Genomic DNA, 40,479 nt, shown 5'->3' on the forward strand with positions numbered 1-40,479 from the left:
CAACATGAGCCATCGAGTTCGGGAACACTGCCTGCCTGGCCAGGGTTTGCAGCATAAAGCTCCTTGGTAGCGGAGAACCCCACCCACCCTGCCGTGGTTGAAGGAAGGTGTAGCCTCGGAGCAACGGTTGTTTCACCGGTGCAGCGGCATCCGCAGAGTAACGGTTGTTGCAGTCCAAGCGGCTAGGGGCAGCGGATGTTTTACCGATACAGTAGACAGTTACCGGACACGGGTTTATCGATTTTAGCCGGGCGCTTGGAAAGTGCCTTTTAGGGTGAAGTTGACCCAATCGACAAAAGAAATACCTGATTTCTCGTAAAATTCCACTTCCTTTTCCTTTTGGGCATCATATTCTTTAAAGAAATCTTTGACGGCCCTGCGGACCATTTCATAGGTTTCTTCAGATACCAGCCCTGTTTCCAGCAAAATGACCTTCATGGCATGATTTTCTATTTCGAGGTTTTTCACTCGGCTGAAAAGTTCTATAAACAGCAGGCGGACATAGTCTTCGCTTATTTTATGGTCAGGGTCTCCTAACATAGCCCATATTTTTTTGTCGGACAGCATTTCCCAAGGTTCCTTGAACTCTGCCATGTTTTTCCTCCTTTTGTGCTTTAAAGTAAATGCTAACCTGTTTAGCGATGAATTATACGCCTTACCCGCAAATTTTTGCTTTTTAAAGATTTTCAGGTGATTTATCCGGTAGCTAAGGGTGTTATTAATAAAAGCAACCAAGAAGGTGGAATTATGATGAACCCATGGAAATTATTGTTCGACAGACATCTGATTGATATCGATAAAAGATCTATTTTGCATCGGCGAATGGCCGCCGAATGGCCGGCGAATGGTTAAAAACTGTCTTAATCTATTGGCACAACCGTTAAAGAGCATATTTCGACCATTCGCCGGCAAAGTGCTGACTTTAGATTCGCAATTGTTTTACAATTTAGACACCAAGAAAGATATTTGCCGAAATACAGTGAGGGGGGATAGAGGGAGATTAGGCTGTTGTACAAGGTACAACCACTTTATTTCTTTATTTGGTTACATAAAATTCAGAATTATAAAAAGATTAAGGAGGTAAGTCAATGGATAACACCGCTTTAGAAAACCGTGTTTTTAACCCGCCGGCTGAAATTGCCGAGAATGCTAATGCGAAAGCCGATATTTATGAATGGGCGAAAAAAGACCGGCTTGGATTCTGGGATGCCCATGCCAAGGAATTGGTTACCTGGTTCCAGCCTTATGATAAGATTCTTGATGACAGTAATCCGCCTTTCTACAAGTGGTTTGTCAACGGCAAACTGAATGTTTCTTATAACTGTGTGGACCGCCATGCCAAATCAAATCGTCGCAATAAGGCTGCTATTTTATACGAAAGTGAGATTGGCAAAAAGGTATGCCTTACTTATGGTATGTTGTATCGTGAAGTAAACAAATTTGCAAATGTATTGGCCGGCCTTGGTGTAAAGAAAGGTGACAGGGTTGCTTTGTACATGCCTATGATCCCGGAAGCTACCGTTGCTATGTTGGCTTGCGCAAGGATAGGCGCGCCGCATTCGCTGGTGTTTGGTGGTTTCAGCCCGGAATCCCTGCGCGACCGGATTAATGACTGCGGGGCGAAAGTACTTATTACTTCCGACGGTAACTTCCGACGCGGTAAGCCTTTCCCGCTGAAAGACAACGCTGACAAGGCCATGGAAGATACACCTACTATCGAAAAATGTATCGTTGTCAAGAACGCCGAAAACGAAGTCGTTATGAAAGAAGGCCGTGACTTGTGGTATCATGAACTGATGGCTACCGCTGCCAACTACTATGAACCGGAGGTAATGGATGCTGAAGATATGCTTTTCATCCTTTATACTTCCGGTACAACGGGAAAACCCAAGGGTGTTGTGCATACCAGCGGCGGCTACCTGGTACAAACCCAGGCTACTCTTAAATACGTCTTTGATATCAAGGAAGACGATGTATACTGGTGTACGGCGGATATCGGTTGGATTACCGGCCACAGTTATGTAGTCTACGGTCCGCTGGCACTTGGTACAACCGTATTTATGTATGACGGTACTATTGATTATCCTGATAAGGACAGGATGTGGGATATGGCCGAAAGATACGGCGTTACCAAGTTTTATACTGCACCCACCGCCATCCGTACCTGGATGAAGTGGGGTACCGAATATGTTAAGAAGCATGACCTGTCTGCCATCAAGATTCTGGGTTCCGTTGGCGAGCCTATTAACCCGGAGGCCTGGATGTGGTACCGTGAGAACATTGGCCACGGCGAAGCGCCAATTATGGATACCTGGTGGCAGACAGAAACGGGGGCGCACATGGTTACCCCGTTGCCGGGAGTTACTCCGCTGAAGCCGGGCACCGCTACCGTACCGTTCCCCGGTATCGAAGTTGATATAGTTGACGAAAACAAGAATTCTGTAAATGAGGGCTATCTGGTTGTCAAGTCCCCCTGGCCGTCCATGTTGAGAACTGTTTATGGTGATGACAACAGGTATATTGACCAGTACTGGAAGAAGTTTGGTGACTTTTACTTTGCCGGCGACGGCGCCAAGCGGGATGAAATGGGCTATATTTGGGTAACGGGCCGCGTCGACGACGTCCTTAACGTATCGGGACACCGGCTCGGAACAGCGGAAGTTGAGAGCGCTCTTGTTGAATGCGAAGAAGTAGCGGAAGCTGCTGTAGTGGGCAAAAAGCACGAGGTTAAAGGCGAGTCTGTATGTGCCTTTGTTATCCTGAAAGACGGTTTCGAAGGGTCTCCGGAACTTATTGAGAAACTGAAAAAGCATGTTGGTGTGAAGATCGGTCCTATTGCTAAGCCTGATGACATTATCTTTACTTCCAGCTTGCCGAAGACACGTTCCGGAAAAATTATGCGCCGCCTCCTGAGGGATATTGCTGAAGGACGGGCTATTGGCGATGTTACTACGCTGGCTGACCCGGGTGCGATGCAGGAAATTGCCGCCAAATATGCCGGAAAAGAAGACTAATAGGTTACCCGACCGGTGAAAAATTGGTTGCAATAAACTAAAGACTTCCCTCAATGCTTGGGAACGAAATTTATCTAATCAGGAATTTCGTTCCCCCTTTTTTCTTTCGCCAGAATTTGCCAACTTATTAGGCAGACTGACTTTAGACTGGATATTGGCAGTATCAGATAGGATTTGTCAGTAGACAAAGGATATACTTCTGAGGTATAATTAAACACATCTACAATGAAGTTTACATAAAAATTTCTGTTTCATTTTTTGAGACAACCGTTTGCTGTGAATGCAGACCATTTAAGCCAACCAATTTTCCAACCGGGATAAACTTATTGACCGTTCGTCGCCAAATTTTGACCATTCGGGGATAAAAATTGACCGTTGGCCTGCTGAATATGACCGTTCACCGGAAAGGTGCTGACTTTTTTGGACACTTGTTTTAAAATTAAGACAAGTAGGAAGGTTGCGAAAACGTAATATTCAAGATTTGAGGTGATGTCTATAGGGGAATAGATGGGGTAGAACCCTGCGCCTGTAAAAAAGACCATTATTTTTTACCCACTGATAATTTTCAGAAAAGTCTAATTTGTTCGTTAGTTTGTGAGATATGGGGGAGGTTATTTTAATGGAGAATTTGGAAGTTTTGGCGCCATCGCCGGGAAAACACAACATGGAGAACTATGAAGAAACCTGTAAGAACTTTAAGTGGGAAGATATAGAGAAGGTATTCAGTTGGTCTACCACCGGTAAAGTTAATTTGGCGTACGAGGCTGTAGACAGAATGGTAGATGAAAAAGGCAAAGGTGATATGGTTGCCTTATATTATTGCGACAGTAAAACCGAAGAAAAATACACCTTTGCTGATATGAAGGCTTACTCCAATAAATTTGCCAATGTCTTACGGAAGTATGGTATCGGGAAAGGCGACAGAGTATTTATCTTCATGCCGCGCAGCCCGAAATTGTACTTCAGCTTCTTGGGTATCGTTAAGGTTGGAGCTATTGCCGGTCCGTTGTTCGAAGCATTCATGGAAGCTGCATTAAAAGACCGGCTGTCCGACAGTGAAGCTGTTGCCATAGTAACTACTCCCGAATTAAAAGGCCGCATTTTGAAAGATGAGCTGCCCAACTTGAAGCACATTTTCGTTGTAGGCGCTAATGGCGACCTCGGCGAGCGGGAAATTGACTGGGATGCTGAAATGGCGCAGGCATCCGATGAAGCAGAAATAGAATGGGTTGAGCGTGAAACCCCGTTATTCCTCTTGTATACTTCCGGTTCCACCGGTAAGCCCAAGGGTATTATCCACGTACATAATGACATGCTTGGATATTACACTACAGGTAAGTATGTGGGCGATCTCCAAGAAGGAGATATGTACTGGTGTACAGCAGACCCGGGTTGGGTAACCGGTGTTGTTTACGGCATGCTTGCTCCGTGGCTTAACGGATGCTCTACTATCCTTAGGGGCGGACGTTTCAATGCTGATGAATGGTATCAAACCCTGGAAAAATATAAAGTAACTGTTTGGTACAGCGCTCCGACTGCCTTCCGGCTGTTAATGGCTGAAGGTGAAGAAAAGATTAAGCAATACGACTTGTCCAGTCTGCGTCACATTATGTCTGTAGGCGAACCGCTGAACCCGGAAGTTATCCGCTGGTTTATGAAAACCTTGAATGTTCGTGTACACGATACTTGGTTTATGACTGAAACGGGTATGCAAATGATTTGCAACTATCCCTGCATGGAAATTAAACTTGGTTCCATGGGTAAACCGGTTCCCGGTGTTGAGGCAGCTATCGTGGATGACAATGGCAATGTTCTGCCGCCGCTGCAGATGGGTAACCTGGCCATTAAGAAAGGCTGGCCTGCCCAGATGCGTGCTGTATGGAAGAATCCTGAAAAATTTAACGAATATTTCAAGCATGACCCCTGGTATATTTCCGGTGACTCCGCATACATGGATGAAGACGGCTATTTCTTCTTCCAGGGACGTGTTGATGATGTTATCAACACTGCCGGTGAGCGGGTAGGTCCCTTCGAGGTAGAGTCCAAACTCATTGAGCACCCGGCTATTGCCGAAGCCGGTGTAATTGGTAAACCGGACCCCATTCGTGGCGAAATTATCAAGGCCTTTATCGCATTAAATGAAGGTTATGAATGGACGGAGGAATTGGCTAAGGAAGTAAGAGACTTTGTTAAGAAGGGATTAGCTGCTCATGCCGCACCGCGTGAATTCGAAGTTAAGGATAAACTGCCGAAAACACGTTCCGGCAAGATTATGCGCCGGGTGCTGAAGGCTTGGGAGTTAGGTCTACCTGTAGGCGACCTCTCCACTATGGAAGACTAATCACGTTAACCACAAACCCCGATACGATGCCCTGTGTCGGGGTTTTCCTTTTTATCACACTCCCTCCAATGTTAAAAAGCTCTTTAGAGCCCGGATTTTGTTTTGATTCCGGGTTTTCGTTTTGATGCCCCGGTTTGTGCTTTAGTGCCGGGGTTTTACATATTGTACCGGAAGGATTTCCGTAAGAACCGGCGAATTGGAAGTTATACGGGCTAATGGAATTTACACGGGCTTAAATTTACCGGCTCTTTCTTTATATGAAAGGGTGAGGGTATTGAAAATTAACTGGAAACATAAACTGATGTGGTTTTTAGATGTCAGAACAGTGTGGCTGCTGCTGCTTCTGTGTTTTTTTATGATGATTTACTATGAACCTTTTGGCAATAAGGTTATAACCTTCTTGGCCGGGGTTGAACCGCCTTTTTCGGAACTGCCGCCAAAGGCCAAGTTTGATGAAAAGACAACTATTGTTTACAAAAGGGAAAAATTAACGGTGGTACGGACTAATTTAAAAAACTCAGTGCTGTTGATCAAAAAAAGCCTGGGTTTTGGCGATGTGGCGGAAGGAAAACTGGTCAGTGCAGTGGATAGTATGCCGGTCTCCAGGAAAATTGAAGGCGATTTTTTGCGTGGGCAACCTGATACCCGGCATGTAGAAGATACTTGGGATATTCTCAAAGACAATCTGATTGATGCAGGTAAAGCCTTTGGAGAGGCGTTGATGGTGAGGATAGTGACCATTGATAATAAACCCATGATTGTTGAAAACGACAGAATTGTTCCTTATGACCGGACTGACCGGATCCTGCGTTGGGCCGATGAGATAGAAAAGGCTTCCAGGAAATACGGAGTAGCCCCTGAAATAATTGCAGCCGTAATGGAGCAGGAGTCAGGAGGTGACCCCCAGGCAGTAAGCCATGCCGGCGCAATAGGGCTGATGCAGTTAATGCCCTCCACTGCCCGCTGGTTAGGTGTGAATCCTTACAATGCGAAGGAGAATATAGACGGCGGAACCAGGTATCTGGCCCGTCTGTTGGCCCAGTTCGGCAACCTGGAGCAGGCGCTGGCTGCTTATAATGCGGGACCCGGTAACGTTATCAACGGCAACTATCTTTATATATCTGAAACACAGAACTATGTCCGCAACGTACCCCGGTTAATACTTAAGTACAAGCAAAAATTCAGCACAATGGAGGTCAACGCGCAAAAACAGTAGAGGGACTACCTTAAATGAATTGCGCTCTGTATCGAAACATGGGGTGCAGTTCATTATGAGGCAGTCCCTCATAGTTTGAAAGTCACTCTTTTACGGGTTTTGCATATTTGAAGTTAATAGGTTTGGCGGCTGGCAGTTCCATCCTTTCCACCTGTTTTATTTCCAGGGGGATTTTATAGAAGTTGCGCAGGTTTTCTACAATCCCCTGGGGAATGGAAATGCCGTTGTTCAGGGTGCTTGGTTCGCCGATAGCGGATACCTCATAAGGATAAGTGATCTTTGTTCCGTTGACCAGGATGCCGGAAAATTCATCGGCCGGTAAAATGGATGTATGATTGGTGACCCTGATGCCGTTTACAGCCACAGCCTCGGCTCCGGCATTCCAGAGTTCGTTGATTATATCAATCATGTTTTGGTAGAAAAAGGCGTCCGAGTTATTTTCGGGAATTATCAATATTATACCGGGCCCTTCTACGGGGGAAAGACCATTGGCTATATTTAATTTGTCAATTTCTATCTGCATGGTTTCAGCCAGGGTTTTTTCCTCAGAAACACTGGATTCCAGTCTCTTTTGCTGGGTTCTCAAATCCCAAACTTCCCTGATCAGTTGATAGTGTTTCTGGTTTAAGTTTTTTGCCATGGCAGTTAGAGTTTCGGTACTCTGGGAACTTAAGTCGTTAAGTAATGCTTGCTGAGTGCGAAACTGGAACGAGAGAAGGATACCGAGCAATACAAAGGTAAAGGTCAAGGCAAACTGCCATTTTCTAAACATAGTTACACCTCTTTGGAAAAGGGCTTGGAGCGCTGCCTTTTCTGGCTTTTCAGTCTGGCAATAATTAACCTCCGTGTAATGGCCAGGTTTTGAAATATGCGGATGCCAAAAACAAATATGGCTACATAGTACAGGTTTACTCCGATATAATCACCGAAAAACACTAAAGCCGCTGAAGCCAGGCCATTGATGAAAAAGCCGGAAATTAATATGACGCCGTCAAATTTATCTTCCAGTACCCCCCTGATACCACCCAGGGTGGAATCCAGGGAAGCCAGAATGCCGATGGAAAGATAGGTGGCATAAGCAGGTGGAACGGTGAAAGTAAAAAACTGTCCGATTATAAGTCCACCAATAAGTCCTAAAATGGATATCAATGCCCACATTAATTACCACCTACTTTCGGAAGGGCGTTGGCATAATTAAAAGTATAGCTTCCTTTATAAGGCGGAATTACAACCTTGTTTAATTTTTCTAGGGACACAGGGAATTTCGCCATTTCGAGGGTATAATATTCTCCTGAACGGACATACATTTCTAATTGTTCGGGGTCCCCTATGGCTGTTATGACATATGGCGGCGCAAGACGCCGGGTGTTGACAAGGATGATGCTTCCGGCGCAGCGGATATCAGAATTTGTAACAACCCTTATGCCGTTAACGGCTATAGCTTCGGCACCGGCAGAGCGTAAGTCATTTACAATATACAGTATGTTGGAGTAATGAATCATATAATATTCGGGGTCTTTGGCCGTCCGGGCCTGTTCCTGGTCATTCAGAGTTATTTTAATACCGGGACCGGATACCTTAACTAACCCTGCCCGAAATTTCAGATCTGCCAGGTTTTCTTGCATACGGCCAAGAGAACCTTGACCTGAGGCGATGGCTTGCTGGTATTTGTCCAGGTCTTTCCTGATCTTAGTTATTTCTGCCTCTAGTTCCCGGTTCTTTTTTTCCTGGGTCCTGATCATGGCCACCAGGTTTTGATTTTTCTGAGCTATGGGGTTAAAACGCATGTCGCTGGATTTATAATATAATGCGATTAAAAGCCCGGTGATTAAGCAGACCAACGACAGCAGGACGTGCCACTTCTCTATTTTCAAGGGGAGATCTTCCTTTCCGCGGAGGGTTGTATGAAATTTGTGACCGGATTAAACATCATACTTCTATTATATCAGTCTTTTTTCCTTTTTGAATATCCGGGAAATTTTGTTTTGCGGTGAAAAGAACATTAATCAGAAAAAACGAGAGCAAAGAGGTTATCAGTCCGGTTATGTCGAAGTGGTTAGACACATAATATATTTATTCACCGGAGGCTGTTTTAGTTTCCTGAAAGCAGGTGAAAAAATGTTGGTGAAGCTGCCGGACATAACAATAATTAATATTTTGGACATCCTGGTGGTAGCACTTTTAATTTATAAACTGACGCAGCTTATCAGAGGTACGCGGGCAGTACAACTAATCAAAGGTTTGGTGGTGCTGCTTGTGGCCACTACTGTGACTGATTGGTTAAAACTTTATACGATTAACTGGATACTGAAAAATATCAAGACCATGGTCGTGGTAGCAATTCCTATTGTTTTTCAGCCCGAATTACGGAGAGCCCTGGAACAACTGGGCCGTGGAAAGTTTTTTGCCAGGCCCCTTGATTTTTTGGGTGAAGAAGAAGCGGAACGCCTGGTAAATGAGCTGGTCCGCGGTATTGAGATGCTTGTCCGGGATAAAATCGGGGCATTAATAGTAATTGAAAGGAAAACCGGTATAAAGGATTACATAGAAACAGGCATTAAAATTGACGGTTTGGTTTCGGCTGAATTTCTGGTGAACTTGTTCGTTCCCAAAACCCCTCTGCACGACGGCGCCGCTATTATAAGAGGAGAACGTCTGGTAGCGGCAGGCTGCTTTTTGCCGTTAACGGAAAACCCCTACGTCAGTAAAGAACTGGGAACCAGGCACCGGGCCGCCCTGGGCATTTCTGAACAATCGGATGCCGTGGCTATTGTGGTTTCTGAGGAAACAGGTATTGTGTCTATCGCTGTGGAAGGGAAACTAACCAGAAATCTTGGCGGTGCTGCCACAAAGGAAAAACTGCTTGATTTACTGGTCGTTAAGAATAACAGGCAAATGGCCTTTTGGAACAGGAGGTCGGAAGATTGAGCCGCGTCAAAGGCAAATACTGGAGTCAAATTGTCTCTCTTTTACTTGCCGTTATATTATGGATATATGTTTCTAACGAAATAAACCCTACCACTGAACAAATACTAAACCGTGTGCCGCTGGAAACAAGAGGTCTTAGCGCCAATGTCGCTATATTGGAAATGCCCCGCGCTGTGGATTTGCGTATCCAGGGGCCGCGGGAGAAGGTTCAGCAGGTAGGCATCAGAGCGGTAGAAGCCTACATAGATTTATCCAATGCCAAAACGGGCGAAGTAAGTTTGCCTGTACGGGTCGCCGTGCCGGAAGGGGTCACAGTGGTCGATATCTCCCCCCCAGAAGTCACTGTACGATTGGAAAAAGTTTTTGAAAAGCAGGTTCCCATTAGACTGAAGCAAACGGGAAAACCGGCCAGAGGTTACCGGCTGCTGGACCCTGTTTTTGACCCTGTAAGGGTTATCATAAAAGGGCCGGGGAGCTTGCTCAAAAAGGTGGAATCAGCCATTGTACAGGTTAATTTTACCGGTTCGAAGGACGGGTTCCACGGCAAGATGCCCGTCCAGGCCGTTGATAAAAACGGCAATGTTCTGGATAGCAACCTGGTCAGTATTTTACCTTCCAGAGTAGAAGTATTTGTGCCGGTGGTGTTGGACATGCCCAGCAGGGTAGTGCCCGTAAAACCTGTCCTGGAAGGTCAGCCGGCGCCGGGATATATCGTGTCCAATATTGTACCTGAGCTTGCCACAGTAAGTGTTTTTGGACGTGCAGACCTGGTCAGGTCCATTGATCAAGTCAGTACTGCTCCTTTAAATATTGCCGGGGCCAATGCTGATATTTACCAGGAAGCGGCCTTAGTTTTACCGCCCGGATTAAAGGCCAGCGCCGTCACTGTAAAGGTTCTGGTGAAGATTGTGCCGGAGAACCAGTAACCTTTTTCATCTTGCCCCGCGTAATATAAAGTGACTGTAATTGACATGGCGAAACCACAGGGATATAATAATTCTAATGTTTAATAATATATAAACTGTTGTCCCTACGTACTGAGGGGGTTAGGTATGCGCTTCCGACTACATAATATCAGACTGGGTCTGGATGAAGAAAGTTCCCTATTACCCCAAAAAATTTGCCGGAAATTGAGGATTTTTCCGGAAGAATTATTAAACTGCCAGGTTTTAAAAAAAGCTGTTGACGCGAGGAAGAAAGATAATATTCATTTTGTCTATTCCGTTGAAATTGAGCTTCCTGAGAAGACGGGCAGGAGGATTGCCGGAAAGCACGGCCTTACCCCCGTGACAGAACAACCAAATGCGCCGCTTGTACCGGGAAATATACCTTTGGGGGACCGGCCTGTTATTGTCGGAACCGGGCCGGCCGGGCTGTTTGCCGCCCTTCTGCTGGCGGAGTATGGCTACCGACCTCTGGTACTGGAACGGGGATATGATGTGGAGACGCGTACGGCCAAAGTACTGGACTTTTGGGAAAACAGGGCTTTAGATCCTGAATGCAATGTTCAATTTGGCGAAGGGGGAGCGGGTACCTTTTCCGACGGCAAACTGACTACCCGCATTAATGACCCCAGGGTAACCAGGGTTTTTGAGACTTTTGTCGCTGCCGGGGCGCCGGAAGAAATTTTATACCTGAGCAAGCCTCATATCGGTACTGATAAATTACGTGCCGTAGTGAAAAATATCAGAAACCGCATCATAGAACTGGGCGGTCAGGTACGTTTTCAGGCCAAATTGACCAATATATTTCACCAGCACGGCGCTGTCACTGAGGTGGAAGTTAACGGGAAGGAGCGGATTCCGGCCCGGGCAGTTGTCCTGGCTATCGGACACAGCGCCCGTGATACATACCGGATGCTGGTGGAGCAGGGGTTTTACCTGGAACAAAAGGCTTTCGCCATGGGGGTGCGCATTGAACATCCACAGCAATTGATCAATGAGGCTCAATACGGGAAGTATGCCAACCACCCCAGTTTAGGAGCGGCTGATTACCAACTGGTATATAAGAACAAGGAACTGGACCGGGCAGCTTATACTTTTTGCATGTGTCCGGGTGGACAGGTAGTGGCGGCTGCCTCGGAAAAGGATACAGTTGTAACTAACGGTATGAGTTATTTTGCCCGTAACTCGGGGATTGCTAACAGCGCCGTAGCGGTTTCCGTCCTGCCCGATGATTTTGGGGCCAAAGGGCCGCTGGCCGGCGTGCAGTTTCAGAGAAAATGGGAAATGCTTGCTTTCCAGGTGGGCGGCAAAAACTACAACGCACCTGTCCAAAGGGTGGAGGATTTCCTGGCGGGTAGGGCTTCGGATAATGTTGATTTGGATTTAGCCAGCTACCGGCCGGGCATAACGCCGGCAGATTTGCATGGCTGTTTGCCGGAATTTGTTTCGGAGATGCTGGAAATGGCTATAGAGGATTTTGATAAAAAAATTCGGAACTTTGGTTACCCCGATGCTGTTTTAACAGGGGTGGAAACCCGTACTTCCGCCCCTGTGCGCATCGTTAGAGATGAGGAATATAATGCGGTAGGTATTGCCGGTGTTTATCCGGCCGGCGAGGGCGCCGGTTATGCCGGGGGAATCATAAGCGCGGCTGTTGACGGCTTGCGGATAGCGGAAGCCATTATCAAGAAGTATAGAAAGGGAGAGGAAACTGATGGGTGAATATTTCGGCACCGATGGCGTGCGGGGGGTAGCTAACGCGCAGCTCACCCCGCAGTTGGCATATGAGCTGGGTAAGGCCGGCGCTTTTGTGTTGGCCAGGGATTGTGAAGGGAAAGAAAAGCCGAAGATTGTAATCGGTAAAGATACCAGGATATCGGGCGATATGCTGGAAGCCGCTTTGATTGCAGGCATTTGTTCTGTAGGCGTGGATGTGTTCAAGGTCGGCATCATGCCTACTCCAGCCATTGCATTTTTGACCAGGGACCTGGGGGCTGCTGCCGGGGTAGTCATTTCAGCTTCTCACAACCCCGTGGAAGATAACGGTATCAAGTTCTTTTCCGCTACAGGCTTTAAACTGCCTGACGAAGTGGAGGACCGTATTGAAGAACTGCTCAAATCGGGCCTGGACAACATTCCTACCCCTGTTGGTCCGGAAGTAGGGCGTGTTTATGACATTCATGATGCTGAAGACCGGTATGTGAATTTTGTTAAAAAAAGAGTGCCTGTGGACTTAAGGGGACTGAAAATGGTTATTGACTGCGCCAACGGCGCTGCTTACAGGGTTTCTCCCCGTATTTTCAGGGAACTGGGGGCAGAAGTCATACCTATTTTTAACCACCCCGACGGGATTAATATAAATTACCATTGCGGTTCCACTCACCCTGAGGAGCTGAGTAAAAGAGTAGTGCTGGAAAAGGCGGATCTGGGTCTGGCCCATGACGGCGACGCCGACCGGGTCATTGCTGTGGATGAAAAGGGAAACATTATAGACGGCGATTATATGATGCTTATTTGCAGTAAATACCTGAAGGAGAAGAACCGCCTGCCGCAGAATACGGTGGTGGTTACGGTAATGAGTAACCTTGGTCTGCACATTGGTTTGAAGGAAGCCGGTATAAAGGTGCTGGAAACCAGGGTGGGCGACCGTTATGTCATGGAGGAACTGCTCAGAACGGGCGCTGTATTTGGCGGCGAGCAATCGGGCCATATTATTAACCTGGAACACAATACCACCGGTGACGGGATCCTAACGGGACTACAGTTGGTAGCGGTAGTGAAGGAATGCGGCAGGACCCTAGGGGTACTGGCCGGTCAGATGGAGAAGTTTCCCCAGGTGCTGGTTAATGTCAGGGTGGCCGATAAGAAAGGGGCCATGGAGAATCCCGAGGTTTTGGCTGCCATCAGGTCCGGCGAAGCCAAGCTGGCCGGTAAAGGCCGTATCCTGGTCCGGCCGTCGGGGACGGAACCGCTGGTTCGGGTAATGGCAGAAGGCCCCGAGGAAGAGATGCTGCAGAACCTGGTTGATGATATAGCGGCCGTGATTTCCCGGGTGGCAGGGTAGGTATAGTTGACAGTTAACAGTTGGCAGTTGGCAGTTAACAGTTGGCAGTTGACAGTTAACAGTTGACAGTTGGCAGTTGACAGTTGGCAGTTGATAGTTAACAGTTGATAGTTGGCAATCAAATGAAGGTTTGCGGAGCAAACCTTCCGATTGACCCCTGGCGCCTTTGGCGCCACGGGGTAAGGAGCTTTGGAAAGGGGGGATGCGGTACCATTACAGGCGGACAATTGAATAGAGGTAAAGCGCCTGAACTCAAGCCGGTGTTTTGGCCTGACGGTTTGAGTTGACGAGGAAGGGGTTTATCGAGTTATTCGGCGGGTACCCCTCGGTTGACACGACCGTTAAAGGCAGCCAAAACCGGGCAGTGATGCGCGGGACAAATGCTGCCGGGTGGAAAAGGATTTGTTGTTATGAGGTAGAATTTACGGATTGAAAACATGGGAGTGAATGTGTAATGTGTGGCATTGTTGGGTATATAGGGCCTAAGTCGGTGGTGCCCGTATTGATAGACGGCTTGAAGAAACTGGAATACCGTGGGTATGACTCGGCAGGTATTGCGGTGATAGAACAGGGTAAGGTGTTGGTGGCGAAAAGTGTTGGCAGGTTATCGAAACTGGAGGAGAAATTGGATGCTTATACGCCGGAAGCAAATATAGGCATTGGCCACACCCGTTGGGCGACGCACGGACGGCCTTCGGACGTTAATTCCCACCCCCATACGGATTGTACAGGGGTGATTGCTGTTGTGCATAACGGGATCATCGAAAATTACCTGGAGCTCAGGGAGTGGCTGGAAGCGCAGGGTCATAAATTTAAATCAGAAACTGATACGGAAGTATTGCCGCACCTGGTGGAGCATTTTTATGACGGCGACCTGGAAAAGGCCGTACAACAGGTGATTACAAAGATTGAAGGCTCTTATGCCATGGCCGTGATCAGTAAAAACGAGCCGGATAAGATTGTGGCTGCCCGGAAGGACAGCCCCCTGGTTGTAGGTCTGGGCGACGGTGAGTATTTTTTGGCTTCCGATATCCCCGCTACCCTGGCCCATACGCGAGACAACTTTATTTTAAATGACGGCGAGATTGCCGTTATTACTGCTGACGGTGTAAAAATAACCGATACGCAGGGCAATAAGATTACAAAAGAAGTATTCCATGTCCAGTGGGATGCTGTAGCTGCTGAAAAAGGCGGCTACCCGCATTTTATGCTGAAAGAAATTTATGAGCAGCCCAGGGCCATCAGGGAAACCTTCAGCAGCCGGATATCGGCTGACAATAAGCGGGTGGTATTAAACGAATTAAGTCTGACTGAAGAAGAGATTAAAGATTTACGGCACATCTTTATTGTTGCTTGCGGTACGGCTTATCATGCGGGTGTGGTAGGCAAATATGTCATTGAGGACCTGGCCCGGATTCCTGTTACCGTGGATATTGCTTCCGAGTTCCGCTACCGGAACCCGATAATTCATCCGGGCGACCTGGTTATTGTCATCAGCCAGTCCGGTGAAACTGCCGATACCCTGGCGGCTTTGCGGGAATCGAAAAAAGCGGGGGCCAGGATTTTGGCTGTTACCAACGTGGTCGGCAGCTCCGTGGCGCGGGAGGCGGACGATGTCCTGTACACCTGGGCCGGCCCGGAAATTGCCGTGGCTTCGACAAAGGCATATTCTACCCAGTTAATCGCCATGTTCCTGCTGGGCATCCATTTCGCTCAGGTACGGGGTACAATTGATGCTGCTTATGCGGAACGGCTCATCACCGGGATGCGGGAAATTCCCGACCAGGTGCAGACTATTCTTGATGATCTGGAAGACCTGCAGAGTTTCCTGAAAAAATACGCGGAATGCCAGAACACCTTCTTCCTGGGCCGTGGCCTTGATTATGCGGTGGCCATGGAAGGGTGCCTGAAGTTGAAAGAAATCTCTTATATGCATGCCGAGGCTTATGCCGCGGGGGAACTGAAGCACGGTACCCTGGCCCTGATTGTGGATGATGTGCCGGTAGTTGCGCTGGCCACCCAAACGGACCTGTACGATAAAATGGTGAGCAATATAAAAGAGGTCAAAGCGCGCGGCGCCCAGGTAATCGGGGTTACCTTTAAGGGTAATACGGAATTGCAGAAGGTTGTGGACCATGTGGTCTATATTCCGGAGACGGAAAATGTCCTGGCTCCCGTGCTGACGGTAATCCCGCTGCAACTGCTGGCCTACCATATTGCGGTGGCCAGAGGCTGCGACGTGGATAAGCCGAGGAATTTGGCGAAAAGCGTGACTGTGGAATGAAAGAAGCGCCCTGCGGGGCGCTTCAGGCTGTAGACAAAGTCAAATTAGCACGATTGAGGGGAGCTTAAATAATTCCTCCGCTCCAATATTTTCAAGCCGGTCTATAGGAGGGGTGGGTGGGGTAGCCCAGTCACCCCTCCACAAAAGCAAAGAACAATTCTATGGAAGATTTCCGTTATGCTTTCCAAAAAGCATTTATGGGCGAAGTGGTGGACAGAATGGGCCAGAATGAAAAATTCTTTATGAAAATTATCGATGACGAACAGTTTGCCGGCGCTTTGATGGAGTTGATGCTCCCTGAGGTCTATGAGAGACTGCAGAGGGTGGAAGTATAAGCTAAAGCCGGAATTAACGGTCACCTGTAAAATTTGTTTATCACATAATTGAAGTCATAATCGGGGAGCGCTCTTTTCTTTGCCTTCATTGCCTGCCATAGAGCTTGTCCTTCTTCGGTCGATATGTATTTGGCTTTCCAGTAATAATATAAAATATGTTCTGTACATATTAGAGGCGGGTGGCCGCCCTTGATATAGTCCAACACATCACTTAAGTTGTTGCTGGCCAAGGTGCCGTTGAGCGATTTGGCTAAAACTATGGCTGCTGCTTCACCACGGCCTATCCTTTTGGGATTGTCCATGGCAGTTAATTGTAAATACTCGTTTATATACGGATCTGTAACGCCGATGTCTTTTTTAGTGAAGTTTTTAGCGTTTATTTCCTTTTCAATGCTGTAAAACACATAAGGATATTTTGTTTTCTTCATCTTGCTTAACTCTCTGTAAACGGCTTCGGGGATAATGATTTGCCCTGGGAAGAGGGTGTTAATGATGTCCAAACGATTAATCCACGAAAATGAAGCAATGCAGTCGTTATCAAACACTATCGGCATCTTCAAATGCATTTTCCGCACCTTCTGATTCTTCATTATCCCCGTACAGAATGTCTGCATAGCCGCCGTCCAAAAGCAATTCTTCGTACTTCCCGTAAGTTATCCTGCCACTGTCCAAAAGGGTCTGGGCAAGCTCTGCATAATCAGAATAGATTTGTGTGCCCTTATCTTCTGTATTACGATACAGGTCAGTGTTGTAACCAAGCCGAGCGGCGTTTTTAATTATATTTTTTTTCATGGAGTCGTATTGTTTACTGGTAATCGCTCCGATACTTTTCAGGCGGATAAGCATTAGTTTATGGCTTACCTGGAAGTAGTTCTCTAAAAATATTACATCGTTTAGGGTAATCTGCTTTCCCTTAGTTCTTTTTAGGATCATATACTCAAGGGCATTGTCTGGTACCAGGAGATGAGCCGCAAAGTGGTTGGCATCGCGTTCGTTTTGGTAATTTTCTTCGAATTTATTAATGGGACAGACTCTTCCCGACATACCAAGATCATATTTAATGTGGTAAAATTCATGGGCAGCCGTAAAATACTGGTGTCCGAGGCTTCTGCTGGCATTTATTACAATAAGCCCAGCCTCTTTATTGCGCATAAAAAAGCCTGAGATATTTCCCGTTATTTTGGTTATTATCAGGGAAATGTTTTCGATGTCTTTTAACACTCTGAATATATCTACCCTGTCATATTGTCCATTCCCAAGATTTTTTCTTGTTTCTGCTGCCTTAAATTTTATTTCATCATAATTCATCTTGTCACCTCCCCAGAAGAGCTCTCATCTCGCAGAGATTACGCAAAAAAGTCTTTGCAAAAGCGACGGTTTCTAAATCTTCTTTGCAAAACTCGTCGGCTCTGAAGGCTATTTCTACTTCCGGTTCTTGTCCTTGCTCATTACCGAGAAAATAACCGACCGAATACCCATATAAACCTGCCAATTCCTGTAACAGGGTAAGGTTGATTTCCCTTGCTCCAGTTTCATAATAGGATAACTGGACCTTATTTATTCCGAGGACTTTGGCAACCTGATCCTGGGTCAAACCGCTTTTCTTTCTCGCTTCTTGAAGTTTTTCCCCAAGGTTTTTGAGTAATCTATCACTCATGCAACCCCCTCCTTAACTTATATGTTAATTTTGTATCGCATTATATTTTAATTATAACACATTTGTTACACGATTAACAATGAAATAAAGATTTTTTTATTATACAATTTTACCGAGAGGGATTTTTGGCCCTTTGGCCGTGCCTTAACCCTGCGGCGGAACATTACATTACCTTAAATCCGTGGTAAAGCAATTAAAAATCTCCTACAGTAACGATGTAAAAAACCTATAGGAACATTTTCCTGTGACTGTGGGTTTGTATATGTAAGGACAGGGCCTGATGTTACTGAAGAATGTCGGTATTGAGAAAAAAAGGGATAGGGAGATATTAGCCTGAGTAAAAGCGGTAGCCAAAGAAATGCTAAACTCTACCGAAAAACCTGAAAGGACCACCGTAAGTTTGATTGGCAGCAAGATAGGAATAAGGGGACTCCTTGAAAACATTTGGACAAGATGCCCTTCACGAAGCCGTATCTTGATTCGGTGAAGGAAAGCAGAAGGAACTTTCAATTAAGAAGGATACAGTGGGCTGGTCAGGAATTAAAAACTAGGGAGAAGTGACCTTCTCCGATAAATTAGAAACAAAGAATGGCGGGACTGCCCTGATTTTTTGTTTTTCATAATTTTTTAATTATGCTGCTTTTATGGAGTTCTTAAAGTCAAGCGGCGATTTATATCCAAGTTTTGAATGAAGGCGAACACGGTTATAAAATACCTCGATGTACTCGAATATACTTAAACGGGCTTCTGTCCTTGTTTTATACTTTGAGATAACCTTTAAGGATTTGCCGGTATTCCTTACATGCATACTGGCTACCACAGTCTGAGTGATGGATTAGACTGGCGGGGAGGGGTTATGTCTCGCTATAGCCTGTTTGAGTACTTATTGCATAATAAAAATGGACAAAGTTTCATTTTTTGGTTTTTCGCCAAAGCCGGTAAATGGCATAGACCAAAATTAATTCCAAAAGCCAGCTTTTCAGCCGGTTAATTTTCATAATTTGATAAACTGAAAAGGCTTCCAGCAACAATGCCGGTATTTTCCCCAAAGAACTGGCCACAGTAAAAGACAACACGGAAATTGTCCCCATTGAGGCTGCCAGAGTAACCAACCCGGAAGGCATCAAGGGCATAACCCTCAGTAACAATATGAGATAAACAGCCTCCCTGCCGGTACTGTTAGTCAATTTCATAAGCCGGGGATATTGCTTTAAATAGGGATGGATGACATGCTGAAGACCTTTGCGGTAAATGATAAAAGAGATTGACGCCCCTAGCGCTTCACCAATAAAGGAAATCAGCGTTCCCGGCCAGAAACCGAAGAAGGTTATGTTGGCCGCGGTGATGAAAAAGCTGGGCAATACCCCCATAATGGCAACCACTATGCTTAAAATAATACTAAGTAATACTGCTTGGCTCTGATATTCGTTAAAGAAATGCACTAACTGTTCTTCCACTGGCGGCTCCATCCCTTTTCATACACTACTTATAATATTTTACCGTAACTTAGCTTTTACGAAAACTAAAGGTAAAGAATAGAAAAGGGATAAGTGCAAAGCTCTGTAAATGCAGGGCTTATTCTACTTATCCCTTTCTTTTAATTTTTCCCTGTATAAGGAAGAATAGTTTTTATAAGTTTTTTGACTAATTCCAGTTCTTCCGGAGAACATTTGTCGAGTAAAATGTTTATCTCTTTGTATTTGTTATCCTCAACTGCTTTATAGGTATTCCGGGCATCCTGAACCTGATAGGTATCATGAACAGTTTTCCCAAAAATCAGGTAGTCTAATGATACATGCAAACATTTGGCAATTTTAAATAAAACGCGAAGACTCATTTGCCTTTCGCCGCGTTCCAATTGCCCGACATAATAATCTGAAAGCCCGATGATTTCTGCAAACTTTTCCCGTGATAGTTCGAGCTTTTCTCTTTCTTCCCGTATTCTCTGCCCGATGGCCTTGTGATCTATTTCTGACTTTTTCTTCACTTTTTTCACTCCCCACTGCCATTACTTTACCTGAATTTAAGGCGCACTAGAATTTGCTATGTGCATATATTTATTATTTGCAAAAAGCCAATATTTGATGTAAAATTATGTTTAGGTATTTTTACAGGGAGTGAACTTGGTGAATAAAAGAGATAAGATAGAAATGGCCCGGAAAATCCTTAATAATGCGGCCAATATGAATATGAGCAAGGAAATTCTTCTGAAAATCAGTCAGAAAATCGATAAATATATTGTGGAGTATTTTCGTAAAGGTGGAGGCCTAAAGGGGGATTAGATGAGAGAGAAAATGTATAAATTTGCTCCTGTTATTTTATTATCGGTCGGGCTGTTCTTATTGTTGATAACGTTTTTAGCTGACGGATATTACCAGGGCAGGCAAGGTTTTTTATGGCTGCCCATGGCAATAATCCAGACGGTGATTAGCACAATTTGCGGTATTTTAATTAAAAGATTAAACCGGGAGGCTAATACTGACGCGCTAACAGGCCTGCATAACAGGAAATATTTTTATACAAAACTGTCGGAACTGAAAACAAAAGGTCCAATTTCTCTGCTTCTAATAGATCTGGACAATTTTAAGAGTATAAATGATACATACGGGCATATAGTAGGTGATCAGGTATTACAGCAATTTGCCGAAATTTTACGAAGGAATACAAGAAAAGACGATGTAATTGCCCGAAAGAATTATATTGCTATTCATATTTCCTGAAAGTCATAGAACTATCTATAAACCAAAATATTCATTTATAGACTGACAGGCTATTTTGACCATGAACCTGATATCTTTTTCTTCTACAACATAAGGTGGCATGAAATAGATGACATTTCCCAAGGGGCGCAGGAGAACTCCTTTTTTAACAGCTATCTTATATATCTGGTAGCCCACACGCTTTTTCCAATCAAAGCCTTTCCCGGTTTCTTTGTCTTCTACCAGTTCTAATGCTCCAACCATACCCAATTGTCTAAACTCGCCTACATATGGGTGATCATCAAAAGCGTCCCTGACTATATCACTGATAAGCTTTGATTTTTCTTTATTTTTCTCTAAAACATTTTCCTCTTCAAAAATGTTTAAGGTTTCACAGGCAGCGGCACAGGCTAACGGGTTGCCGGTATAGCTATGGCTGTGCAAAAAAGCCTTTAGTTCTGTATACTCACAGTAAAAAGCATCATAAATTTCATCGGTTACGACAACCAGGGATAAGGGTAAGTATCCTGCCGTGATCCCTTTAGATAAACACATGATATCAGGACTTACACCGGCATGTTCACAGGCAAACATTTTACCTGTCCGGCCAAAGCCTACTGCAATCTCATCGGCAATAAAATGGATATCATATTTATCACAGAGTTTCCTCAGCTTTTTCAGATAAACCGGTGGGTAAATTTTCATTCCTGCCGCACACTGGATGAGGGGTTCTATAATAACACCACAGATTTCTTCATGTTTTTTTCCTGCCAGCTTCTCCATATGTTCAAAACATTCAGCGCTACAGGTATCCCGTTCATTACCATAAGGGCAGCGGTAACAATCAGGGCCTTTAGCTTTATAGGTTTGTAGTAAAAGTGGTTTATAAATCTTACTGTATAAATCGATATCTCCTACAGAAAGGGAGCCAAGAGTCTCACCATGGTAAGCATCGGTAATTGCTACAAATTTGGTTTTTTTAGCATTACCTGTTTGCTGATGATACTGAAAGCTGAGTTTTAGGGCAGCTTCTACTGCCGAAGAACCGTTGTCGGCAAAAAATACTTTATTTAATCCAGGGGGAGTTATTTGCACTATCCGTTCTGCTAATTCTATAGCAGGTTCATGGGAGAAATTAGCGAAAATAACATGCTCTAATTTTTCTAACTGTCTTTTCAGAGCCTGATTTATCCTCTCGTTGCTGTGGCCAAAAAGATTAACCCACCAGCTTGAGACGGCATCCAGGTAAGAATTACCTTCCACATCTATTAAATAAGGACCTTTCCCCCGTTCAATAACAATGGGGGGGAAGTCTTCATAGTCTTTCATCTGAGAACATGGATGCCATATGTATTGTAAATCCTTTTTTTGCAGTTCATTCATAATAAAACAACTCCTTGTTATTCATTGGTCTGCTCTTTTCTTAAGATATCTTTTCTTAAGATATAATCTTCAATTTTTTCCCTATTTCCTGGATTTTTGTTAAAACATGGTTTATATCTTCCAGGGAATGGGTTGCCATTAAAGTCAGCCTTAAACGGCTGGTCCCCTGAGGTACAGTGGGTGGTCTGATAGCAGGGATAAAAATACCCTCTTCTAATAATTGTTTGCTAAACTCAACTGCTTTTTCTGCATCACCAATTATGATAGGAATGATGGGGGTTTGACTCGTCAATACTTGAAAACCGATTTTCTGCAGCCGGTTCTGTAACCACTGGGCTTTTATTAATAATCCTTTTCTTTTTTCCGGTTCTTTCTCAATTATTTCTAATGCCTTTAAGGCTACAGCTATTATCCCCGGCGATAAGGCAGTGGTATAGATAAAGCTCCGGGCTTTATTCCGGAGAAAATCGATTAGATATTGCTTACCGGCTATAAATCCACCTTCACCGGCTAAAGCTTTGCTTAAGGTACCCATTTGAATGTCTATCTTATCTTTCAGGCCGAAGTACTCCGGCGTCCCTGAGCCTGTTTTTCCCAAAATACCTGTTGCATGGGCATCATCAACCATTGTCAGTAAATTGTTTTTTGCAGCAATTTCCACTATTTCCGGTAGAGGTGCTATATCTCCATCCATGCTGAATACACCGTCGGTTACGATTATACCGGGATAACCTTTGTATTCCTTTACTTTTTTAGCTAAATCCCCCATGTCACAGTGCTTGTAAACAATTGTCCGCGCTCTGCTCAAACGACAGCCGTCAATAATACTGGCATGATTTAATTCATCACTGAAAATAACCCAGTCTTTATCGGTAAGACCTGTGATAGCTCCTAAGTTTGCCATATATCCGGTGTTAAAGACCAAAGCCCCTTCCATGCCTTTAAATTGGGCCAGTTTTTTTTCCAGTTCTCTATGTAATTCGTAGCTGCCGGTTGTCAATCTGGACCCTCCCGAGCCCACTCCATATCTGTTTATGGCAGCAATAGCCGCTTCTTTTAACCTTTTATCAACACATAACCCCAGGTAACTGTTAGAAGCCATCAAGATTACCTTTTTTCCGTCTATTACCGTATGGGGGCCCTGGGCAGCGCTTAAATACTTAAACTCCCTGTATAACCCCTTTTCTTTTATTTCTTGCAAAGCTGCAGTTATTCTCTCCATATCCAATCTCCTTTAAAAACTCAGTTAAGGTATAATTCCCCCGGTAAGGGCTCAGTTCATTTACAATTGTTACTTGCTTTTCCAGCCAGAACAGGCATTGTTCTAAAGACGCCAGGCTTTTGTCAAAACAAAATACCCTGCCGCCTTTCTTAACCCCCAGGGGTTTTAAATTGGTAAACCTGACATAGCCTAACTTTTTAGAAGCTACATAACCCGCAGTATAATCAGGGTCATCTGACCAGCAGATTTCAGCAACTATTCCCGGCGCCCGGCTAACTTTACTGGCTAAGGCCAGCGCTTCCTTAACGTGAGTATTATTTATGCCTTCTCTGGCAAGCAAATCATTCAACTGGGGCACAATATTTTGTTCCCAATCCATGCCGGTAGCCCTAACCCCCCTCTCAAAATCAGGCTCTATTCTTTCCAGGGAATTAATCTCAACGAGCATAGCGCCCCTCATAGCCGGACTCTCTTCTAAATAGGATAGAATTGTTTTTGCCTGGTAAAAAGATAGGCCTATGTTTTCCAGAATTTTTATTAAGCCTTTTCGCCCTGCCCGATAATCATTAACCTTAACCGTAATTATCGGTAAGGATGGGATATAGGCAATGTCATTCATTTTAATTTCTTCCAAAGAGATATTAATAAAATCGGCTTGCCCTTTACTGTGATAAATTGCCCGGTCTAGAAGGTCAGAAACAATATCTTTAATATTCTCCCCGGAGACAATTCTCTCTGCTCCCGAAATATGCTGGCCGCCTTTTTCATGCCTGCCGCCTTTAGCTGCCCGCATTTTGATGTTGTAAAGTTTTTCCCGCATAGTACACATCTCTCCCAAGTGTTGCATTTTAAAATTCATTTGTTAACCCATTTTTTGCAAATAGTTAACTAAATTATATAGTTCAATTTACTCTTTGGTCAACCCATATTTTGCGATGGGTTGACAAATCGGTGGTAAATTAACTAAGATATACATATGTTTCACACCAAAAAATGGAGGGACAGAAATGGCTAAAGGTTTTTTCATTATCGGCACCGATACCGGGGTAGGAAAAACTTTTGTTACCGCAGGATTAACAGGGGCCTTACGGGAAAGGGGAATTGACGCCGTACCCTATAAACCTGTTCAGAGTGGAGCAGTTGCCGGTGAAGACGGTTTGCGGGCTCCAGATGTGGAATTCTATAAAAAGGTTGCTGATTTACCTGATGATAAGTTTAATACATATTCCCTTGTGCCTCCTCTGGCTCCCAGTTTAGCGGCGGAGCTAAGCCAGGTATCCATAGAGATAGACAAAATAAAAGAGGATTTCGTAAGCTTGTGTGTAAAATACCAAATAGTAATTGTCGAGGGGGCCGGTGGCCTTTTTGTTCCCTTAAAAGGTACGGGCTTCTTATTACCTGACTTAATCAAAGAATTCAATTTACCGGTTATCATTGTCGCCAGACCTGATTTGGGAACTATTAACCATACTGTTCTTACTGTCAGGTGTGCAGAGCAATTGGGCTTGAAAATCAAGGGAATAATTTATAATGGATTTGATATAAACAATTTAACCCTGTCGGAAAAAACCAATCCTGAAATAATCGAAAAGATGACCAATATACCTACTTTAGGTAAAATACCAAAGGGAAAAGATATTGATATTGATACCTGCCAAATAGGCAACACCTTGGAATTGATAAAGAACAATGTAGATTTTGATTTATTACTTAATAATACGTAGGTGATAATATGCAAACTATTTTAGATTATGGACAGAGAAACAAAGTAGAGTTAAATCCACTGGCCCAAAGGTATACTGTAAAAATTAAAATGCCGGGCTTAACAGACAATCAGGGTGATGTGGACCGGTTGCGCCGTTATTTGCCGGAATCCCTCAAGGGAGTGCATATTCCTCTTGAAGTGATGAGGAAACTGCCATCTGTATTCCTGGAAGGGGATTGGCAGGTTTCGGTTATTGTGGCCCAGGCAAAAGAAAACCCCTGGGTAATTGACATAGAACCGGAGGTTGGCAAAGGCAACTATTACGGGTTGGCTCTGGACATTGGGACTACCACCACCGTACTTTACCTTGTGGACCTAGCTTCAGGAGAAGTCCTGGGCAATGTTTCCTCTTATAATGGACAGGTAAAATACGGTGACGACATATTAACGAGGATTTACCTGGGCAGCACAGAAAACGGAAGGGAAAAACTTCGCCAGGCTGTCCTTGAGACTATCAACGGGCAGATACAGCAGGTAGTTTCTGAACACAATGTGGAACAGAACAAGATTTATGCCATGGTGGTTGCCGGAAATACCACCATGATTCATCTTTTCCTGGGACTGGACCCGGCAAACATATGCCGTGAACCGTATATTCCGGTAGTTAACAGCCCCGGCATTCTAAAGGCTATCGAAGTGGGTGTGGCTATCAACCCTTTAGCCCCTCTCTATTGTTTACCGAATGTGGGCAGTTATGTCGGAGGTGATGTGATTGCCGGTTTATTGGTAAGCGGAATGCATCAGAAACCCGAATTATCTCTTCTGGTTGACATCGGGACCAACGGCGAAATGGTTTTGGGCAACAACGAGTGGCTGGTGACTTGTGCCGGTGCGGCCGGGCCGGCCTTGGAAGGTGGCGCTGCTGAGCATGGAATGCGGGCAGAAGCCGGTGCTATTTACAAAGTAAGTATTGATCCGGCAACGCTTCAAACTGATTATAGAGTAATCGGTTCCGTTAAGCCCAGGGGTATTTGCGGTTCGGGGTTAATCGATTGCATGGCTCAGATGCTGGTAGCAGGTATTATTGACCGTTCAGGCCGGTTTAATGATGATTCCGGTGCATTTGTGATTGCCGGCGCCCAGGAAACGGCGACGGGACAGGATATAGTTGTTTCCCAGAAGGATATTCGCAGCCTTTTAAAAACCAAGGCCGCTGTTACGGCGGCAGTGGAGGTATTAATGGAAGGGGTAGGCTGTTCTTTTAAAGAGCTGGAAAAATTTTATGCCGCCGGAGCCTTTGGTGCATACATAGACCCGGAATCTGCCATAACGATTGGATTGTACCCGGACATTCCCCGGCAAAATATTATTTCCCTTGGTAACAGCTCTCTTGAAGGCGCCAGACTTGCCCTGCTGTCAAGGGAGAAAATTGATGAAGCTGAGACCTTGGCCAAAAGTATTACTTATTTTGAGCTGAATAACAACCGGGAATTTATGAAAAAGTTTACATCGGGACTTTTCCTGCCTCATATGGACCTGAACAGATACCCTAGTGTCAAGAAAAAACTACAAAACGTTAGTTTTGTATGAGAAAAACCGGGGAGTCAAGCCCCGGTTTTTTGACCTATACCATCTGCCGGTATTCATTTAACACTTTATCAATAAGTAACGACCAGCTCTGGGCGGTGATGGGGTATGAGATATCCATATCAATCAGGCGCTGGAAAAGTTGCGCAAAAATGCCCTGATTCTTTCGTTTGAAGGATTATCTATCAGTTCCCGGGGGTTTCCCTGCTCCACGATTTGGCCCTTGTCCATAAAAATTACCCTGTCCGCCACATCGCGGGCAAAATTCATTTCATGGGTTACCACCACCATGGTCATGTGTTCCGCTGCCAGGACCCGCATGACTTTTAAAACCTCGCCCGTAAGTTCGGGGTCCAATGCTGATGTGGGTTCATCAAAAAACAATATGTCAGGTTTCATGGCCAGGGCTCTGGCGATAGCCACACGCTGGCTTTGCCCTCCTGAAAGCTGGTAAGGATAGGCATCGGCCTTATCGCTCAGGCCCATCTTTTCCAGTAATTCCATAGCCAGGTCCCTGGCTTTGCTGCGGTCCATGCCTGCCACGTGAACCGGCGCCTCCGTTATGTTCTGCAGAACGGAAAAGTGGGGGAAAAGGTTAAAGTTTTGAAACACCATACCGAGGCGAAGCCTGATCTTACGGAGATGTGCTTCAGGGGCATAAAGCACTTTTCCCTCCCCGGTGGTATCGGCCATGACTTCTCCCCCGACTACAATAGTGCCGCGGTCAATTTTTTCCAGCAGATTAAGGCAGCGCAGCACAGTACTCTTCCCCGAGCCTGAGGGACCTATGACAGCTACCACTTCTCCCTTTTTCACCTCAAAAGAAACACCGGACAGCACTTCTTTGCCGTCATAGCTTTTGTGTAAGTTATGAACCTTGAGCATCTGCATTATTTTTATTCCTCCTACCTGTAATAACCCAGTCTTCTTTCAAGGGTATGAAAAACCTTTTCTACCGCCCAATTCATGATCAGGTAGAACAAGCCGGCCACGAAAATAGGTGTAGTGGAAAAAATTCTTGAAGATTCGTTCTTGGCAACCCTGAATAGTTCGGAGATGCCAAGGACCGTAACCAGGGCAGTATCCTTTACCAGGGTAATAACCTCGTTGCTGACAGGGGGCAGGATCCTTTTTATTACCTGAGGCAGGATTATTCTGACAAAAGTCTGTGTCCTGGTAAAGCCCAGCACGGCTGCGGCTTCATATTGTCCCCGGGGTATGGACAGGATGCCACCCCTGTATATTTCCGCAAAATAGGCGGCATAGTTCAGGGAAAAGGCGATGACGGCCGCAATAAACCGGTCCAGGCTGAAACCTGGGAAAATGTAAGACGGTGTAAAATAAACGAACCAGATTTGTAAAAGTAATGGAGTTCCGCGCATTACAGAAATATACCACTTGATGGGGTTGCTTATCCATTTTTTTGTGGACAGCCTGCCAATAGCTACCAGCAGTCCCAGGGGCAGGGAAAACAGCAGGGTGAGGAAAAAAATCTGCAATGACGTCAGCGCCCCCCCGGCGAGGAGGCCAATCAGGTTCAAGAAACTCGCCAAATCCATGTCCGTAAACATTTTATCTGACTCCTTTTACCGTTTATTTGTCCGGTTTATTTTATTTATCCCATTTTATTTGTCCTTTTCATTGTAATTAGAAAAACAAAAAAAGACAAGGGCCGGTGTCTTCCCGGCACCGGCCCCTGTGAAGGCTTGGTTGATTCAGAAGGTATTAAGGCGCACCAATTGGTTATTTTCCAACAGTGGTAATGTCTTTACCGAACCACTTGGTAGAAATCTCGGCCAGCTTGCCGTCTTTGGCCATAGCTTCGAGGGTTCTCTGAATCTTTTCCATCAGTTGTTTATCATTTTTGCGGAAGCCAATTCCGTATTCTTCGCTGGCCAGCGCTTCATCCAGCACTTTATAGCCCTTGTTTTTCATGGTGATGTAGTAACGGGCCACTATTTCGTCCATAAGGACGGCATCTATGCCGCCTTTTTCAAGGTCCATGAGGGCAGTCATGTTGTCATCAAATTCAACAACTTCACCAAGTTTAGCCTTGAAATCCTTTGCTCCCGCCAGGGCGTCAGCGGCGCTTGAACCTGCCTGCAGGCCCAGTTTCTTACCGGCCAGGTCGGCAAGATTGGTAAAATTGGAATTATTCATGACAATAATTACCTGGCGGTTTTTCATATAAGGTTTGGAGAAAAGGACATTTTGCTTACGATCTTCGGTAATAGTAAAACCGTTCCAGATAGCATCGATGTTTCCTGTGTTGAGTTCCTGTTCCTTGGCATCCCAGTTAATGGGCTGTAACTTGAGTTTGACGCCGAGGCGGGAGGTAACCTCCTTGGCGACATCCACGTCGAAGCCAACAATCTCACCTTTTTCATCCCTGAAACCCATAGGAGGGAAATTCTCATCAAGCCCCAGTACGAATTCTCCTTTTTCCTTTACCTTTTCCCAGGAGGGATCACTTGCCTGGGAGGAGGAAGGGGAGGAACCGCCGCAACCGGACAGAACCAATACTGCTGCCAGCAAAAGTAGGAGCGCCGTTAGAATGTACTTTTTCATCAGAACATCGTCCTTTCCCTGAAAGTTGTAAAATTTTTAGAGTTAACTACACTTGTTATTTTACTTTAAAACTTCACTTTAGTAAAGCATTAATCCAATGTTCGTTTAAAGGATATTTTTAAGGTTTAATGCCTCTTTTTCAGGGATATGTTTAAGCAGTAATTTGAGTTCTCCCAATTCTGCCAGAAGTTCGGGTTTTTCTCTGGTGTCCATATAATTTTTTAATCTGGCCATACTCATGTTGATGCTGTCCAGTTCCTGGTGGTCTATAAATACTGCCCAATTGGAACTGGTCCTGTCCCAGGACGATTTCAGTTTACTGAAGCCCTGTTCCGCCTGTTGCCAATTCCTGGCCCGGAGGTGTTTTTCCATTACCTGGATATGAGCCATAAGGTCATCGGTGGTATTGTTAATGTAATTATAGGTAAAAGTCGAAAACCCAACGAGTATTGCAAAGACAACCAGGGTAGCGACAAATGTTTTCACGGTGCAAACCTCCCAAGTTTATGATTTTTTCTGATAATATAAATTGCCCTGCGTGTCAAGAGAGGCAAAAAGGACCTGTTTTGGGTCCGCAATACCAAAGCTGTTCAACTGCTGTTTTAACCATGCGACATCGAGGTTTAGTTTTGCAAGGTTTTTATACATTATTTCGCCGTCCACAATCAACGTGTAAGGCAGACCTTCGTATTTAGTTGGCAGATTCATATCTTCCGGAACAATCGGCCGTTTTTGCGATTTTGGTATGACACTTAACTGCCCGCTGGTTTCCAGAATGGCAAATTCCACATCCGAGATATTTGGTACATTTTTAACCCTTAGTTGTTCTAACAGGTCGTTAATGTTATACCGCAACCTCGCCAGTTCTTTCTCCTTAATTTTACCGTTTTCTATAAGTACGCTGGGAGTGCCGCAGATTACTGCCCGGGCGCGGCTGCTCTTGAGTGAAATATAAGATAAAACTACCTGGGCCATTAAAAGTGTTAAAATAGGAGTTATTCCGTTTAGCAACGGGATGCCGGTGTTTTCCATCGGGATGGCGGCAAGTTCGGACAGCATAATTGCTATGACCAGCTCATATGGCTGAAGCTGGCCAATTTCCCGTTTCCCCATAATGCGCATGGCAGTGGCGACAAATACAAAAAGTATAAGGGTTCGTATAATTACTATCAGCATAGAATACCTCCTTTGTGTTATATGGGAATTATAACCATTCAGAAGCAATTTTAATCGTATACTTTAAAAAGCTCCAGGGTACTATAAGAATTGAAAAACCCACCAATTGGTGGGTTTTTCAGCCACAAAGGGGGGCATAATAAGTTAGGACAAAAAATCAGGTAATGGTGATTTTATAAAATGAGCACTATAAACGGAGTAGAGAAGATGGAAATGAACAATAAACTACTTGGTCCCGAAGACATAGAAAAACACGCGGCGGAAATTGCCAAAAGCCATCTGGTACAGGAAAAGGCCAGGTTTCCGAGATGGTTAATGACCCGGATTGGGAGCAAATATAAACATATCCTGGAAGTTTACAAAACCATCGACAGGGAGACAGGCGGAGGAATACCTTCGTCTTCTACGGCAGAGTGGCTCCTGGATAATTTTTATGTTATTGAAGAACAGGTAAAAGACATTAAACACGCTCTTGCCAGGAAACCCTATTTCCGGCTGCCAGCGCTTAAGAATGACCAAATGAAAGGCTATCCCAGGATATATGCCCTGGCTTTGGAGTTAGTCAATCATACGGACGGAATGATTGACGAAAAAACCCTGATGAATTTTGTCAGGGCTTACCAATCCCGCCAGCCGCTTTCCATGAGTGAGTTGTGGGCTATGGCAGTTATGCTCAGAATCGCACTGATAGAAAAAATCAGCCACATTTGTGACCAGTTAGGTGCGTATTATAGGCAGCGGTATGAGGCGCGCCGCACGGCCGACCTGATCGTCGGCGCTGTAGACAAGGGTGACAACGAGGTTCGGAGAGTAATCAATGAACAAATAGGCAATAAACCGGACGTCTACCCTTCTTTCATTGAACTTCTGGTCCAAATGCTCAGAAAGCAGGGGAGGAAGACGGCGGCTGCAGTGGGATATCTTGATGAGAAACTTACAGAAAAGGGGTCTTCTTTAGAAAAGTTGATCAGTCTGGAACACCGGATGCAGGCGGCCAGACAGGTTTCCATGGGTAATTCCATAACCAGTCTGCGCATGATAGCGGCTATAGACTGGAATGAGATTTTTGAATCCTTGAGTCAGGTGGAAGAGATTTTAAGACAGGACCCGGCCGGGATTTATAACCGGATGGATTTTGAGTCAAGGGACCATTACCGGCACATCATCGAAAAGATGGCCCAGTTTTATAACATTTCAGAGATTGAAGTTGCCCAAAAAGCATTGAGCTGTGCGCAGGAGGCGCCGGCGGAAGATAACGAGGGGCCGGTGCGGCATGTTGGTTACTACCTGGTCAGCGCCGGCAGAAAAAAGTTGGAAAGGCAAATTGGTATTAAACCCGGGGGGCTTAAGGCTGCCTTGAATTTTTTTAAACGATATCCTTATGCCGTTTATTTTGGGTCTATCGCTCTGATTACCCTGGCCATTATGGCCTTAATCTTAACGTATGCTGCCGGTCAGGGGGGCGTGTCGCCTCTGGTGTTTTTTGTAACGGGGCTTGTTCTGTTAATACCTGTAAGTGATATTGCCATTAATATTGTAAATTTTACCGTCAGCCATATCTATGCGCCGACTGTGTTGCCAAAATTAGAGTTGAAAGACGGTATTCCCGAAGAAAACAGTACCATGGTGATTATTCCAACCCTCCTGCCTGATGCAAAGAGGGTGCGGGAACTTTTAGAGAAGCTGGAAGTTTATTACCAAGCCAATAAGGAAAATAATCTTTATTTCACCCTGGTGGGCGATTTTAAGGACGCCGATTCACCTGATACGCCAGATGACCCTGTAATCGTTGAAACGGCGTTAGAGGGGATCAAAAAATTAAACCTGCGCTATGCCAAAGACAGGCCTGTTTTCTATTATTTCCACAGGGAGCGGCGGTTTAATGAAGCTCAGAACCAGTGGATGGGCTGGGAACGGAAGAGAGGAGCGATTATTGAGTTTAATGACCTGTTAAGGGGGGCTCAGGATACCAGTTTCACGATATGCAGTTGTGACCCGGGCCAAATACCTGCTGTCAAGTATGTCATTACCCTTGATGCCGATACGAGTCTCCCCATGGGCGCTGCCAAAAGACTGATCGGAACCATGGCCCATCCCCTGAATAAACCGGTAATTGACGCGGAAAAAGGAATTGTCATTAAAGGACACGGATTGTTGCAGCCGCGAATCGGGGTAAGTATTGACAGCGCCAATAAGACCCTTTTTTCCAGAATTTTTGCCGGGCAGGGGGGTATTGACCCTTATACTACGGCTGTTTCTGATGTGTATCAGGACCTCTTCGGGGAAGGAATTTTTACTGGAAAAGGGATTTATGAGCTGGATACTTTCCAAAAGGTACTCAAAGAGGCTATACCTGAAAACAGTGTATTAAGCCATGACCTTTTGGAGGGCAGTTACGTAAGGGCGGGGTTGGTTACCGATATCGAATTAATTGACGGTTACCCGGCCCGCTACAATTCCTTTTCCATGCGACAGCACCGCTGGGTCAGGGGAGACTGGCAGTTAATCCCCTGGTTAGCGGCCAGGGTAAAAGACAGGCGGGGAAAGTGGAGGAAAAATCCTCTTTCGCCATTGTCCAAATGGAAAATATTTGATAACCTGCGCAGAAGCCTGTTAAACCCCGCCTTGTTTGTGTTGATTTCTCTGGGCTTTGCCGCCCTGCCCGGCAATAGCCTGGTTTGGCTGGGATTAGCCATTGTTACTGTAACTTTTCCTACGGTAACCTATTTAATGGGCGGTATTTTGGCCAGGAATTACCACCTGGTAGAGGGAGGCAAGGGCCAGACTGTCATTACTGGGGTTAGGGCCAGTTTGTACCAGGCCATCCTCCAGTTTATCTTTATACCTTACCAGGCTTATTTGATGGCTGATGCTATAGTGAGAACCTTAGCCCGCGTCCTTGTTACAAGAAAAAATCTGCTGGAGTGGATTCCGGCAGCGGATCTGGAAGCTTTGCTGAGAAATGATTTGGTTACTTTTTACAGAAAAATGGGTATTTCTCCTTTAATGGGTTTGGCAGTCCTGGCGCTGGCGCTGGTGCGGCCCAGTACTTTTCCGGAAGTAATTGTGGCAGCTGCACTCTTTGGTGTGTGGGCCGGCGCGCCTTACGTGGCCTTTCGGGTCAGCCAGGATTACGCAACCAGAGTTGATCCGTTAAACGAGCGCGAAAAGTCTGAACTGCGCAGGCTGGCGAGAAAAACCTGGGCATATTTCGAAGACTTGGCGACGGCTGAGGAGAATTTCCTGCCACCGGATAATTTTCAGGTTGATCCGCCTAATGGAAAGGCCCGCCGGACCTCGCCGACCAATATAGGGTTGCTCCTGGCTTCCATATTGGCGGCACGTGATTTTGGTTATCTGGGTACGGCCGGGATGTTAGAAAAGCTGAATGCCACAATATCCACGGTGGAAAAAATGGAGAAGTGGGAAGGGCATCTCTATAACTGGTATGACACGGAAAACCTTCGGGTTTTAAGACCCAGGTATGTTTCTACCGTGGACAGCGGCAATTTTGTCGGTTATCTCATGGTGGTGGAAGAAGGATTGAGGGAATACCTCAATAAATCCCTGGCGGACCCTGTTCTTGCCCAGGGACTCCTCGACACCATCAGAATTTTTAATGAAGAACTGAATGACAGGGATTTGGCTATCAGTACAGAAGTGCTGGAGGCATACCTGGCTGCCGATAAACATGACCTACAGAACTGGCTGGCCATATTAGACGGCATGGTGGCCCAGTTGACGGCAGACGATAAACGGGAAAAGGTGCAGGCTTCCCCATGGGGCCGGAAGCTTCTGGCCATGGTGTATTCTTTTAAAAAAGAAGCAGCCCTTTCAGTTGACAGTATATATGAACAGGCTGTGGATTTAATGAAAAGGATCCGGGCGCTGGTGGAAAACACCAGATTTCTTCCATTGTATGACCCCAAGAGACAGCTTTTCTCTATCGGATACAACGTGGAAGAAGGCATGCAGACCAAATCTTACTATGACCTGCTGGCTTCGGAAGCCAGGCTGGCAAGTTATATTGCCATTGCCCGGGGGGAAATTGACAAAAAACACTGGTTCAGGTTAGGCCGGAAGCTTACCCGGGTGGACGGTCACAAAGGCCTTGTTTCCTGGGCAGGCACCATGTTTGAGTATTTTATGCCCCTGCTGGTAATGAAGAATTATGAAAACTCGCTGCTGGACGCAACTTATTCCTTTGTAGTGAAGGTGCAAAAAAAATACGGGCAGAAGCGTAAAATACCGTGGGGAATTTCTGAATCAGCTTATTATGCGTTCGATATTGATTTAAATTATCAATATAAAGCCTTTGGTGTGCCTGAACTTGGATTTAAAAGGGGACTCGGCAACGAACTGGTAGTGGCTCCCTATGCTACGGCGCTGGCCCTGACCACTGACCCCAAAGGAGCTGTCGAAAATATATTAACCCTAAAAAAAGAGGGAATGGACGGGGAATACGGTTTTTACGAGGCCATAGACTATACTCCCGCCAGGGCCGGACGGCACGGTAGAAGCTCTATTGTCAGGAGTTTTATGGCCCATCACCAGGGGATGAGCATATTAGCATTAAACAATTATTTTCACGACAATATAATGCAGAAGCGTTTTCACGCCAATCCGGTCATCAGGTCGGCTGAGCTCCTTTTGCAGGAGAGAATGCCCTTAAAGGTAGTTATCACCAAGGAACACCGGGAAGCATATCAGCCCCTGAAAAGAAAAGTGCAGGATGAACCGGAAGTTGTCAGGAAATACGGGGTTCCGGCAGGAGAACTGCCCAATGTTCACCTGCTTGCCAACGGAAGTTACTCAGTCATGGTGACTGACGGCGGCTCGGGTTACAGCAAAAATAACGATATGGCCGTGGCCAGATGGTGGGAAAGCTTGCGCGGCCACAGTTCGGGTTTCTTTATCTATATACAGAACATCAACTCCAATAATGTATGGTCGGCTACCTACGAGCCTTACAATATTGAACCTGAGGAATACAGGGTTGTTTTTTCGCCGGACAAGGCAGAATTTATCAGGAAAGACGGAAATATAGAGACGCATACGCAAATCGTGGTCTCACCGGAAGACAATGCCGAAATCAGGACAGTAACTTTAACCAATAACAGCCGGTACAGCAGGGTTGTGGAAGTAACCAGTTACCTGGAAGTGGTATTGACCCATCCGGATGCTGATTTGGCCCATCCGGCTTTCAGCAACCTTTTTGTAACAACAGAATTTCTGCCTCAATATGAATGCCTGTTGGCTGTTCGGAGACCCAGAAACGCGCGGCAAAAACCTGTATTTGCCGTGCATACCGTTGTTGTTGAAGGAGAGGTTATCGGCGACCTGCAGTACGAGACTGACCGGGCCAGGTTTATTGGCCGGAACCGGAGCTTGAATAATCCTCTGGCCATGGATGTTGACCAGCCTTTATCCAATACCGTGGGGGCCGTGCTTGACCCGGTCATGAGTTTGCGCAGAAGGGTCAGGATTGAGCCGGGGCACTCGGTGAGAATTACTTATACCCTGGGAGTAGCCGATAGCCGGCAGGATGCCCTTAAACTGGCCGATAAATACCGGGATCCCAAAGTGATAGAGCGGGCCTTTGAACTGGCCTGGAACCGCAGCCGGATTGAAGCAGACTACCTGGATATTAAAGCCAGGGATATGGAGGTTTACCTGAATATGGTTCCCTCCATTCTGTTTCCCGGACCGGCAAGGCGCAAATATGGGGAACATATTGCCCGGAACAAAAAGGGTCAGCCCGGTTTATGGCCCTTTGGGATTTCAGGGGATATCCCCATTGTTCTGGTGCATGTTGATGATAAAGAGCAGACTGACCTGGTTTACCAGGTCCTGAAGGCCCATGAATTCTGGCGGATGAAAGGCCTGAAGGTAGATGTGGTTTTCCTGGCGGAAGATGAAAGGGGCTATGTCCAGCCCCTGCAGGAAAGGATCAGAGAAGCTATTTTTGCCAGCCATGCCCGGGATATGATGAACCGGCCGGGCGGGGTTTACCTGATTAACGGTAACGTAATGGCTGATGAGGAAAAAGACCTTGTTTATACTGCGGCCAGGTTGATACTGAAAGGTGATGCCGGGACTATTGAAGAGCAGTTGGCCTGGGAAGAAAACCGGGCGCCTGTTCCAAAGTTGAGTACCGTAAATATTGACCGGGGAAGAGCAGATAGGGAAATGAAGGTCCCTGCGGTTCCGCCAATTGATGCGGACCAACTCCTGTTTTATAACGGGATCGGCGGTTTCAGCCAGGACGGCAGGGAGTACGTTATTCTTCTGCGGGAAGGGCAATATACTCCGGCTCCCTGGATTAACGTAATTGCCAACCCTGGCTTTGGTTTTAATATCACAGAGGTGGGAGCAGGGTATACCTGGGCGGAGAACAGCCGGGAAAACAAACTGACTCCCTGGTATAATGACCCGGTAACGGATCTGGCAGGGGAAGTGTTCTACCTCCGGGACGAACAGACGGGAGATTACTGGAGCATTACTCCGATGCCGATCCGGGAACGGGAAGATTACCTTATCCGGCACGGCAAGGGGTATACTTCCTTTGAGCATACTAGCCACGGTATTAAGCAGGAATTGACAGCATTTGTGGCTTTGGAGGACCCGGTAAAGATTTGCCTGGTCCGGCTCCAAAACCTGTCCGCAGTTTCCAGGGAAGTATCGGTAACTTACTATATACGCCCGGTGCTGGGAGTCAATGAAAAGATTAATGTTCCCTATCTCGTTACACAGAGTGACGGTAAAAAAGGTATCTTGCTGATTACCAACCCGTATAACTCTGATTTTCCGGGACGCCTTGTTTTTATGGATACTTCTGAGGTTGAACGGACTTTTACCGGGGACGACAAGGAATTTACAGGGGTTAACGGTACTCTGGAACGGCCGGCCGCTCTGGAACGGGAAAGGCTTTCCGGAACTGTGGGAGCCGGTTTACTGCCCTGCGGGGCCATGCAGGTGAAGGTATCCCTGGGGCCGGAGGAATCCAGAGAAGTTGTTTTCCTCCTGGGCCAGGGCCGAGATTTGGCGGAAGTAACGGCCATTGCCGATAAATACAGCAGTGTAGATGCAGCCCGGGCGGAATTGGCCAGGGTCAGGGCCTTTTGGCTTGAAAAACTGGAGGTTATCCAGGTTTCAACTCCCGATAAGTCCATGGATATACTTTTAAACAGTTGGTTACAGTACCAGGTTGTATCCTGCCGTTTATGGTCCAGAGCCGCTTTTTACCAGTCAGGCGGGGCTTACGGGTTCAGGGACCAGTTGCAGGATGTGATGGCATTGGTCTATACCTGGCCGGAGCTGACCAGACAACAGATACTGCTCCACGCGGCCCATCAATTTGTGGAAGGCGATGTGCAGCACTGGTGGCACCCAGGGGTTAACAAGGGAATCCGGACCAGGTATTCCGATGATTTTCTGTGGCTGCCTTATGTAACGGCCGATTATATAGAATGTACCGGCGACCGGTCAATCCTCGATGAAACAGTGGGTTTTCTGGAAGACGACCCTCTGCCGGCAGATGAGGATGAAAAGTACAACATTCCGCGGGTTTCGGGAGAAAAGGATACAGTTTATAATCACTGCATCAGGGCTATTGAAAATGCCCTGAAATTCGGTGAACGCGGGCTCCCGCTGATGGGTTCGGGCGACTGGAACGACGGCATGAACACCGTCGGCAACAAAGGCAAAGGGGAAAGTGTCTGGCTGGGCTGGTTCATTTATACCGTATTGCAAAGGTTTATACCCGTTTGTCTGGCCCAAAGTGACGAAAAGAGGGCGCAAAAATATGCGGCTGTAGCTGATAATCTGGCCGAAGCTATCGAGAAAAATGGCTGGGACGGCAGTTGGTACCGGAGGGCCTATTTTGATGACGGTACCCCGTTGGGTTCGGCCGCCAATACGGAATGTAAAATTGACTCTATTGCCCAGTCCTGGTCCGTCATTTCAGGAATAGGCAAACCCCACCGGGCCGAGGAAGCCATGCAGGCTGTCGAAAAGTATCTGGTTGACCGGGAAGCCGGTATTATCAAACTCCTTACACCGCCCTTTAACGAGGGATATCTGGAGCCCGGGTATATCAAAGGGTATGTGCCGGGGGTCAGGGAAAACGGGGGCCAGTATACCCATGCGGCTGTATGGACAATTTTGGCCTTTGCCAAACTGGGTCAGGGAGATAAGGCAGGGGAATTGTTTCATCTGATTAACCCCATCAACCATACCCGTACGACCATTGAAGCCATGCGGTACAAGGCCGAGCCCTATGTGGTGGCTGCCGATGTTTATGCCGCCCATCCCAATGCCGGACGGGGCGGGTGGTCCTGGTACACGGGCGCTGCCGGCTGGATGTATCGGGTAGGGATCGAGCATATCCTGGGTATTAAAAAAGTCGGTGCTAACCTATATTTTGACCCGTGTATACCCAAAAAATGGCCGGAATTCCAGGTACAGTACCGGCTGTCCAAAACTTTATACCGGATTCATGTCTGCAACCCCGAGGGGATAAACAAGGGAGTCAAGACGGTAATGGTTGACGGTCAGCAGGTTCCGGAAGGATACATTCCTCTGGTTGACGACGGACAAGAGCATATAGTGGAAGTCATTATGGGGAAAACGGAAGAGAACCGGAATCCGCGGAGAAAGTTGGTGGAAACTGATGTGGCCGGGTGGCAGGCAGCTTTACGAAAAACCCCCGCACCGGCTGCCGCGGCGGCGCAGCGTAATGATGGGTCGAAATGGTCAACAAAATACGTTGAAAACCCCTGAGATTAATACCTCAGGGGTTTTTTCGCAGAATCCGTATTAGGATGTGATTATAAAGTTTTGCTTTTAGCCGGCTAAAACTTTACCGTCAGTGTTTATAGTGACTACGTTGAGCGCGATATCTTTGCCGCTGTTTACCACGGCCTGCCGGACCATGTTTACCAAACTGCCACAGCAGGGGACGGTCATCCTGGCCACGGTAATGCTTTTTATTGTGTGTAGCCTGAACATCTGTGTGAGCTTTTCCGCATAATCCACATTATCCAGTTTCGGGCAGCCAATGAGGGTGATGCGGTTTTTCATAAAATCCTGATGAAAATTGGCATAAGCGTAAGCAGAACAGTCAGCCGCAATTAACAGGTCCGCATTGTCAAGAAATGGGGCGTTGACGGGGACCAGCTTAATCTGGCAGGGCCACTGGCCAAGTTGTGATGCTACCGGAGTCCCGGAGGAACAAGAACAATCCTGGGATTTTTCCAGCACCCTGACGGAACTGCCCGGGCAACCGCAGGCCAATGTTTCGGGTTGGAGGGCCTGGGTTTCCATATGCTTTTTCACGGCTTCCTCATCAAAGGCTGCCGCTTCTCTTTCAACAATGCTGATGGCGCCGGCGGGGCACTCGGGCAGGCAGGCCCCCAGGCCATCACAGTAAGCGTCTGATACAAGCCGGGCTTTGCCGTTAACCAATTGCAGAGCCCCTTCATGGCAGGCACTGATACAAAGGCCGCACCCGGTACACTTGTCTTCATTTATCTCCACGATTTTTCTAAGCATTTTCCTCAACCTCACTTATGATTATTTTTACTGTAAACACATTATAAACCACCGATTAGCAAAAAAACAGTGAGGTTCATCACAGGTGCACAGGGCTTTTGGTCACCAAAGATGTCGAAAAATGCCGGAAAAAGGCGAGCAATAAGCGATGCCAATGGCAGGGGACAGCCCATCAGAAGTGGTATTAGAATAATTAAGCCAGAAACCAACCGTCGAAAGAAGGGGATAACTATGATCTGTCCCAAGTGTGGACACCCGAATAGTGACCGGGCGGTAGAGTGCCGGAAGTGTTTTTATAAGTTTAGAGGCCTAGACCTGTCTCATCTGGATCCGGGGAGGAGAGACCCGTGGGCTTTATCCGGTGTATTGCGGAATATAGCACGGAACAGCGCTAATCCTACGAAAGCCATGATTATCTATATTGGATTGCTACTTATTTTTTTGGCCGGTGTGGTGCCGGTGATTGTGATGCAGGTGTTGCAGCACCAAGCTCAGTAGTAGCGGAGAAACCTCACTAAACCTTCGCCTACCCTTTAATCAGGCCTTTTATAAAATGATGCCGCTGCACTAGTGAAGCAACCGTTGCTCCGAGGCTATGCCTCCCCATCTAAGGAGGGGTGGAGGGGTTCTCCGCTACCTGGGAGCTTGGTGCTGCAAACCCTGGCCGTTCAGGCAGCGTTCCCGAACTCGATGGCTCATATAGCATTTCTCAAAAGCTAGGCCGCCTCCCGTCCGGTCACTCAGCATATGTTGCGTGCCGCAGATAGGAAAAGGGGAGGTTAAATGATTCCTCCGCTCCGGGCG

33 protein-coding genes and 1 pseudogene are annotated in these 40,479 nt (G+C 46.2%); 15 read left to right on the top strand and 19 right to left on the bottom strand.

Going from position 1 to position 40,479, the window contains the following annotated elements; genetic code table 11:
• Positions 1-243 precede the first annotated feature (243 nt).
• Positions 244-594 (bottom strand): hypothetical protein, encoded by a 351-nt coding sequence (locus Tfer_RS13105; RefSeq protein WP_013119278.1) that lies wholly within the window; start codon positions 592-594, stop codon positions 244-246.
• A gap of 494 nt (positions 595-1,088) precedes the next feature.
• On the opposite strand from Tfer_RS13105, the gene acs reads away from it, so the two are divergent.
• The 3 genes from acs to Tfer_RS17165 all read left to right on the top strand — a co-directional run bounded on the left by acs (position 1,089) and on the right by Tfer_RS17165 (position 6,571).
• A complete protein-coding gene (acs, locus tag Tfer_RS13110; RefSeq protein ID WP_052218794.1) occupies positions 1,089-3,014 on the top strand; it encodes an acetate--CoA ligase in 1,926 nt (641 codons plus the stop codon).
• A gap of 619 nt (positions 3,015-3,633) precedes the next feature.
• Complete coding sequence (acsA, locus tag Tfer_RS13120; RefSeq protein ID WP_052218796.1) at positions 3,634-5,355, top strand: acetate--CoA ligase; 1,722 nt, start codon at positions 3,634-3,636, stop codon at positions 5,353-5,355.
• 274 nt (positions 5,356-5,629) lie between these two features.
• Positions 5,630-6,571 (top strand): lytic transglycosylase domain-containing protein, encoded by a 942-nt coding sequence (locus tag Tfer_RS17165; RefSeq protein ID WP_282432072.1) that lies wholly within the window; start codon positions 5,630-5,632, stop codon positions 6,569-6,571.
• Between the two features lie 82 nt (positions 6,572-6,653).
• Here Tfer_RS17165 and Tfer_RS13130 read toward each other — a convergent pair whose 3' ends face one another.
• The 3 genes from Tfer_RS13130 to Tfer_RS13140 are packed head-to-tail and all read right to left on the bottom strand — an operon-like array spanning position 6,654 to position 8,445.
• Positions 6,654-7,343, bottom strand: coding sequence for a DUF881 domain-containing protein (locus Tfer_RS13130; protein ID WP_052218798.1), 690 nt, complete (start codon positions 7,341-7,343; stop codon positions 6,654-6,656).
• Positions 7,344-7,345: 2 nt separating this feature from the next.
• Entirely contained in the window at positions 7,346-7,729 is a 384-nt protein-coding gene (locus tag Tfer_RS13135; RefSeq protein ID WP_013119283.1) for a small basic family protein, read from the bottom strand.
• Positions 7,729-8,445, bottom strand: coding sequence for a DUF881 domain-containing protein (locus Tfer_RS13140; protein ID WP_052218799.1), 717 nt, complete (start codon positions 8,443-8,445; stop codon positions 7,729-7,731). The genes Tfer_RS13135 and Tfer_RS13140 overlap by 1 nt, the downstream gene beginning before the upstream one ends.
• A 244-nt stretch (positions 8,446-8,689) precedes the next feature.
• On the opposite strand from Tfer_RS13140, the gene cdaA reads away from it, so the two are divergent.
• The 6 genes from cdaA to Tfer_RS16625 all read left to right on the top strand — a co-directional run bounded on the left by cdaA (position 8,690) and on the right by Tfer_RS16625 (position 16,126).
• Entirely contained in the window at positions 8,690-9,499 is an 810-nt protein-coding gene (gene cdaA / locus Tfer_RS13145; protein WP_052218819.1) for a diadenylate cyclase CdaA, read from the top strand.
• Positions 9,496-10,425 (top strand): CdaR family protein, encoded by a 930-nt coding sequence (locus tag Tfer_RS13150; RefSeq protein WP_052218800.1) that lies wholly within the window; start codon positions 9,496-9,498, stop codon positions 10,423-10,425. The genes cdaA and Tfer_RS13150 overlap by 4 nt, the downstream gene beginning before the upstream one ends.
• A gap of 126 nt (positions 10,426-10,551) precedes the next feature.
• Positions 10,552-12,165 (top strand): NAD(P)/FAD-dependent oxidoreductase, encoded by a 1,614-nt coding sequence (locus Tfer_RS13155; protein WP_052218801.1) that lies wholly within the window; start codon positions 10,552-10,554, stop codon positions 12,163-12,165.
• Positions 12,158-13,507, top strand: a complete 1,350-nt coding sequence (glmM, locus tag Tfer_RS13160) for a phosphoglucosamine mutase (protein WP_052218802.1) — start codon at positions 12,158-12,160, stop codon at positions 13,505-13,507. The genes Tfer_RS13155 and glmM overlap by 8 nt, the downstream gene beginning before the upstream one ends.
• A 454-nt stretch (positions 13,508-13,961) precedes the next feature.
• Positions 13,962-15,791, top strand: coding sequence for a glutamine--fructose-6-phosphate transaminase (isomerizing) (gene glmS / locus Tfer_RS13165; protein ID WP_052218803.1), 1,830 nt, complete (start codon positions 13,962-13,964; stop codon positions 15,789-15,791).
• Between the two features lie 161 nt (positions 15,792-15,952).
• Positions 15,953-16,126 carry a hypothetical protein gene (locus Tfer_RS16625; RefSeq protein ID WP_160315567.1) on the top strand — a complete coding sequence of 58 codons (174 nt, stop codon included), beginning with the start codon at positions 15,953-15,955 and terminating at the stop codon, positions 16,124-16,126.
• Positions 16,127-16,146: 20 nt separating this feature from the next.
• Here the strand turns inward: Tfer_RS16625 and Tfer_RS13170 are convergent, their stop codons facing one another.
• From Tfer_RS13170 to Tfer_RS13190, 6 genes and pseudogenes are all read right to left on the bottom strand, one after another.
• Positions 16,147-16,692: a PIN domain-containing protein gene (locus tag Tfer_RS13170; protein ID WP_052218804.1), complete on the bottom strand. Its 546-nt coding sequence runs from the start codon at positions 16,690-16,692 to the stop codon at positions 16,147-16,149.
• On the bottom strand, positions 16,664-17,434 hold the full coding sequence (locus tag Tfer_RS13175) for an ImmA/IrrE family metallo-endopeptidase (protein WP_052218805.1): 771 nt from the start codon (positions 17,432-17,434) through the stop codon (positions 16,664-16,666). The genes Tfer_RS13170 and Tfer_RS13175 overlap by 29 nt, the downstream gene beginning before the upstream one ends.
• Before the next feature lie 4 nt (positions 17,435-17,438).
• Complete coding sequence (locus Tfer_RS13180; RefSeq protein ID WP_052218806.1) at positions 17,439-17,783, bottom strand: helix-turn-helix domain-containing protein; 345 nt, start codon at positions 17,781-17,783, stop codon at positions 17,439-17,441.
• 631 nt (positions 17,784-18,414) lie between these two features.
• Positions 18,415-18,663 (bottom strand): annotated as a pseudogene (locus tag Tfer_RS16135) (IS3 family transposase); the annotation flags it as partial.
• A 31-nt stretch (positions 18,664-18,694) separates the two neighbouring features.
• A complete protein-coding gene (locus Tfer_RS13185; protein ID WP_052218807.1) occupies positions 18,695-19,240 on the bottom strand; it encodes a TVP38/TMEM64 family protein in 546 nt (181 codons plus the stop codon).
• Between the two features lie 140 nt (positions 19,241-19,380).
• Complete coding sequence (locus Tfer_RS13190; protein ID WP_052218808.1) at positions 19,381-19,770, bottom strand: helix-turn-helix domain-containing protein; 390 nt, start codon at positions 19,768-19,770, stop codon at positions 19,381-19,383.
• Between the two features lie 139 nt (positions 19,771-19,909).
• Between Tfer_RS13190 and Tfer_RS16140 the strand changes: the two genes are divergently transcribed.
• Positions 19,910-20,065: an aspartyl-phosphate phosphatase Spo0E family protein gene (locus Tfer_RS16140; protein ID WP_242843599.1), complete on the top strand. Its 156-nt coding sequence runs from the start codon at positions 19,910-19,912 to the stop codon at positions 20,063-20,065.
• A complete protein-coding gene (locus tag Tfer_RS17170; protein WP_052218809.1) occupies positions 20,066-20,503 on the top strand; it encodes a GGDEF domain-containing protein in 438 nt (145 codons plus the stop codon).
• 15 nt (positions 20,504-20,518) lie between these two features.
• Here the strand turns inward: Tfer_RS17170 and bioA are convergent, their stop codons facing one another.
• From bioA to Tfer_RS13210, 3 genes are read right to left on the bottom strand one after another with little or no spacing between them, the layout of a single operon-like run.
• Positions 20,519-21,865, bottom strand: a complete 1,347-nt coding sequence (gene bioA, locus Tfer_RS13200) for an adenosylmethionine--8-amino-7-oxononanoate transaminase (RefSeq protein ID WP_052218810.1) — start codon at positions 21,863-21,865, stop codon at positions 20,519-20,521.
• Between the two features lie 55 nt (positions 21,866-21,920).
• Complete coding sequence (bioF, locus tag Tfer_RS13205) at positions 21,921-23,087, bottom strand: 8-amino-7-oxononanoate synthase (protein ID WP_052218811.1); 1,167 nt, start codon at positions 23,085-23,087, stop codon at positions 21,921-21,923.
• Positions 23,026-23,907, bottom strand: a complete 882-nt coding sequence (locus Tfer_RS13210) for a 6-carboxyhexanoate--CoA ligase (RefSeq protein ID WP_052218812.1) — start codon at positions 23,905-23,907, stop codon at positions 23,026-23,028. Before Tfer_RS13210 ends, bioF begins: the two co-directional genes overlap by 62 nt.
• Before the next feature lie 187 nt (positions 23,908-24,094).
• Between Tfer_RS13210 and bioD the strand changes: the two genes are divergently transcribed.
• Both bioD and Tfer_RS13220 read left to right on the top strand, forming a co-directional pair.
• Positions 24,095-24,811 (top strand): dethiobiotin synthase, encoded by a 717-nt coding sequence (bioD, locus tag Tfer_RS13215; protein WP_052218813.1) that lies wholly within the window; start codon positions 24,095-24,097, stop codon positions 24,809-24,811.
• Between the two features lie 8 nt (positions 24,812-24,819).
• Positions 24,820-26,382, top strand: coding sequence for an ASKHA domain-containing protein (locus Tfer_RS13220; RefSeq protein WP_052218814.1), 1,563 nt, complete (start codon positions 24,820-24,822; stop codon positions 26,380-26,382).
• A gap of 123 nt (positions 26,383-26,505) precedes the next feature.
• Here the strand turns inward: Tfer_RS13220 and ehuA are convergent, their stop codons facing one another.
• The 5 genes from ehuA to Tfer_RS13245 all read right to left on the bottom strand — a co-directional run bounded on the left by ehuA (position 26,506) and on the right by Tfer_RS13245 (position 30,123).
• Positions 26,506-27,270, bottom strand: coding sequence for an ectoine/hydroxyectoine ABC transporter ATP-binding protein EhuA (gene ehuA, locus Tfer_RS13225; RefSeq protein WP_052218815.1), 765 nt, complete (start codon positions 27,268-27,270; stop codon positions 26,506-26,508).
• A gap of 14 nt (positions 27,271-27,284) precedes the next feature.
• Positions 27,285-27,950: an amino acid ABC transporter permease gene (locus Tfer_RS13230; protein WP_242843600.1), complete on the bottom strand. Its 666-nt coding sequence runs from the start codon at positions 27,948-27,950 to the stop codon at positions 27,285-27,287.
• Positions 27,951-28,122: 172 nt separating this feature from the next.
• Complete coding sequence (locus Tfer_RS13235; RefSeq protein ID WP_013119326.1) at positions 28,123-28,947, bottom strand: amino acid ABC transporter substrate-binding protein; 825 nt, start codon at positions 28,945-28,947, stop codon at positions 28,123-28,125.
• 105 nt (positions 28,948-29,052) lie between these two features.
• On the bottom strand, positions 29,053-29,433 hold the full coding sequence (locus tag Tfer_RS13240) for a DUF4363 family protein (protein WP_013119327.1): 381 nt from the start codon (positions 29,431-29,433) through the stop codon (positions 29,053-29,055).
• Between the two features lie 18 nt (positions 29,434-29,451).
• Positions 29,452-30,123, bottom strand: coding sequence for a YetF domain-containing protein (locus tag Tfer_RS13245; RefSeq protein ID WP_013119328.1), 672 nt, complete (start codon positions 30,121-30,123; stop codon positions 29,452-29,454).
• A 180-nt stretch (positions 30,124-30,303) separates the two neighbouring features.
• Here Tfer_RS13245 and Tfer_RS13250 point away from each other — a divergent pair, with 180 nt between their 5' ends.
• A complete protein-coding gene (locus Tfer_RS13250) occupies positions 30,304-38,904 on the top strand; it encodes a glycoside hydrolase family 94 protein (protein WP_052218816.1) in 8,601 nt (2,866 codons plus the stop codon).
• A gap of 63 nt (positions 38,905-38,967) precedes the next feature.
• On the opposite strand, the gene Tfer_RS13255 is transcribed toward Tfer_RS13250, so the two are convergent.
• A complete protein-coding gene (locus Tfer_RS13255) occupies positions 38,968-39,675 on the bottom strand; it encodes an ATP-binding protein (protein ID WP_052218817.1) in 708 nt (235 codons plus the stop codon).
• Positions 39,676-39,906: 231 nt separating this feature from the next.
• On the opposite strand from Tfer_RS13255, the gene Tfer_RS13260 reads away from it, so the two are divergent.
• A complete protein-coding gene (locus Tfer_RS13260; RefSeq protein WP_052218818.1) occupies positions 39,907-40,173 on the top strand; it encodes a hypothetical protein in 267 nt (88 codons plus the stop codon).
• The last annotated feature ends 306 nt before the right edge of the window (positions 40,174-40,479 follow it).

Origin of the sequence: Thermincola ferriacetica, from assembly GCF_001263415.1 — a bacterium.
In the GTDB taxonomy this organism is placed as follows: Bacteria; Bacillota; Thermincolia; order Thermincolales; family Thermincolaceae; genus Thermincola; species Thermincola ferriacetica.

Excerpts from the sequence above, each read along its gene's own strand:
- Tfer_RS13255 (WP_052218817.1), bottom strand. The coding sequence starts at position 39,675 with ATGCTTAGAAAAATCGTGGAGATAAATGAAGACAAGTGTACCGGGTGC.
- Tfer_RS13155 (WP_052218801.1), top strand. The coding sequence starts at position 10,552 with ATGCGCTTCCGACTACATAATATCAGACTGGGTCTGGATGAAGAAAGT.
- bioA (WP_052218810.1), bottom strand. The coding sequence starts at position 21,865 with ATGAATGAACTGCAAAAAAAGGATTTACAATACATATGGCATCCATGT.
- cdaA (WP_052218819.1), top strand. The coding sequence starts at position 8,690 with ATGTTGGTGAAGCTGCCGGACATAACAATAATTAATATTTTGGACATC.
- Tfer_RS13130 (WP_052218798.1), bottom strand. The coding sequence starts at position 7,343 with ATGTTTAGAAAATGGCAGTTTGCCTTGACCTTTACCTTTGTATTGCTC.
- acsA (WP_052218796.1), top strand. The coding sequence starts at position 3,634 with ATGGAGAATTTGGAAGTTTTGGCGCCATCGCCGGGAAAACACAACATG.
- Tfer_RS13135 (WP_013119283.1), bottom strand. The coding sequence starts at position 7,729 with ATGTGGGCATTGATATCCATTTTAGGACTTATTGGTGGACTTATAATC.
- Tfer_RS13260 (WP_052218818.1), top strand. The coding sequence starts at position 39,907 with ATGATCTGTCCCAAGTGTGGACACCCGAATAGTGACCGGGCGGTAGAG.
- glmS (WP_052218803.1), top strand. The coding sequence starts at position 13,962 with ATGTGTGGCATTGTTGGGTATATAGGGCCTAAGTCGGTGGTGCCCGTA.
- Tfer_RS13180 (WP_052218806.1), bottom strand. The coding sequence starts at position 17,783 with ATGAGTGATAGATTACTCAAAAACCTTGGGGAAAAACTTCAAGAAGCG.
- Tfer_RS13210 (WP_052218812.1), bottom strand. The coding sequence starts at position 23,907 with ATGCGGGAAAAACTTTACAACATCAAAATGCGGGCAGCTAAAGGCGGC.
- Tfer_RS13250 (WP_052218816.1), top strand. The coding sequence starts at position 30,304 with ATGAGCACTATAAACGGAGTAGAGAAGATGGAAATGAACAATAAACTA.
- Tfer_RS16625 (WP_160315567.1), top strand. The coding sequence starts at position 15,953 with ATGGAAGATTTCCGTTATGCTTTCCAAAAAGCATTTATGGGCGAAGTG.
- bioF (WP_052218811.1), bottom strand. The coding sequence starts at position 23,087 with ATGGAGAGAATAACTGCAGCTTTGCAAGAAATAAAAGAAAAGGGGTTA.
- acs (WP_052218794.1), top strand. The coding sequence starts at position 1,089 with ATGGATAACACCGCTTTAGAAAACCGTGTTTTTAACCCGCCGGCTGAA.
- glmM (WP_052218802.1), top strand. The coding sequence starts at position 12,158 with ATGGGTGAATATTTCGGCACCGATGGCGTGCGGGGGGTAGCTAACGCG.
- Tfer_RS13235 (WP_013119326.1), bottom strand. The coding sequence starts at position 28,947 with ATGAAAAAGTACATTCTAACGGCGCTCCTACTTTTGCTGGCAGCAGTA.
- Tfer_RS17170 (WP_052218809.1), top strand. The coding sequence starts at position 20,066 with ATGAGAGAGAAAATGTATAAATTTGCTCCTGTTATTTTATTATCGGTC.
- Tfer_RS13105 (WP_013119278.1), bottom strand. The coding sequence starts at position 594 with ATGGCAGAGTTCAAGGAACCTTGGGAAATGCTGTCCGACAAAAAAATA.
- Tfer_RS13220 (WP_052218814.1), top strand. The coding sequence starts at position 24,820 with ATGCAAACTATTTTAGATTATGGACAGAGAAACAAAGTAGAGTTAAAT.
- bioD (WP_052218813.1), top strand. The coding sequence starts at position 24,095 with ATGGCTAAAGGTTTTTTCATTATCGGCACCGATACCGGGGTAGGAAAA.
- ehuA (WP_052218815.1), bottom strand. The coding sequence starts at position 27,270 with ATGCAGATGCTCAAGGTTCATAACTTACACAAAAGCTATGACGGCAAA.
- Tfer_RS13170 (WP_052218804.1), bottom strand. The coding sequence starts at position 16,692 with ATGCATTTGAAGATGCCGATAGTGTTTGATAACGACTGCATTGCTTCA.
- Tfer_RS13245 (WP_013119328.1), bottom strand. The coding sequence starts at position 30,123 with ATGCTGATAGTAATTATACGAACCCTTATACTTTTTGTATTTGTCGCC.
- Tfer_RS13230 (WP_242843600.1), bottom strand. The coding sequence starts at position 27,950 with ATGTTTACGGACATGGATTTGGCGAGTTTCTTGAACCTGATTGGCCTC.
- Tfer_RS13175 (WP_052218805.1), bottom strand. The coding sequence starts at position 17,434 with ATGAATTATGATGAAATAAAATTTAAGGCAGCAGAAACAAGAAAAAAT.